Consider the following 55,822-nt stretch of genomic DNA (forward strand, 5'->3'; position numbering starts at 1 on the left):
ACAGTTCTGATTCGTGTTGGGGTCAGAACAGTTCACTGAAGGGAATGAAGCGCAGCGGATCGCCAATCCCGTGAGTACTGTTTTCCGGCACTTCCACCAACCCGTCAGCCCAGGTCGCACCGAGCAAAACGCCGGAACTCTGGTTCGGATACAACACCGCGCGCCCCGCTTCCAAGCGCACCCGCAGATACTCTCGACGGCTGCCTGCCTTGCTCCATTCAAATCCGGCACTCACCGTAAAGCTCAACGGCATGACCTCTTCCACGCCCTGAATGCGCAGCAGATACGGCCGCGCCAGCAGGCCGAAGGTCACCAGCGCCGAGGTCGGATTGCCCGGCAGGCCTATCACCGGCACCGTACCGAAATGCCCCACGGTCAGCGGTTTGCCAGGCTTGATCGCGAGTTTCCACAGCAGCGGTTTGCCGTTGTCGCGCAGCACCTGACCAAGGCAATCGGCGTCGCCGGCAGACACGCCCCCCGTGGTCAGGATCAGGTCGGCCGCCACTTGCAGTTGCTCAAGCTTGAGCCGCGTCTGTGCCGGACGATCCGGCAGAATCCCGGCGTCGATCACCTCGCAGCCCAGTTCCTTCAGCCAGTGGCCAAGCAACACGCGGTTGCTGTTGTAGATGCTGCCGGGACGCAGCGGCAGGCCCGGCTCGACCAGTTCGTCACCGGTGGACAGCAGCGCCACGCGCGGGCGACGCACCACGTGCAACTGCGCCAGCCCCTGCCCGGCCGCGACGGCCAGTTCGAACGGCCCGAGGCGTTTGCCGGCGCGCAGCAGGATGTCGCCGACGCGATTTTCCTGACCTTGCGCGCGAATGTTCTGCCCCGCTTTCAGCGCCTGCAGGAAGCGCACGCGACCGTCTTCGAGCACTTCGACGTTTTCCTGCATCTCGACGCAAGTGGCGCCGGGTGGCAGCGGTGCGCCGGTAAAGATCCGCGCGCAGGTACCGGGCAATAGCGCGTCCGGCGCCTGGCCGGCGTAGACCTTTTGCGAGACCTTCAACGGCTGGCGATGCAGATCGGCCAGGTTCAACGCATAACCGTCCATGGCACTGTTCGGCCACGGCGGCAAGTCGAGTGTCGCCACCAGATCACTGGCCAACACTCGGCCACGCGCCTCGTCGAGCAGCAGTATTTCGCTGTCGGCCAAACGTTGCTCATTGGCCATGCCGAGCAACTGATCGAGGGCGTCCTCGACCGGCATCAACGCTGCCTTGCTCATCCGCGCGGCCCACAGGCGGCTACTGATTTGAGGTGCGGCACGAAGTTGCACGGGCGATGGCGGTTATCCAGTTGTTCGGCGAGGATGCCTTCCCACGCGGTGCGGCAGGCACCGGTCGAACCCGGCAGGCAGCACACCAGCGTGCCGTTGGACAAGCCGGCCAGCGCACGGCTTTGCACGGTGGAGGTGCCGATGTCGAGAATCGAAATCGCGCGGAACAACTCGCCAAACCCATCGATCTGCTTGTCGAGCAGACAGGCCACCGCTTCCGGCGTGCTGTCGCGCCCGGTGAAGCCAGTGCCGCCGGTGATCAGCACCACCTGAATGCTGTCGTCGGCAATCCAGTGGGCGACCTGGGCGCGGATCTTGTACAGGTCATCCTTGAGCAGGTTGCGTTCGCTCAAGGTATGACCGGCCTCCAGCAATCGGCTGACCAGCAATTGGCCGGACGTGTCGCTCGCATAATCGCGAGTATCGCTGACGGTCAGTACGGCAATGTTCAGGGGGACAAACAGGGCATCCGCTTTCGCGCTCATGGGACTCTCCGGCAGTAGTCAATCAGATTGTCGAGCAGCCTAAGTGCCACTTATGAGTACTGTCTAATCACTCTGGCCAACCACATTATCGACCGGCTCTATCGGTGCCGTTGACCTCGGCCAAAGCCTTTGAAACCATGGGCGATAGAGCTGATCGATAGCCTTTTCAATGCTTCCGATTGGACGCAAACACAGGCAAATGAGATCGTCGCACCTCGCGTTTTCCGTGCGCTGCGCGCATCTGCGTCAATACTCCATTCAATTTCTCAACGAGCAGGTGCCTTCGTGGACATCAAACAACTCAAGTTCCTGATCGCACTGGACGAAACCCGACACTTCGGCCAGGCCGCCGCCCGCTGCCACATCACCCAGCCGACCCTGTCGATGCGCCTGCGAAATCTGGAAGATGAGCTGGATCTGGTGCTGGTCAATCGCGGTCAGCGCTTTGAAGGTTTCACTCAGGCCGGCGAGCGAGTGCTGGCCTGGGCGCGCACGCTGCTGGCCGCGCATGACGGTCTGTTCGCCGAAGCGGCGGCGTGCCGCGGGCAACTGGTTGGTAGCTTGCGTTTGGGGCTGGTGCCGCTGAGCAACTTCAATCCGGTCAATTACATTCAGGGCTTGTCCGGGACCTATCCCGAGCTGAAATTCAGTCTGTCCTCGGGCAGTTCCGACGAGATCATCGCCGGCCTTGGCAACAATCAACTGGACCTGGGCGTGTGCTACCTCGACCACGTCAACCCGAACTATTTCGATTTTTTCGAGATCGGTGAAACCCGCGTCGGGCTGCTTTACGACAACCGTCACTTCCATTTCGAAGGCTCGGAAATGAGCTGGGAAGACGCCGCCGAACTGCCGTTGGGGATGATCACCACCGGCATGCATTACCGTAAATCCATCGACCTGAGTTTCCGCAGTCGCGGGCTGAATCCGCAGCCGATCATGGAAAGTGATTCGACCTATCAGCTGCTACAGGCGATCCACCAAGGATTCTGCTGCTCGATCATGCCGCTGGACAGCGGGCTGGAAGAGCCGATCGAACACCTGTCGTTCATGCAACTGCCGGATGCCAGCGTGCTCGCGCCGCTTGGGCTGGTGATGCGCAAGACCGAGCCGCGTTCGGCGATTGCCGAAAAGTGCTTTGCCGAGGCGCGGAAAATGTTTGGGGGTGAGGCAATTTAAACCAGACACAAAACCCTGTAGGAGCTGCCGAAGGCTGCGATCTTTTGATCTTGATCTTAAAAACCAAAATCAAGATCAAAAGATCGCAGCCTTCGGCAGCTCCTACAGGGTGGGTGTTGGCCATGACAGTGGTGATAGATCAGCCCGATCACCGCATCAGAACAAGCGATTGGACGCACTTTTGACTCCCCCGTAGCCTGAACTCAATTCAGCGCTTCGGGACTTTTCAAGATGCAGTGCCAAGTTGCAACAACCGCCGAACCGGGGGATGCCAATGCCCCCGCACCGCAACCGTCACAGGTGGCCTTTCGCGAATACCTGCAAGACGCCCCGCTCTCGCACGCCGCCCTGGCCGCGGAAATTGCTCTGGCGATCACCTTCAATGGTCTGAGTCAGGCGGTGATGATGGTCTCGCCCGGCAACCTCGAAGACTTCATCCGTGGCTTCAGCCTGAGCAACGCGATCATCGACAGCGTCGACGAGATCTACGATATCCATCTGACGCATTTCGATCAGGCCTGCCAGGCCGACGTGCAGATTTCCAGTCGTGCCTTCTGGGCGCTGAAAGATCATCGTCGGCAGATGACCGGCACCAGCGGTTGCGGCATCTGTGGCGTCGAAGCGCTGGAGCAGGCGCTGCCGCAACTGCAGATCCTGCAACCCTGCGCACTGCCGCCGGCCGCGCATTTCGATGGCATCCGCCAGCGTATCGAACAGGCTCAGCCACTGGCCCGCAGCAGCGGCGCCCTGCACGCGGCGCTGTACTTCGATGCCCGCGGTGAGGCGCTGCTGTGCCGCGAAGACATCGGCCGGCACAACGCCCTCGACAAGCTGATCGGCGCGATGCACAGCGCAGACGTCGATGCGCGTCAGGGCTTCGTGGTGGTCACCAGCCGTTGCAGCCTCGAACTGATCCACAAAGCCGTGCGCGCCCGCCTCGGCACCCTCGTCAGTCTGTCCGCGCCCACCGCATTGACCGTGCGCTGGGCGCTCAAGCATCACCTGAATCTGATCCACGTTCCGCACCGTAACGCCCCCCGAATCTACAGCCCGATCCAGGAGCTTTCGCCATGAGCAACACCCTCACCCACCTCGACGATCAGGGCCGCGCCAACATGGTCGATGTCAGCGACAAAGCCGCGACTCGCCGCGAAGCGATGGCGCAAGCCTGGGTGCAGATGCGCCCGGAAACGCTGCAGATGATCCAGGCCAACGGGCACCCCAAGGGCGACGTTTTCGCCGTGGCACGCATCGCCGGAATTCAGGCAGCCAAGCGCACCCACGAACTGATCCCGCTGTGCCATGCGCTGCTGCTCAGCTCGATTCATGTCGAACTCAAGGCCTGCGAACCGGACCGCGTACAGATCAACAGCACCTGCCGCCTCACCGGCCAGACCGGCGTCGAACTCGAAGCGCTGACCGCCGCCAGCGTCGCCGCATTGACGATCTATGACATGTGCAAAGCGGTGGACCGGGCGATGGTCATCGGCGACATCCGCCTGCTGAGCAAACAGGGCGGACGCTCCGGGAATTTTCAATGGGAGGACGCGCAATGATCCTGATCAACTACTTCGCCAGCTACCGTGATCGCCTCAATCTGGGCGGTGAAAAAATCCCCTTGAGCGACAACCTGACCTGCATCGAAGACGTGCGGCAATTGCTCATGGCCCGCGGCGAGGAATGGCGCGAAGTGCTTGGCGCCGGCAACCTGATGTGCGCGTTGAATCAGGAACTGTGCCAGCCGAGTGCGGCCATTGAGGACTTCGACGAGATCGCGTTTTTCCCACCGGTCACCGGGGGCTGAGCATGACGGTTCGAGTTCAGTACAAAAGCTTCGACGTCGGCCAGTTGACCGCCGACCTGCATGCGCGCAATCCACGGGTCGGCGCGGTGGTGAATTTCATTGGCTATGTGCGCGATTTGAACATTGGCCAGAGCGTGAACGAGCTGTTCCTCGAGCACTATCCGGGCATGACCGAAAAAGCCCTCGAACAGATCGCCGACGAGGCTCGCGAGCGCTGGCCGCTGCTGGGAGTGGAGATAGTGCATCGGGTCGGCGCGCTGGCGGTCAGCGAACCGATCGTGTTCGTTGGCGTCAGCAGCAAGCACCGGCACATGGCCTTTGAAGCCTGCGCGTTCATCATGGACGTGCTCAAGACCCGTGCGCCGTTCTGGAAGCGTGAGAGCACGGCGCAGGGTTCGCACTGGGTCGAGGCGCGGGAGAGTGACCAGAATGCGGCGCTGCGCTGGAGTCTGGCGCATGCCTGAAGATCAAGAGCCCCTCACCCTAGCCCTCTCCCCGAGGGAGAGGGGACTGATTGGGGGATATTGAAGAAATTCACCGAATTGAAAGATTGGCCCTGAATCCATAATCGACTCGATCTCTCAGGTCGATGGATAACGCCAGACACCTCGGTCGGCCCCTTCACGCGCAGGCGTATGGCTGAAGATCAAATCCATAATCGACTCGCTCTCTCAGGTCGATGGATGACGCCAGACACCTCGGTCGGCCCCTCTCCCTCTGGGAGAGGGCTGGGGTGAGGGTTGAAAGTCTGATTAGATAGCCACTCCGCCAGGATTAAACTCCGGAGTTTCGTTTGAGCACAGCGCCCAACAACCTGCCCCGCCCCGCTCCCGTCACCCTGCGCCAGGCTTGGCACTTCTGGCTCAAGCTCGGCTGCATCGGTTTCGGCGGCCCGGCCGGGCAGATCGCGATCATGCATCAGGAACTGGTCGAGCGCCGGCGCTGGATCTCCGAGCGACGGTTCCTGCATGCGCTCAACTACTGCATGTTGCTGCCCGGCCCTGAAGCCCAGCAACTGGCGACCTACATTGGCTGGCTGTTGCATCGCACCTGGGGCGGAGTGATTGCCGGGGCGCTGTTCGTGCTGCCGTCGCTGTTCATCCTGATTGCGCTGTCGTGGCTGTACATCGCGTTCGGTGACGTGCCGGTGGTGGCCGGGATCTTTTACGGAATCAAACCGGCGGTGACTGCGATTGTGCTGCACGCGGCGCATCGCATCGGTTCGCGGGCGCTGAAAAACAGTTGGCTGTGGGCAATCGCCGGGGCGTCGTTCGTGGCGATCTTTGCCTTCAACCTGCCGTTCCCGCTGATCGTCCTCAGTGCGGCGTTGCTCGGCTATTTCGGCGGGCGACTGGCGCCGCAACGGTTCGACAATGGCAGCCAGCGCGGCAGTGCCCAATCCTTCGGCCCGGCGTTGATCGATGACGACACGTCAACGCCCGAACATGCCCGATTCAGCCTGCCGAAGCTGTGGCGTCTGCTGTTGGCCGGCGCGGCGCTGTGGTGTTTGCCGATGGCGCTGCTGACCGCACTGTTCGGCTGGGACGGCACCTTCACGCAAATGGGCTGGTTCTTTACCAAAGCCGCGCTGCTTACCTTTGGCGGCGCTTACGCGGTGTTGCCCTATGTCTATCAGGGCGCAGTCGGGCACTACGGCTGGCTGACGCCAACGCAGATGATCGACGGCCTCGCCCTTGGCGAAAGTACGCCCGGGCCGCTGATCATGGTGGTGGCGTTTGTCGGTTTCATCGGCGGTTACGTGCAACCGGCGTTCGGCGCGGAACATGCGTTCGCCGCTGGCGCGCTGGCGGCGACACTGGTGACCTGGTTCACCTTCCTGCCCTCGTTCCTGTTCATCCTCGCCGGCGGACCGCTGGTGGAATCGACCCACAATGAATTGAAATTCACTGCACCGTTGACCGCTATCACCGCTGCGGTGGTCGGGGTGATTCTGAACCTGGCGTGTTTCTTCGCTTATCACGTGTTCTGGCCCAACGGTTTTGCCGGGCACACGGATCTGTTTTCCATCGGGCTGGCGTTGCTGGCCGCACTGGCGCTGTTCATTTTCAAGCGCGGTGTGATTGCAGTGTTGATCGTTTGCGCCCTCGCCGGGCTGGGCTTTCATCTGCTGAACTGAGCCGCGGCCAAAGTGGCAGGGGCACAATCATCGGTTTACAGGCCCGCAGATTGCCCCTTACTATCCGGGCACACCGGTCGGCGGGGCCATCTCGCCACCGACGTTTTCCGCCAACGGAAACACGCGTTATGAGTACGTCACCACAACAACCAGAAACGTTGAACGTCTCTCGCTTGCGCGCCCTCTCCCACAGGGGCGGCGTATGAATCGTATCGTCAATCTCCCCATGGCCCTGCGCCGTTCCAAGCTGCGTCACTCCGCACGCCCGCCGGATATCGCCTGCTGATTTCTGTCAGTCAGTAAAGACCCATTGTGGTGAGGGGATTCATCCCCGATGGACTGCGCAGCAGTCCCTATCTTTTTGGCCCGCTACGCGCGCCGTCGGGGATAAATCCCCTCACCACAGGTTCAGTGTCACTTCCGACTGCCGGGCATTAGCGAAATACTTTTTTCTTTTTGATTTCCCTGCCAGGACACCCACGCCCATTTACCGCGTCGTGTCCGGCCCGATTCTGCGCGCCTGTGCGGCGCCATCGTGAGTGATTGACCATGAAATTCGCAGCCATCGAAGACGCACGCCTGTTCCTTGAACAGAACCCCGATATCGACATGATCGAGCTGTTCATCCTCGACGCCAACGGCGTACCGCGCGGCAAGTTGTTACACCGCGAGGAGTTGCTGGCGGTCTACGAAAGCGGTCGCCCGCTGCCCAGCACCATCCTCGGTTTGACCGTGCAGGGCGAAGACGTGGAAAACTCAGGTCTGGTGTGGGACGTCGGCGACATCGACTGCCGCGCCTACCCGCTCGAAGGCAGTCTGGTGCGCCTGCCATGGCGGCAGATTCCAACTGCGGCGGTGCAAGTCAGCATGCACCCGACCGAGGGCCTGCCTGCGAGCATCGCCGACCCGCGTCATCTACTGATCAAAGTGATCGACGGCCTCAAGGCCGAGGGTTTTCACCCGGTGATGGCGTGCGAGCTGGAGTTCTATCTGCTCGACGCCAAACGCGATCACAACGGTCGTCCGCAACCGGCGCTGGACGCCGACGGTGGCCGGCCGCGACACACCCAGGTCTACGGTTTACGTGAACTGGAGCAGATCGAACCGTTCCTCGCCGACCTCTACAGCGCCTGCAAACTGCACGGTATTCCGGCGCGTACGGCGATCTCCGAATACGCCCCGGGCCAAGTGGAAATCACCCTCGAACATGGCGACGCCTTGCTCGCGATGGATCAGGCGGTGCGCTACAAACGCCTGGTCAAAGCGATGGCGCACAAGCACGGCATGCGGGCGACGTTCATGGCCAAGCCGTTCGATGATCTGGCCGGCACCGGCATGCACATGCACGTCAGCCTCGCCGATGCCGAAGGGCGCAATCTGTTTGCTTCCGAGGACCCGGCCGGTACCCCGCTGCTGCGCACCGCGATTGGCGGCATGCTCGCCTCACTGCTCGATTCGCTGCTGCTGTTCTGCCCCAACGCCAACTCCTACCGGCGCTTCCAGGCCAACAGCTATGCGCCATTGGCGCCGACCTGGGGCGTCGACAACCGCACCGTCAGCCTGCGCGTACCGGGCGGCCCGGCCAACACCCGGCACATCGAACACCGCATCTGCGGCGCCGACGCCAACCCGTATCTGGCGGCGGCAGCGATCCTCGCCGGGATCCATCGTGGCATTCGCGACAGTCTTGATCCGGGTGCGCCGGTCGAGGGCAACGGCTATGCGCAAGCCAAGGAATTGCTGCCGACCGACTGGCTGACTTCGCTGCAGGCGCTGGAGAATTCCGCGTGGGCACGGGATGCCCTGGGCCAGGAATTTCTCGGGGTGTACCTGGCGGTGAAACGCGCCGAGTACCGGCAGTTCATGGCCGAGGTGGGTGAACAGGATTGGCGTTGGTACCTGACCGAAGCCTGAAGCCACAGCATCAATCCCCCCTGTAGGAGCGGGCTTGCTCGCGAAGGCGTCGTCACATTCAATATTTCAGTGACTGACCCACCGCATTCGCGAGCAAGCCCGCTCCCACAGGGGATTGCACTCCGAATTCCGAATTTTGTGTGGACACAGACATGACCCAACGCTGCAATTCCTACTACACCGCCACCCTCAACCAGGACACCGACTACCCGACCCTGCAGGGCCGGCACCAGGTGGATGTGGTGATCATCGGCGGCGGTTTCACCGGCGTTGCCACCGCCGTCGAACTCGCGGAAAAAGGCCTGAAAGTCGCCATCGTCGAGAGCAATAAAATCGGCTGGGGCGCCACCGGACGCAATGGTGGCCAAGTCACCGGCAGCCTCTCCGGCGACGGTGCGATGCGTAAACAGATGCGCCCGAAGCTCGGTGATGAAGTCGACGATTTCATCTGGCACCTGCGCTGGCGCGGGCATGAAATCATCCAGCAGCGCGTGGCGAAATATGGCATTCAGTGCGACCTCAAACACGGTCATTTGCACGCTGCCTACAAGCCCAGTCACATGACTGATTTGCGCAACGACTACGAAGAAGCCGTGCGTCGCGGCCTGGGTGATCAAGTCAGCCTGCTCGACCGCAGCCAGGTGCGCGACCTGCTGCAAAGCGACCTCTACCACGGCGCGATCAAGAACACCCGCAACATGCACCTGCACCCGCTCAACCTGTGCATCGGCGAAGCGCGGGCGGCGGAGAGTCTTGGTGCATTGATCTTCGAGAACAGTGAAGTGTTGGAGATCATTCACGGCAAAACCACAGGGGTGCGCACCGCCCATGGCCAGATCGACGCCAATCAGGTGATGCTCGCCGGTGACGTCTATCACAAGCTCGAACCGGGTCAGCTCAAGGGCAAGATTTTCCCGGCCATGGGCGGCATCGTCACCACCGCGCCGCTGGGTGATCTGGCGCGGCAGATCAACCCCGAAGATCTGGCGGTGTACGACTGCCGTTTCGTTCTCGACTACTACCGCCTCACGGCTGACGGGCGCCTGCTGTTCGGTGGCGGCGCCAATTACAGTGGCAAGGATTCACGGGACATCGCCGCCGAGCTGCGCCCGTGCATCGAGCAGACGTTCCCGGCGCTCAAAGGGGTGCAGATCGACTACCAGTGGAGCTGCGCGATGGGCATCGTGATCAACCGCATCCCGCAACTGGGCAAGCTCTCGGACAACGTCTGGTATTGCCAGGGTTATTCCGGACACGGCATCGCGACGACGCACATCATGGGTGAAATCATGAGCCGCGCGATCACCGGGCAGATGGAACAGTTCGACACCTTTGCGCAGTGCCAGCACATTCGGGTGCCGATGGGGGATTTGCTGGGCAATCCGTTGCTGGCGGCGGGGATGTGGTATTACCAGATGCTTGAAAAACTGCGTTGATCGCACTGGCCCTTTCGCGAGCAAGCCCGTTCCCACAGGTTGATTGCATTCCAAATGTGGGAGCGAGCCTGCTCGCGAAGAGGCCAGCAGCCTCACTACAAACCTCAGTCCGGCAACTGCTCCCACATTGAAATGCATTCCAAATGTGGGAGCGGGCTTGCTCGCGATGAGGCCATCAACCTCAGCACAAAATCTCAATCAGGCAACTGCTCCACCACAATCCCCAACCGCCGATAATCCTCGATACTCCCCGACGCCACATGCCGCTCGGTAATCAGCGTATGCAGGCGCGTACACGAAGCCACCACAAACGGCTCCACCGCGCCTAATTTATCCGCGGTGGTCACCGCAATCACCCGCGCCGCGCTGTCGAGCAGCGCCTGCTTCACCGGCACTTCATCAAAATGCAGCGAGGTGACGCCCACCTCCGGATGAATCGCGCAGACGCCGGTAAACGCCAGATCGGCCTTGATCCCGGCCAACAACCGCACCGCCTCATGCCCACCGGCCGACATCGTGCGCGGGTTCAATTGCCCACCGGCCAGAATCACTTTCACGCCCTTGTATTCGGACAGGGCAATCGCCGTCATCGGCGCGGCGGTCACCGCGGTGATCTGGATGTCCGCCCGCAGCGAGCGCGCCACCTGCAACGTGGTCGAGCCAGAATCGAACAGCACGATCTGCCCGTCCTCGACTTTCTGCGCCGCCCATTGCGCCAACCGCACTTTCACCTCGTCAGTCTCATCCAGTCGGGTGAAGAAATCCTTACCGGAGTCCTTGGGCCTTGGCAGCGCCCCGCCGTGCACGCGCTGCACCAGGCCGGCGTTGTCCAGTTCGGCAAGGTCGCGGCGGATGGTGTCTTCGGACACGGCGAAGTGCTGGCTCAACTCGGAGGCCATGACCTTGCCGTCGCGTTCGAGGATCAGGAGGATTTTCTGCCGGCGCAGGGAGGGCAGTTCGGTGACCGAATGATCGTGCATGGTTGTGCCTGTTTATGCTTGTAGTTGCAGGTTTTTGCCGAGACTAGCGAAAGCCTCGGGTAAACACAAACCGGCCGCTATCAATTGTTTCGATCATTGGAATCAACATGCCGAATTTTTTCTTTGCCGTGCGTCTGTTCAGAATGGCCCCACTCGAAAAAGGCTCAGGATGAACAGCTGATGAATCTCAATTTTGCGTTTGCGTGCATGATCGTGGTGTCTTTTGCGATTGCCCTGGGCCACGCCTGAACCACTACACCGACGCCGCCAGGTGCTCTCGCAACCATTTGTGTGCCGGATCGCGGTGCGCGCGCTCGCCCCAGAACATCGCCATTTCGTAGCCCGGCACCTGCAGCGGTGCGTCGACAACTTGCAACGCCGGGTTGCCGCGCACCAGCCGTGACGGCAGCATCGCCACCAGATCGGTACTCGCCAGCACCGACATCACCATCAGAAAGTGCGGCACCGACAGCACCACTTTGCGCGCCAGACCGACCTCGGCGAGCGCCTTGTCGGTCACCCCGAAAAAGCCCCCGCCCGCACGCGACACCATTACGTGTTCCAGCGCGCAGAACTGTTCGCGGTTCGGTTTATGCGTCAACCCCGGATGCCCGACGCGACCGGCCAACACGTAATGCTCGGTGAACAGCACCCGCTGATGCAGATCCAGCGGCGCCTCTTCGGTGATGTGCAGCGCCAGGTCAAACACGCCCTGCTCCGCCTGCTTGACCAATTGCGCCGGCACCAGATCGAGCACCGCCAGCCGCGTTCCCGGCGCCTGAGTGCGCAAACCACTGAGGGCCGGCAGCACCACCGTCGATTCGCCGTAATCCGTCGCCGCGACTTTCCAGATGTGGCGGGCCTGCGCCGGATCGAACGCACTGGCCGGCGCCACCGCTCGCTCCAGTGCCTCCAGCGCTTCACGCAACGGCTCACGCAACTCATCGGCCCGCGCCGTCGGCCGCATCCCGCGTGGCCCGGGCAGCAACAGCGGGTCGCCGAAGATCTCGCGCAGCTTGGCCAAGTGCACGCTCACTGACGGCTGCGACAGGCTCAACCGCTCTGCGGCGCGGGTTACGTTGTGTTCTGCCAATAACACGTCTAGGGTCAACAGCAAGTTGATATCCAGACGTCGTAAATTATTCATGGCTATACCTGACATATCAGACATTCATTTCCAATATACCGATCAAGGATTGATCCTGCCTGCATTCAACCAAGGAGCTGCAACATGAATGTGCTACTGGTCTACGCCCACCCTGAACCCACCTCGCTCAATGGCTCGCTCAAGGACTTCACCGTCCAGCGCCTGCAAGCCGCCGGCCACACCGTGCAGGTCTCCGACCTCTACGCGATGAACTGGAAGACCACCCTCGACGCCGACGACGCCCCTGAACGCGACCGCAGCCGCCCGTTTGACGCCTCAGGCGATTCGAAACTGGCCTACGCCCAGGGCACCCAGGCCGCCGATATCGCCGCCGAGCAAGCAAAACTGCTCTGGGCCGACGCACTGATCCTGCAATTCCCACTGTGGTGGTTTTCCATGCCGGCGATTCTCAAGGGCTGGGTCGAGCGCGTGTACGCCTGCGGTTTTGCCTACGGTGTCGGCGAACACTCCGATTCGCGTTGGGGCGAGCGCTATGGCGAAGGGAAAATGAAAGGCAAGCGGGCGATGTTGATGGTCACCACCGGCGGCTGGGACTCGCACTACAGTCCGCGCGGGATCAACGGGCCGATTGATGACGTGCTGTTCCCGATCAATCATGGAATCCTCTACTACCCCGGTTTTGAGGTGGTGCCGCCGTTCGTGGCCTATCGCGTCGGTCGAATGGACGAGGCGACATTTGCCGCGACTTGCGAGGAACTGGGCACGCGGCTGGATGAATTGTGGAGCACGCGGCCGATTGCGTATCGACAGCAGAACGGCGGGGATTACGAGATTCCGGCGTTGACGCTGAAGGAAGGTATTGCACCAGGGCTTGAGGGCTTTGCCGCCCACATTCGGTAAACATAACTGAACCTTTGTGGGGAGGGAGCTTGCTCTCTCCCCACAGGGGGGTGTGCTTCAGACTTCCTCCCGCGCCCGCCGCGCCTGCACCAGCAACGCCGGCGCAAAGTGCAGCAGCACCATCCGCGCCAGGTGGTGCGTGAGGATAAACACTACATTCAGGCCACCGGCAAACGCGACAATCGCAATCGTCTCGATCGCCCCCGGCATGTACGCCAGCCACAGCGACAACGGATCACTGCCCAGCCACCGCGCCGCCACTTCGGCGAAAACCGCCGCCACCACGATCATCAGGCCGACCGACACCAACGCCGTCCGCCCGTGCCGCCCCAATTCCGCAAGGCCGAGCCCCTGAAAGCGCGAACCGATCCGCACGCCAAGAATCAGCGCCGCCAGATTCAGGCTCCAGTCCGGCATGTGGAAGCCGTGCAGCCATCCCGATTTCACAAACACCGCAGTGAGCAGAATTGCCGTCAACATGAACGGCGCCGGCACGCCGATCACCAACAGCAAGCGCCCGATAACGATGCTCAAGCCGATCAGCGCCAGCACCGTCAACGCCATGCCCGTGCTCAATGGAGCGCTTTCCATCACGGCCACCGAGGCCTGCCCGGGAATCAAAAAGCTCACCAACACGGTGATCAACAGCAAGCGCATCAAGTGGACGATGATGACTTTGCTCGAAGCCTTTTCCGATTCGAGCAAATCAAACACCGCCGCCAGTGCGCCGGGGTACACCGCCAACAGCGCATCGGTGCGATTCCATCCTGCGCCGCGGGTCAGCCACCATCCGGCGAGGGCAATCTGCACGGTCAGGCATATCAGCAGAACGCCGAGGCTTGGCAACATCGCCGAAGCCGTCGCACTGTCCCACGCCTCGAACATCAGCCCGGTAGCGATGCCCAGCGTGACCTGGATGTAGCCCAGGCCATAAGGCGTCGCGGGGGCAAACCCGAACCTGGTGGCGACCAATGCGGTGACAAGAATCGCCCCCAGCAACAAGCCATGAGGGACACCGCTGACCTGCAACGCAGCGCCAACGGCGGCCGCGATCAACAAACACAGAATCGATTTCATATTTTCGCCTTCCTGGCTATTTCCCTGAGGTATTCCACTCCCCTGTAGGAGCTGCCGCAGGCTGCGATCTTTTGACTTTGATTTTTAGAAGCAAGATCAAAAGATCGCAGCCTTCGGCAGCTCCTACAGGGGTGTATTCCTTCTTACGCGCGCAACCGCCCAATCGCCCGCCGATACTTCTCGACCCGTTCCAGATCCTCCCAACTCGGCGAGGCGATCCGCGACAGGTCGCTGTTCTCTTCCAGATCCGCCAGTTTCACCACCCGGCCAATCGGGTTCTGCGCAGCACGCTCGACGAAATCCTCGTAGGACTCGCCGGGCACTTTGGTCACTGATTCAATCGCCGTCAGCACCTCTTCGCTGAAACCTTCCTTGCGCAAGTCATCGAGGCTGACGCCGCAATCCTCGACCACATCGTGCAACACAGCGACGATGCGTTCTTCCAGCGAGTTCATGCGCAACATGACTTTCAGCGGATGCAGAATGTACGGCGCACCGCCCTTGTCCACCTGCCCGGTGTGGGCGGTGGCGGCGATGGCGATAGCGCGTTCGAGGGTTTGAGTCATGCGAGTCTCCGTGGTTTAAACGCCGTAACGGCCGCCGACATGGATATTGCGTTTGAGCCAGTTGCCGATAGTTTTCAAGCGCCCAACTGGCTGGGAATGTTGTTCGAGAATCACGGAAACCAATATCGCCTGATCCGCCCCCGGATGCGCATCGATCACCTGCGCCACCCACGCACAATCGGCTTTCTGCAGATGCTCACGCCACTCGCCGGGCCACGCGTCCAGCTCATCCAGCGCCAGCCACCGCGCCCCGCCCTGATTGGCATGCCCGCCGCCAATCGATTGCTCGAAACAGAACGGCGTCGCCGGTCGGGACAAGTCAATGCTGAAGATGTAGATGTCTTGAGTGGGGTGCTGCGGCGTGGGGGCGTTGTTGCGGCTGCCGATTTCGATCATGCGCGGTTCCGTCCGTGGGTGAGGCGTTACAACTTGTTTCGCAGTCTACGACGTGGTGTCGATGGGGGGAACCTTTGGCGATGAACCGGGTTGTGACAAGTGAAAAGTTTGACTGGGCAGTCCGGGAATTGCGTTTCAGCCGCCCAGAAAAAAGGGACACCGTTGGGTGTCCCTTTTTTGCGTTTGGATTCAGGCCGACGGGTCAGCGCTTCATGGCTTCGCATTGATTGCGCAGATCATGATCGCCGATTGACGAACAACTACTGCCTTTCTTCGCTTCACAAAAGGCACGTTGGTCATGATCACCAATGCTTGAACAAGAACTGCCTTTCTCCGCTTCGCAGGCCGAGCGCATGTCATGGTCGCCAATGGACGAACAACTACTACCCTTTTTGGCCTCGCAATAAGCACGCTGGTCATGATCGCCGATGCTTGAACACGAACTGCCTTTCTCCGCTTCGCAGGCCGAACGCAGGTCGTGGTCGCCGATGGAAGAACAGCTGCTGCCTTCCTGCCTGGCCTGGCAATAACTGCGTTTGTCGTGATCATTGATGCTGGAACAACTGGCGGAAACGTAGCCGCTGAACAGCAACAACATCGCAAGAATAAGTTTCATCTCACACTTCCCTGGATTGCCAGGAAACAGCCTGGCACTGCTTGATGCAATCACTGAGCGATTTATTGCTTCAACGTTTCATGGCTTCGCACCGGGTGCGCAGGTCATGGTCGCCAATATTCCCGCAACTGCCGCCGCCGTTCGTGGCATTGCAATAAGCTCGTTGATCATGGTCATCGATGTTCCCGCAAGAACTGCCGCCCTGCTCCGCGTTGCACCGCGCACGCAAGTCGTGATCATCGATATTGCCGCAACTGCTGCCGCTCTTTTTGGCGTTGCAGTAGGCGCGCTGGTCATGGTCGTCAATGTTGCCGCAGGAACTGCCGCCCATCTCCGCGTTACACGCCGCCCGCATATCGTGATTGTCGATATTGCCGCAACTGCTGCCGCTCTCCCTGGCATTGCAATAGGCCCGCTGATCGTGGTCATCGATGTTGCCGCAACTGGCGAACGTGTAGCTGCTGAACATCAACAACATGGCGAGTAATAGTCTCATCACACACTTCCCTGGGTTGCCAGGAATCAGCCTGGCACTGCTTGATCCATTCTCAATGAGCGTCGCGACACGCCATCAAATTGACATCGTTTTTGAGGAAAGTTCAAACAGGCAAACAAGATCAGCGCAGATTTTTGAGTCTGAAAAATGGGTAGGAAAACACCACCTGTGGCGAGGGAGCTTGCTCCCGCTGGACTGCGAAGCAGCCCCAAAACCGGCCAGTCCTTTTCTCCAGGTCCACCGCATGCGCCGGAATACGCCGACTGCGTCGCCGAGCGGGAGCAAGCTCCCTCGCCACAGGGTTGGGTTGGCGTCTTACAGGTCGGTTGTGGTGGCTGAAATGGCTGACTAGAGTGGGGCTGTCGCTGACCGCAGTCAGCGATGGGTTTCGCAGCCCTCAGAAGTGACACACACCGCTAAATGACAACTGTGGCAAAATCCGCCACCGCTTCATTTTATGGCGGCTGTGTGTGGGAGACCTTCGGGTCTGCCGGTTTGACTCTTCTCCGGTCTGCGAACCCGCATACAGCTGCCACCCATTTGTTTCGCAGCAGAAAGGTGGCACTTCCCGACCCATTGAAGAGTGCAACCCATGACGATCAAAAAAACGCTCCACCGTTACGCGCACATGTCCCACCCCGCCACCGACCGCCCTGTCCTCCTGATCGATGCCGATGCCCCATTGCGTGAACTCCACGCCTGCCTCGCCGAACGCCTCAACGCCGTCCTCAAATACCTTGACCTCATCGCCTGCACCAGTCTCCCCGACTACGCTGAACACGACATCAACACCGTCACCAACATCGCCAGGATCCTAGTACAGGATGTGAGTGATGTGTTTCGGGTTATTGAGCAACGGGGGTTTGATGCAGTCGGCTAATGAAATAATTCTGCCGACTGTATCGACACTGATAAATAAATAATCTAGCGCAGCGTTGCCGCAGAACGGCGACACCCCCGAGGTGCCTCATGACCAAGCGGCTTGCAACTCACAGTCTTCGCCCTTTCGCCTATCCCGCGCACGGTTCTTTGTGGCATGCTGGCTTGGCGCCAGCAGTGAGGCGCTAAAACACACGTTCAAGGAGATGAACATGGCACAGACTCGCAACATCATTAATGACTTTCGTTTTGAGATCAGCGAAGGCAATCGCAAGTGCGATGTCAGCAGCGAACATGCAATCTCGAAAGGCGAAAAACATTTTGCTTACGAAAAGGTTCCTGGTCATCGTCTGAATATTTGCATGAGTTGCGCTCCCGCAATTATCCAGAAAGCACAACAGCATTTAGAGAACATCGCAAGAGAGTTCGCCAACTGAGAAAATCGAGGCCAGATCCGAAGAATCTGGCCTTATTTTAAATACATTACTATTCCGACCTGTAACAATATCGCCCCCCTAACATATCGATTAAAAGTAGTGAAAAATGGACGTTAGAATTCAAGCTGGCCTCATTTCATTCTGTGCTGCCCTTATTGTCATGACGGTGACTAACTGGATAAATATCCGATTAGCCACAAAAAAGGCTGAAGACGACACGAACCGAGAGGCTGAGGCAAACCGGCGCGAGAAGCGCGAAAACACCGTAAAAAATCTATATTTGTTAACTAAAAAACTTTCTATCACCAAGCTCGACATGGCGTCAGGGCCCAGCGCGATAAAAGACTTCAACGACAACTACGATAGCGCCAACGAGAACATCGCCGAAGTAATGATGGCATTAACTCTCTACTTTCCAAAAGCCAAATCCGTTTTCAGCTCCATTGATATCGACGCTGCAGAGTACTGGAAAAACTACAAAGACTACTTAACTGTTACTCTACCTATTGCTATTGCGCATACGACCACACCAACTTCTTTGCCCACTAACGCAACAACATTCAAACAAAATGCCGTCAGTGCAGCCCAACGTTGCGGGGCGACGATTTCACAGACTCTCAAAGCTTTGCCTGAATTATAAAAATTAGTTACACGCCAAGTCTAGTATAGACATAGACTTGGCGCCTCGTAACATAGACACCTCAGTGCCCCCAATCATCCTGTACCACACTGAATGCCACAAAAAGCTTTCAACACCCTCAAAAATTCGCCGGCGTATTCGCACTAATAATTTCCGCCTCATCCGCCCCGATATTCCGAAACTTATGCGGCAACGTCGTCGGAAAGTAATACCCATCCCCCGCATTCAGCACACTCACCTGCCCATCCACGGTCAACTCCACCGTGCCACGGGTTACCAAGCCACACTCCTCACCTTCCGCATGCACAATCGGCTCTTCCCCCGAACTCGCGCCCGGTGCGTATTGCTCGCGCAGCAAGCGCATCTGGCGGCTGGGAACCGAGGCGCCGATGAGGAGCAGGCGCAGGCCGTGTCGGCCGAGGTCGGGTTGTTCGTTGGCGCGGAAGACGTATTGGTGTTCGCGCGGGGGCTGGTCGAAGGTGAAGAAGTCGGCCAGGGACATGGGGATGCCTTCGAGCAGCTTTTTCAGAGAGCTGACGGAGGGGCTGACGCGATTCTGTTCGATCAGGGAGATGGTGGCATTGGTCACGCCGCTACGCCGGGCGAGCTCGCGCTGGGAGAGTTTGTAGCTTTCGCGTACTAGTTTGAGTCGAGAACCCGTATCCATGACAGCCTTATGTGAGTAGTACTTAAGGGCAATGGGGGTGGGTGGCGGGTGCCGCGCAAGGCGCGCGGATCACGTTGCTCCCGTGTCCCGGAACCGTGAAAGGCGGCTATTAAATCACGTTTGCCGGTGTTGCTCAGCAGGTTCGATGGACGGTGGGATAAAAGTCCTTCTGGCCTTGGTAATACAGTCACTGTGGGAGCGAGCCTGCTCGCGAAAGCGCTGTGTCAGACGACATGTGCGTTGGCTGAACTGGCCCCTTCGCGAGCAAGCCCGCTCCCACAGTTGGATCTGTTTTGTGTCATTTGGCTTGGTAGCGGTCGTCAGGCCGCCATCGGCGGTGTTGCTACAGCATTAAAAAACCGGCGGGGTCTTGGGGACCGCCGCCGGGGAGGTAACCTAGATGCCGAAGCGGTCGCGCAGCGAGTAGTAGACGGCGCCGAGGGCGGTCAATGGGGCGGAGAAGGTGCGGCCGCCGATCATTGGCATGTGCGGCAGCGAGGCGAACGCGTCGAAGCGTTCGGCGTCGCCGCGGATCATCTCCGAGATCAGTTTGCCGGCCAGGTGCGAGCAAGTGACGCCGTGGCCGCTGTAGCCCTGCATGTAGTAGGCGTTTTTCTCGATGCGGCCGAATTGCGGCATGCGTGACATGGTCAGCAGGAAGTTGCCGGTCCAGCGGTAATCGATTTTGACGTCTTTGAGCTGCGGGAAGGTCTTGAGGATCTTCGGGCGGATCAACTGTTCGATGTCATCCGGCTCGCGTGCGCCGTAGACCACACCGCCGCCGTAGAGCAAACGGTTGTCGGCCGTGAGACGGTAGTAATCCAGCAGGTAGTTGCAGTCTTCGACGCAGTAGTTGTTGGTGATCAGGCTGCGCGCCTGCTTCTCGGTCAGTGGCTCGGTGACGACGATCTGCGAGCCGCAGGGCATGCTTTTAGCGGTCACGCGGTTGTCCAGACCTTGCGGCAGGTAGGCGTTGCCGGCGATCAGCAGGTACTTGGCACGCACCTGGCCTTTGGCGGTACGCACGACGTTCGGCTCGCCGTATTTGATCTCCACGGCAGCCGATTGCTCGTAGATCTTGCCGTCCAGGCGCACGATGGCCGCGGCTTCACCGAGGGCCAGGTTCAGCGGATGCACGTGACCGCCCTGCATGTCCAGCAGGCCGCCAACGTAGGCGTCGGAGCCGACTTCGCGACGAATGTCAGCGGCGTCGAGCATCTTCAGGTTTTTGTTGCCGTAACGTTCCCAGCTGCGCTTCTGCTCAGCCAGACCGTTGAGTTGTTTCTTGTTCATCGCTGCGAAGATGCCGCCCGGGCGGTAGTCGCATTTGATGTCGTATTCCTTGATCCGCGAACGGATGATGTCGGCGCCTTCGAAGATCATGCTGCCGAGGATTTCTGCCGTCTTGTCGCCGTAGCGTTCTTCGATCACATCGACGTCGCGGCTGTAAGAGTTGACCAGTTGCCCGCCGTTGCGACCGCTGGCGCCATAGCCGACTTTCGCCGCTTCCAGCACCGTCACTTTGTAGCCGGCTTCGGTGAGGAACAGCGCCGAGGACAGGCCGGTGTAGCCGGCGCCGATGATGCAGACATCGCACTCGACCGACTCTTCAAGGGTCGGGAAGTCGATGACTTCGTTGCGGGTGGCGGCGTAGTAGCTGTTGACGTGTTGTTGCTTCATTTTATTGTTCTCCGAGGGTCGCCCGTAGGAGCGACCACCGTTGTAAAAGAGTTAGAGCTTGATCCAGGTCGCTTTCAGCTCGGTGTACTTGTCGAACGCGTGCAGCGATTTGTCGCGACCGTTGCCCGACTGTTTGAACCCACCGAACGGCGCGGTCATGTCGCCGCCGTCGTACTGATTGACCCAGACGCTGCCGGCGCGCAGGCCACGGGCGAAGGTGTGCGCCTTGCTCAGGTTGCTGGTCCAGACGCCGGCGGCGAGACCGAAGATGCTGTCGTTGGCGATCTGCAGCGCTTCTTCAACGGTGTCGAAGGTGATCAGCGACAGCACCGGGCCGAAGATTTCTTCGCGGGCGATGGTCATCGCATTGGTTACGCCATCGAAGATCGCCGGTTGCACATAGAGGCCACCGGTTTCTTCGAGGGTACGCTGGCCGCCGGCGATCAACTCGGCGCCCTGCTCGCGACCGATGCTGATGTAGCGCAGCACGTTGTCCAGTTGACGCTGATCAACCACCGCGCCGACGGTGGTCGCGGGATCCAGTGCGTGCCCCGGTTTCCAAGCTTGCAGCGCTTCCACCAGCAGCGGAATGAATTGCTCGCGGATCGAACGTTCGACCAGCAGACGCGAACCGGCGGTGCACACTTCGCCCTGGTTGAAAGCGATGGCGCCGGCCGCAGCCTGGGCTGCCGCGCGCAAGTCCGGGGCGTCGGCGAACACCACGTTCGGGCTCTTGCCACCGGCTTCGAGCCAGACGCGTTTCATGTTGCTTTGGCCGGCATAAATCATCAACTGCTTGGCAATCGCCGTGGAGCCAGTGAAGGCCAGCACGTCGACGTCCATGTGCAGCGCCAGCGCCTTGCCCACGGTGTGGCCGAAGCCCGGCAGCACGTTGAACACGCCTTTCGGGATGCCCGCGTCCAGTGCCAACTGCGCGATGCGAATCGCGGTCAGTGGCGACTTTTCCGAAGGCTTGAGAATGAACGAGTTGCCCGCCGCCAGCGCTGGGGCGAACTTCCAACTGGCCATGATCAGCGGGAAGTTCCACGGCACGATGGCGGCGACTACGCCGGATGGCTCGCGGGTCACCAGACCGAGTTGATCGTGCGGCGTGGCGGCAACTTCATCGTAGATCTTGTCGATGGCTTCGGCGCTCCAGCGGATCGCGTTGGCGGTCGCCGGGATGTCGATGCTCATCGAGTCGCTGATCGGTTTGCCCATGTCGAGGGTTTCCAGCAGCGCCAGTTCTTCCTGGTGTTGCAGGATCAGATCAGCGAAGCGGATCAGGATGCGTTTGCGCTCGGCCGGGGCTTTGTTGGCCCACACGCCGGAGTTGAACGATTGGCGCGCGACTTCGACGGCGAGGTTGGCGTCGGCTTCATCGGTGCTGGCCACGGAGGCGAGGAAACGGCCATCGACGGGGCTCAGGCATTCGAAGGTGGCGCCACTGATCGCCGGGCGATATTCACCGTTGATGAACGCGCGGGATTCGATGGTCAGGGACTGGAAGCGTTGTTCCCAGTCGTTGCGGGTCATGGTCATGGGGGTGACTCACACAGGAGAATTGGTGACCGATATCCCTGTGGGAGCGAGCTTGCTCGCGAATACGGTGGGTCAGTCACCTTCAATGTTGAAGGTGATGGCCTCTTCGCAGGCAAGCCCGCTCCCACAGGGTTTTGCGGTGTTAACGGGATCGCGCTTGAGCGTCAGACCGTATGCAGATACCAGTTGTACTCAAGGTCAGAGATCGAGTTTTCGAACTCGGCCAGCTCGCTTTCCTTGCACGCGACGAACACGTCGATGTACATCGGGTCGATGTAGCGGGCCATGACTTCGCTGTCGTCCAGCTCGCGCAACGCGTCGCGCAGGTTGTTCGGCAGGCTCTGTTCGTTCTGCTCGTAGCTGTTGCCTTCAACGGGCGCGCCTGGCTCGATCTGGTTGGTCAGGCCGTGGTGAATACCGGCCAGCACCGAGGCCATCAGCAGGTACGGGTTGGCGTCGGCGCCGGCAACACGATGCTCGATGCGCACGGCGTCGGCCGAACCGGTTGGCACACGGACTGCAACGGTGCGGTTGTCGATACCCCAGCTCGGCGAGTTCGGCACGTAGAACTGCGCACCAAAACGGCGGTACGAGTTGACGTTCGGGCAGAGGAAGGCCATTTGCGCAGGCAGGGTCTCCAGCACACCGCCGATCGCGTGTCGCAGTGCGGCGTTCTGCTCGGGATCCTCGCTGGCGAAGATGTTGTTGCCTTCTTTGTCCAGGATCGAAATGTGCACGTGCAGACCGTTACCCGCCTGGCCCGGATACGGCTTGGCCATGAAGGTGGTGTCCATCTCGTGGTCGTAGGCGATGTTCTTCACCAGACGCTTGAGCAACACCGCGTAGTCGCAGGCCTTGATCGGGTCGGAGACGTGATGCAGGTTGACTTCGAATTGCGCCGGGGCGCTTTCCTTGACGATGGCGTCAGCCGGAATGCCCTGCTCTTTCGCGCCTTCGAGGATGTCTTGCAGGCAGTCGACGTATTCGTCGAGATCGTCGATCAGATACACCTGAGTCGACACCGGGCGCTTGCCGGAGACCGGCGAACGTGGCGACTGCGGACGGCCGTTCACGTTGTCCTGGTCGATCAGGTAGAACTCCAGTTCGAACGCGGCGCAGATGGTCAGGCCCAGTTCATCGAACTTGCGCACGACGTTGGCCAGCACTTCACGCGGATCGGCGAAGAACGGCTCGCCTTCGATCTCGTGCATGGTCATCAGCAATTGTGCGGTAGGACGCTTCTGCCACGGCTCGATGCTCAGGGTGCCCGGGATCGGGTAGCAGATGCGGTCGGCGTCGCCGATGTCCAGACCCAGGCCGGTGCTTTCCACCGTGGAGCCATTGATATCCAGAGCAAAAAGAGAGGCCGGCAGGTTGATGCCTTTCTCGTAAACCTTGTGGAGGCTGGTGCGTTCGATGCGCTTGCCGCGCACCACACCGTTCATATCCGCAATCAGAAGGTCGACGTACAAAACCTCAGGATATTTCTTAAGGAATGCGTTTGCTTCGTTGAGTTGAACGGTACGCAGAGGGACCGACATGATGCACCTATTTAGCTGTTAATTATTATGTTCACTGCTGTTTCGCCGAGCCAGTCAATCCGAAAGGCAAAGTGAAGTCAATAGCGAACACCTGGCCGCTCAGCGTTTATTTTTCGGGCTTTTTTTAACACTTACGTGCCAATGCAGGCGCCACAAGGCCGGGAATCATGAAGATTTGATGAACGGCGTTTAGAATTTTTTACATGGCAGTTGTTAATTAAAATCAACGAGGCTAAGCTCCGGAAAAGCTCGTTCAAGTGTCAAACTTCGAGGTGAATAAAAATGGCATTCAAGCCATTGATCGGCGTTACTGCGTGCGTCAAACAGATTGGCCTGCACCCCTATCACATCAGCGGCGACAAATACGTTCGCGCTGTCAGCGTTGCGGCGCTGGGGTTGCCGGTGGTCATTCCTTCCCTTGGCAAACTGACTGAAATCGAAGACCTGCTCGGTCAACTCGACGGTCTGTTGCTGACCGGCTCGCCCTCGAACGTGGAACCCTTCCACTATCAAGGCCCGGCCAGCGAACCCGGCACGGATCACGATCCGGCGCGGGACGCCACCACCCTTCCTCTATTGCGTGCAGCCATTGCGGCGGGCGTTCCGGTACTCGGCATCTGCCGTGGTTTCCAGGAAATGAACGTAGCCTTCGGCGGCAGCCTGCACCAGAAAGTGCATGAGCTGCCGGGCATGCTCGATCACCGCGAAGCCGACAGCCCGGACGTGGCCGTGCAGTACGCACCGGCGCATGCCGTGAGCGTGCTCGCTGGCGGTGTGTTCGAGGCGCTGGAGTTGCCCCGCGAGTTCCAGGTCAACTCGATTCACAGTCAGGGCATCGACCGCCTCGCGCCCGGCCTGCGTGCCGAAGCGGTGGCGCCGGATGGCCTGATCGAGGCGATCTCGGTCGAGCACAGCCCGACCTTCGCCCTCGGCGTGCAGTGGCACCCGGAATGGCAGGTGCTGGACAACCCGAACTACCTGCGGATTTTCCAGGCGTTCGGCGAGGCTTGCCGGCAACGGGCGGCGCGACGCAACCAGCGCTGACTCAACCCAGGATTTCAAAACTGTTTACTGCCCCCACGGGGTCGGCGGTTGCGCGTGTGCGCATCCGTCATCCGTGAAAACAACAAACCGTAATAACAACAAGTACGACCCAGGCAGCCAGGACGGCGGCGCCGACCAAGCCGGATCGTAGGAGCAGTGCCCGTCAGGACGCAAAACCCTGTGGGAGCGGGCTTGCTCGCGAAAGCGCTGTGTCAGGTAACAACGATGTCGACTGACACGACGTCTTCGCGAGCAAGCCCGCTCCCACAGGGGAAAGTGATCCGACAGGAAATGCGCTTACAGGCTTGCAATCCACTTAAGCCCGGCCACGTTGGCCGAGCGAACGAAACCTGTTGGGAGTTTCACATGGCAAACGCCTCCAGCACTTACCGGAAGGCACTTGAAGGCCACCAGCAACCGAAAAAGGTTCTGGTGAAAGTCGATCGTGTCACCAAGAAGTTCGACGAAACCACGGCAGTGGACGATGTGTCCCTGGAGATCCACCAGGGCGAAATCTTTGCCCTGCTCGGTGGCTCCGGTTCGGGCAAATCGACCCTGCTGCGCATGCTCGCCGGTTTCGAGCGCCCGACCGAAGGGCGGATTCTGCTCGACGGTGTGGACATCACCGACATGCCGCCGTACGAGCGGCCGATCAATATGATGTTCCAGTCATACGCGCTGTTCCCGCACATGACCGTGGCGCAGAACATTGCCTTCGGCCTCAAGCAGGACCGTTTGCCGGCAAGCGAAATCGACGCCCGCGTCGAAGAGATGCTGCGCCTGGTGCACATGACCCAATACGCCAAACGCAAACCCCATCAGCTGTCCGGCGGCCAGCGCCAGCGCGTTGCCCTCGCCCGCTCGTTGGCCAAGCGTCCGAAGCTGTTGCTGCTCGACGAACCGATGGGTGCACTGGATAAAAAACTGCGTTCGCAGATGCAGCTGGAGCTGGTGCAAATCATCGAGCGCGTCGGCGTGACCTGCGTGATGGTGACCCACGACCAGGAAGAGGCCATGACCATGGCCGAGCGCATCGCGATCATGCACCTGGGCTGGATCGCCCAGATCGGCAGCCCGGTGGACATCTATGAAGCGCCGGTCAGCAGAATGGTCTGCGAATTCATCGGCAACGTGAACGCCTTCGACGGCACCGTGGTGGAAGACCTTGAAGGTCACGCGATCATCCACAGCCCGGACCTGCAACAGAAGATTTACGTCGGCCACGGCGTCAGCACGTCGGTGCAGGACAAGTCGATCACCTACGCGATCCGTCCGGAAAAAATGCTCGTCAGCACCATCAAACCCGAAGTCCGCTACAACTGGTCCGAAGGCAAGGTGCATGACATCGCCTACCTCGGCGGCCACTCGGTGTTCTACGTCGAGCTGCCGGGCGGCAAGATCGTCCAGTCGTTCATGGCCAACGCCGAACGCCGTGGCGCGCGTCCGACCTGGGACGACAAGGTCTACGTGTGGTGGGAAGACGACAGCGGCGTGGTACTGCGCTCATGAGAACCTTCAATCAGCAATTCCTGCGCCTGGTGCCCAGCGGGCGAAAGTTCGTCATCGGTATCCCGTTCATCTGGCTGTTCCTGTTCTTCATGTTGCCGTTTTTCCTGGTGATGAAGATCAGCTTCTCGGAAGCCGCGCTGTCGATCCCGCCGTACTCGGAGATCTACACCTACGCCGAACAGAAATTCCAGCTGATGCTGAACATCGGCAACTACACCATGCTCGGCGAAGACGAGCTGTACCTGTCGGCCTACCTCGGTTCGCTGAAAGTCGCGGCGCTGAGCACGATGATGTGCCTGGTGATCGGTTTCCCGATGGCCTATGCGATCACCAAGGCGAGCAAGGAAGCGCAAAACGTCCTGCTGCTGTTGATCATGATGCCGACCTGGACCGCGATCCTGATCCGCGTTTACGCGTGGATGGGCATCCTCAGCAACAACGGTCTGCTCAACGCGTTTCTGATGTGGACCGGGCTCACCGATCACCCGATCGAGATCCTCAACACCAACACCGCCGTGTATATCGGCGTGGTGTATGCGTACCTGCCATTCATGGTGCTGCCGCTGTACGCCAACCTGGTGAAGCACGACGGCAGCCTGCTGGAAGCCGCGTCGGATCTGGGTTCGAGCAACTTCAACAACTTCTGGAAAATCACCGTGCCGCTGGCCAAGAACGGGATTATTGCCGGCTGCATGCTGGTGTTCATTCCGGTGGTCGGTGAGTTCGTGATCCCGGAACTGCTGGGTGGCCCGGAGACGCTGATGATCGGTCGCGTGCTGTGGCAAGAGTTCTTCAATAACCGCGACTGGCCGGTGGCGTCTGCGCTGGCGGTGGTGATGCTGTTGATCCTGATTGTGCCGATTCTGCTGTTCAACCGCAGCCAGGCCAAAGAGATGGAGGCACGGGGATGAAACGCTTCGGTTTTTCCAAGTTCATGTTGATCTTCGGCCTGATGTTCATTTATCTGCCGATGCTGATTCTGGTGATCTACTCGTTCAACGCCTCGAAACTGGTGACGGTGTGGGGCGGCTGGTCGGTGAAGTGGTACGTCGGCCTGCTCGACAACACCCAACTGATGGGCTCGGTGGTGCGCTCGCTGGAAATCGCCTGCTACACCGCCATTGCTGCAGTGGCGCTGGGCACCCTCGCCGCGTTCGTGCTGACGCGGGTGACGCGCTTCAAGGGTCGCACGCTGTTTGGCGGTCTGGTCACCGCGCCACTGGTGATGCCTGAGGTGATCACCGGTCTGTCGCTGTTGCTGCTGTTCGTGGCGATGGCGCAGTTGATCGGCTGGCCGCAGGAGCGTGGCATCGTCACGATCTGGATCGCCCACACCACGTTTTGTGCCGCCTATGTAGCGGTGGTAGTCTCCGCCCGCCTGCGTGAACTGGATCTGTCGATCGAAGAAGCCGCGATGGATCTGGGGGCCAAGCCGTTCAAGGTGTTTTTCCTGATCACCATTCCAATGATCGCGCCGTCGCTGGCAGCGGGCGGGATGATGTCGTTCGCCCTGTCGCTGGATGACCTGGTACTGGCGAGCTTCGTCTCCGGCCCGGGCTCGACCACGCTGCCGATGGAAGTGTTCTCGGCGGTGCGTCTGGGCGTGAAGCCTGAGATCAACGCGGTGGCCAGCCTGATTCTGCTGGCGGTGTCGCTGGTGACCTTCCTGGTCTGGTACTTCGGCCGCAAGGCAGAAGCCAACCGCAAGAAGGCGATTCAGGAAGCGATGGATCAGACAGCGAATGAGTCGTGGCAGCAGCCGCAACGCGCCGCCACTGCCTAAGCAGCACCGATGAACAACTGTGGCGAGGGAGCTTGCTCCCGCTTGAGTGCGTAGCGCTCACAAGATTTTTGGGGCTGCTTCGCAGCCCAGCGGGAGCAAGCTCCCTCGCCACAGGCTTTATGTACACCCGATGTGTGTTTTTGAATAAAAAGAATGGAGTTGTACCGATGAAAATGTTTGGCAGGACTCTGCTGACACTGTCCTTAATGGGCGCAATCGCCACGGGCGTCCAGGCCAACGACAAGGTGCTGCGTGTTTACAACTGGTCCGATTACATCGCGCCGGACACCGTCAAGAAGTTCGAAGACGAGACCGGTATCCAGGTGACCTACGACGTGTTCGACAGCAACGAAACCCTTGAGGCGCGTTTGCTGGCGGGCAAATCCGGCTACGACATCGTCGTGCCGTCCAACAGTTTCCTGGCCAAGCAGATCAAGGCCGGGGTCTACCAGCCGCTCGACAAATCGAAACTGTCGAACTGGAAAAATCTCAACCCGGTGCTGCTGAAAAACGCTGCCGCCAGTGATCCGGACAACGCCCACGCGTTCCCGTACATGTGGGGCTCGATCGGCATCGGTTTCAACCCGGCCAAGGTCAAGGAAGTGCTCGGTGCCAATGCCCCGACCAACTCCTGGGACTTGCTGTTCAAACCGGAAAACGCCGAGAAACTGAAGGCGTGCGGCATCAGCTTCCTCGACTCGCCGACCGAGATGATCCCGGCCGCCCTGCACTACCTGGGCTACCCGGTGAACGACAAGGACAAGGCGCACATCCTCGAAGCCGAAGCACTGTTCATGAAGATCCGCCCGTACGTGGCGTACTTCCATTCCTCGAAGTACATCTCGGACCTGGCCAACGGCAATATCTGCGTGGCGGTCGGTTACTCCGGTGACGTGCTGCAGGCCAAGGCCCGCGCGGTGGAAGCCGGCAACAAGGTGCAGATCGACTACAGCATTCCGAAGGAAGGCGCCGGCAGTTTCTACGACATGGTCGCGATCCCGCGCGATGCGGCGAACGTCGACAATGCGTACCTGTTCATGAACTTCCTGATGCGCCCGGACATCATCGCCGAGATCACCAACAGCAACGGCTACAGCAACGCCAACTCGGCGGCGACGCCGCTGGTGGACGAAGCGATCCGCAACGACCCGGGTTCGTATCCGTCGCAGGCAGTGATGGCGACGTTGTATGCGGTGCCGGATCAACCGATTGCCACCCAGCGAATCATGACTCGCGGCTGGACCCGGGTGAAGCTCGGTAAATAGGCCAAGCGCAGATCCAAATGTGGGAGCGAGCTTGCTCGCGAAAGCGGTGGATCAAGCCATACAGATGTTGAATGAGCCGACGCCTTCGCGAGCAAGCTCGCTCCCACAGGGTCGGTGTTCACTCGCAGAATCATTGATTTCCCGTTCACGCAGCGCCTTACCACCGCTGCACCCTGCAATGAACGGCCTCACCTGGCTCCCTCGGCTCAGGTGAATTTCAGGCGCCCTCGGGCGCCTTTTTTTCTGCGCTCAATTCAATGGCCAATCCTGCAGAATCCGGTAGCGGCCCTTGTGCGATTCGAACAAGGCAAAGCGCTCGGCGCGCAGGAAAAACTCCGGCGGCGTAGTGGCCTCCGGCGCCTCTGTTCGATAGTCACGGGCCAGGGTCAGGTGCGGGCGAAACTCGCGTGGTGATTCTTCGAAGCCGAACGGCAGCATCGCCTGCTCCAGCGCATACACCAGGCGCAACAAACCCGGTGGGGCCTGCTCCGGCGCCAAAGACAGAATCCCGGCGCGATGCCAAACCTGCAGACGATCCAGCGCAATCCGTAACGGCTCACCCGGCGTGCGCACCTTGCCAGCGGCTTCGCAGACTTCATGGATCTGCGCCAGCGGTACGGCACCGAGAAACAGCAGCGTCAGGTGAAAGTTATCCGCCGGCACCGCTTTGCCGGTGCGCAACCCCAGCTCGCCGCGCCACTGGGCAATGGCCTTGCGTTGCGGTGGCGGGCAGTCGAGGGCGAAAAACAGTCGCTTGAACGGTTCATCCCTGCGCGCATCATCGGTCATGGCCCTGCTCCTTCGCTCGTCGATCGGCCGATTCTACACAGCCTTCTCTGACGACTGGCGACACCCGGCTATAGTTCAAGGATTGCCATCGAACCGGAGGTCGCCATGCGCGAGATCCTCAGCAAAGAACCGTGGTGGGCCCGACCACCCTCCCCCGGGCAGGATGAAAGCGAGCTGGAATGGGGCTGGCTGGTGCATTACAGCGAGGGCGAACCGCGTTTCGAATTCGTCCACGAGCGGCCAACGGAAGAGCAAATCCGCAACCGCAAAAGCTGCCGGATCACCCCCCCCCAGAGTGATCACCCTCCCATGTGGGAGCAAGCCTGCTCCCACACTGGATTTGTGGCGTGCCCATGATCGTCGCCATCCGCAAAACCCTGTGGGAGCGTGGCTTGCCCGCGAAAGCGTCCGCACATTCAGCCTCACATTGCCTGACACACCGATTTCGCGAGCAAGCCCGCTCCCACACTGGATTTGTGGCGTGCCCATGATCGTCGCCCTCCGCAAAACCCTGTGGGAGCGTGGCTTGCCCGCGAAGAGGCCGGCACATTTTGCAAACCCGCTGACTGACACACCGCCATCGCGAGCAGGCTCACTCCCACTATGGCCTTGCAGTGGTCTCAGGGTTCGAGGAGATTGGTGAAACCGCCATAGATCATCCGCTGCCCGTCAAACGGCATCGGGTTGATATCGGGTTTCATGCGTGGGTCTTCCATCATTTTCGCCATGCCGGCATCGCGGGTGGCTTTGTCCGGCCAGATCAGCCAGCCTGACGCCACGGTTTCACCTTCCTTGAGTTTTACCGCCATCGGAAACGAGGTGAGCTTGCCGTCCGGCACGTCATCGCCCCAGCATTCCACCACGCTTAGGGCGCCGAATTCCTTGAACAGTTTCGCGGCGATCTCACAGTGTTTTTTGTACTGTTCGCGATTGGCAGTCGGCACAGGTGCTACAAAAATATCGATGTAAGCCATGATCAATCTCCTTGCACGTTGGGTTCGATCTGCTGGGTAGTCGATTCCGGCGGCCGCCATTCGACACGGTTGACGCCCAGTCCGACCGACGGTTGCTCTGCCCCGCCGAGGCTGCCTTCGACCTGCCCGGCGATATGCAGCGTACCGGCCATGACCCCGGTGGTCGGGTTCTGCAACAGTTTCAGCCAGGCCTTGTCGAACGTGCTGCCCAGGCTGCTGCGAATCAGCGCTTCGCTGTCGGGCCGGTCACTGGCCTGGATGATCGCGCGGATGCCCGCCACACCGATCGAGATCACCCCGCCGACCAACTTGCCCGCCGCAGCCGCCACGGCACTCGCCGCCCCGCGCGGGGCCATCTCCGCTTCCATCCGCTGGCTGGCGCGCTTGGCGACCGGCGCCATGCCAGCGTCGGTTCCAGCGATGCCCTTGCTGCCGCCCTCGGTGTGAATCTTGTCGATCAGTGCGGCATACGCCGGCAGCGTGTTCAGCGGTTCGGTGCTGACGATCTGATACAGCGAAGCATCCCGTGCGGGCGGCGGCCCCAGGGCAATGGCCGGGACTTTCTGCAGGTGCCCGTAGAGCTGGGCCACCGGCACACCGTAACGCTGGGCGATGAGTGGCATTTGCTTGGCCATCAACTGCGCATAAAACGCCGTGGCCTGACCGAGGATCGCGTCCGGATCGATCTCTACCGCCACCGGCGCCAGCACTCTTTTCTGATATTGCTCAAGCAGATAGGTCGCCAGGCGCTTGGTCGACGCATCCTGCTCGCCGCTGGCGCTGATGGTGTACCAACTGACTTTCATCGACAGCCATTCCTGGGTCCAGTAGCTGCTGAACCACGGAATGAAATTTTCTTCAGTTTGCTCATAGACGCGAATACGCCAATGTTCCATCGAACCTTGGGCAAACACCCTGACCTGCTCGGTGGACTGCTGCGAGGCGCTGACGATGTCGCGGTCGATTTGCTGCCAGGTGGCGGGTGAAACCACCACGGCAGGCGGCGTCACCGGGGCCCGCGCCGAGGAGGAACAGCCTGCCAGCAGCAACAGTGCGGCGACGCTCAGCGCACGCAGGTTCACGGTGGTGGAGTCCTTGAATGGAGGAAAACAGATTTGAGTATAGGTGCGGGTATTGGGCCATTTATCGGTTGTGGCCAGGCTGGCCCAGCGAGCAGGCTCGCTCCCACTTTGAAATGCGCTCCCATGTGGGAGCGAACCTGCTCGCGATGAGGCCATCAGTCCCGCTGAAAGAACCTGACCATCAACGCCGTCGATATTCACCATCGCCACGATTGCCTTCCGCCCGCCAGCCGGCAGAGGCACGATTCACCCATCCGAGACGCAACGAGGAGTACCCATCATGATTCGCACCATCACCCTCTCCGTGAGCTTCCCGGTGTTCGGCAGCAACTACTACGACCAGCAGGTTGTCTCCCGCAAGACCCAAGCGCTGCTGTTCAACGAAGATTTCGACGATGTGCTGATGCCCGCCGCGAGCAATCACTTCAGCAATGAAGTGGTCGGCATCAACGATCAGTTCCGCTTTCTGAGCGACATACTCGCCACCCATTTGCTGGATCTCGAGGCCACCGCGCCTGCGCATTCCAGCGTCCGGGCGAGCGCTCACTTTTAATTGCCCTTCCCCTGCAGAAAATGCCAAAGGCTGCTTCTGCAGGGGCTTTTAATTCATGAGCCCTTCGCATAACTCTATAGCGAAAATCCGCAAAAACCTTTTCCTCTGATCATGGGTCAGTCTTGAAATGAGACTGGCAAACATGCCGGCGCGCCCGTTTGGGTCATTCAATACCCTGCCGCCTGATAGAGAGGAATTGAAGCATGACGCTTTCCAGACGCAAATTTCTGATCCTGGGCGCCGTAACGGCCGTGGCGTTTGCCATGCCGCCCTTCATCAGCCTCAAGGCCTATGCGGCCAATCTGGAGCAATCGGCCATGAGTAAAGTGACGATTCAAGTCAACGGTAAACCGCAATCCCTGGAAGTCGACAACCGCACCACCCTGCTCGACGCCCTGCGCGAACACCTGCACCTGACCGGCAGCAAAAAAGGCTGCGATCACGGCCAGTGCGGTGCCTGCACGGTGATCGCCGATGGGCGCCGGATCAATGCCTGCCTGACCCTGGCGGTGATGCAAGACGGCAGCGAAATCACCACCATAGAAGGCCTCGGCATGCCCGACGCACTGCATCCGATGCAGGCCGCGTTCATCAAGCACGACGGTTACCAGTGCGGCTATTGCACGCCGGGGCAGATCTGTTCGGCGGTGGCAGTGCTCAAGGAAATTCGCGATGGCATTCCCAGCCACGTCAGCCCGAGCCTGACCGAAGCTCCACAATTGATCGCCAGCGAATTCCAGGAGCGCATGAGCGGCAACATCTGCCGTTGCGGCGCCTACTCGAACATCATCGAAGCCATCACTGAAGTCGCGGAGGTGCCGGCATGAGAGCGTTCAATTACAGCCGCGCCGACTCCCCCGCCGCAGCCGCAGCACAGGCGGCGCAGGTCGACGGTGCGAAGTTCATCGCCGGTGGCACCAACCTGCTGGACCTGATGAAACTCGACATCGAAACCCCGCTGCACCTGATCGACATCAACCATCTGGGCCTTGATCAAATCGAAGCCACACCTGAAGGCGGATTGCGCATCGGCGCACTGGTGCGCAACACCGATCTGGCAGCCGACAGCCGCGTGCGCAAGGACTACGCCCTGCTCTCCCGCGCCTTGCTCGCCGGAGCCTCGGGCCAGTTACGCAACATGGCGAGCACCGCCGGCAACCTGCTGCAACGCACCCGTTGCCCGTACTTTTATGACGTCAATCAGGCCTGCAACAAACGCCAGCCAGGCAGTGGCTGCGCGGCGATTGGCGGGGTCAGTCGCCAACTGGGGCTGATCGGCGTCAGCGACGCCTGCATCGCCACCCACCCGAGCGACATGGCGATTGCCATGCGCGCTCTCGATGCACAGATTGAAACGGTCAAACCCGACGGCAGCACGCGCAGCATCGCCATCGCCGATTTTCATCAGTTGCCGGGCAACACGCCGAACATCGAAACCAGCCTCACGCCCGGCGAGTTCATCACTTCGGTAACCCTGCCCGCCCCGGTTGGCGGCACGCACATTTATCACAAGGTGCGCGATCGCTCCTCCTATGCCTTTGCGCTGGTGTCGGTCGGTCTGATCCTGCACAAGGACGGCAGCGGCCGTGTGGCGGTGGGTGGCATCGCGCCGAAACCGTGGCGGGTCGAAGCCGCCGAAGCATTGCTGCCTAAAGGCGCAAAAGCCGTCAGCGAACGCCTGCTCGACGGCGCCACGCCGACCCACGACAACCAATTCAAACTGACCCTGGTCGAGCGCACGCTCGGCTCGGTGTTGGCGCAAGCGAGGGACGAGGCATGAAATTCGACACGCCCGCCACCACCAATCCGATCGACCAGTTGAAGGTGATCGGCAAACCCACCGACCGCGTTGAAGGCCCGCTGAAAACCAGCGGTCAGGCACCTTATGCCTATGAGCAGCACGAGGCCGTGGCGAATCAGGCTTACGGTTTCATGGTCGGCTCGGCCATCGCCAAGGGCCACATCAGCCATATCGACCTCGACGCTGCCGAAGCCGCGCCCGGCGTGCTGGCTATCGTCACCGCCGCGAATGCCGGCAAGCTCGGCAAAGGCAAATACAACTCGGCGCCGCTGCTCGCCGATTCCGAGGTGCAGCACTATCACCAGGCTGTGGCACTGGTGGTCGCCGAGACCTTCGAACAGGCCCGTGCCGCGGCGCAACTGGTCAAGGTCGACTATGTCACGGCCAAAGGCGAATTCGAGCTGGCCAACGTGCGCGACCAAGGTGTCGAAGACGACGAGTTGCCCGACGTCACCCACGGCGATTTCGACTCGGCTTTCGCCGCCGCGCCGGTGCAGTTCGACCAGACCTACACCACACCCGACCAGTCCCACGCGATGATGGAACCGCACGCGACCCTTGCCGCGTGGAAAGGCGATCAACTGACCTTGTGGACGTCCAACCAGATGATCGCCTGGAGCGTCGGCGACGTCGCCACCACCCTTGGCCTGCCCAAGGAAAACGTACGCCTGATCTCGCCGTACATTGGCGGTGGCTTCGGCGGCAAACTGTTCATTCGTGCGGACGCGATTCTCGCCGCTCTCGGTGCGCGCCTGGCCAATCGCCCGGTGAAAGTTGCTCTCGCTCGCCCGCAAATGGCCAACAACACCACCCACCGCCCGGCCACGATCCAGCGCATTCGCCTGGGTGCGACGGCGGACGGCAAACTCAGCGCCATCGCCCACGAAGGCTGGTCGGGCAACCTCAAGGACGGCAAGGTTGAAGTCGCCGCGCAGCCGAGCCAGTTGCTTTATGCCGGGGAAAATCGCCGGGTGACCATGCGCCGGGCGCCACTGGATTTGCCCGAGGGCAACTCCATGCGCGCGCCGGGTGAAGCACCGGGGCTGATGGCGCTGGAAATCGCCATGGACGAGATGGCCGAGCAGCTCAAGCTCGACCCGGTGCAGTTCCGCATCCTCAACGACACGCAGGTCGATCCGGTGAAAACCGAGCGCCCGTTCTCCCAGCGGCGACTGATCGAATGCCTGCAGACCGGCGCGGAAAAATTCGCCTGGAACCAGCGCAACGCGACACCCGGCAGCCGTCGCGAAGGTCGCTGGCTGATCGGCATGGGCGTCGCGGCAGCGATCCGCAATAACCTGTTGCTCAAGTCCGGCGCGCGGGTGCGGCTGGAGCACGATGGCAAGGTCTCGGTGGAAACCGACATGACCGATATCGGCACCGGCAGCTACACCATCATCGCCCAGACGGCCGCCGAGATGATGGGCGTGCCGCTGGCGGATGTGACCGTGCGTCTGGGCGATTCAACCTTCCCGGTGTCATCCGGCTCCGGCGGCCAGTTCGGCGCCAACTGCTCGACCGCCGGGGTCTATGCCGCGTGCATGAAACTGCGCGAAGCAGTGGCGACGAAGCTGGGCATGACCGGGGGTGACGTCGAGTTCGCCGACGGTCAGGTAAGCGCCGCCGGCAAGACCCTGCCGCTGCGTGACGCCGCAAAAAATGGCGCCGTCGTGGCTGAGGACAGCATCGAGTTCGCCGACCTTGCCAAGCAGTATCAACAGTCGACTTTCGGTGCGCATTTCGTCGAAGTGGCGGTGGATGCTGCTACCGGTGAAGTCCGCGTGCGACGCATGCTTGCGGTGTGCGCGGCGGGACGGATTCTCAACCCGACAGCCGCGCGCAGCCAGGTGATCGGCGCGATGACCATGGGCGTTGGCGCAGCGTTGATGGAGGAGCTGGCGGTGGACAAGCGCTTGGGCTTTTTCGTCAATCACGATCTGGCCGGATACGAGGTGCCGGTGCATGCCGACATCCCGCATCAGGAGGTTATTTTCCTCGACGAGACCGACCCGATTTCTTCACCGATGAAAGCCAAGGGCGTGGGGGAACTGGGGATTTGTGGTGTGAGCGCGGCGGTGGCGAATGCGATCTACAACGCCACCGGGGCGCGGGTGCGCGAGTATCCGATTACGCTGGACAAGATCCTCTCTTCGTTGCCGCCGATGATCTGAAGCAGCTGCACAGAATCGCCCCTCCCTGCGCAGAGAGGGGCGTTCTCCATCACCAGCGATACGTCGCCGATGCCACTGCGGTGCGCGGATTGCCATACAGGCAACGGGTCGCGTCGTAGCAACCGGAGATGTAGTCGTCGTTGGTCAGGTTGGTGACGTTCAGCGCCAGTTTCCACGGCCCGGTCACATAGTGCGCCGAGGCATCGAACACGGTGTACGACGGGATGTTCAGCGAGTTGTCCGCCGCTCCCGGATTGCGTCCGACATAACGTACCCCAGCGCCAAGACCGAAGTTCTTCAACCAGCCGTCATGGAAGGTGTAGTCGCCCCACAGCGACGCCATGTTGCGCGGGATCGGGATGAACGTCGGGGTCTTGCCTTCGCTGACGTCATTGGCCTTGGTGATCTTCACGTCCTGATAGGTGTAACTGGCGATCACGTCCAGCTCACGGCTCATGCTGGCCGTGCCTTCCAGCTCGAAACCTCGGGAGCGGATTTCACCGGTCTGCACCGAGTAATTCGGGTTGACCGGGCCGGGCGTCAGCACGTTGGTCTGGGTGATCTGGAACACTGCGGCGGTCACCGAAGCGTTGGTGTCCTTGGGCGCGAACTTGATCCCGGCTTCGTACTGCTTGGCCTCGGTGGGGTCGAACGGTTTGCCGTTGGCATCCAGACCGGCGTTCGGGGTGAACGCGGTGGAGTAACTGACGTACGGCGCCAGGCCGTTGTCCGCCAGATACACCAGACCGGCACGGCCGCTGAAGGCTTCATCTTTCTGGTTGGTCGTGGTGTGTGCCAGATGATCCTGGGTTTCGCTGGTGGCCCAGTCATAGCGACCGCTGAGGGTCAGGCGCCAGTGGTCGTCGAATTTCAACTGATCCTGCAGGTACAGACCGGTCTGATTCAAAGTCGAATCGATGTTGCTCGGGTAACTTTTGTCCGGGTCGTTGAACACCGAACGGTCGAACGGCACGAATACCGGGTTATACGCATTGACCGGTGCCGCGAGGGCATAGACCTCTTTGTCGGTGGCATCCTGATGCTGGTAATCCAGACCCAGCAGCACCGTGTGATCGATGCCGCCAACGCTGAAATCGGCCTGCGCCTGATTGTCCACGGTCCAGCGTTTGTAGGTGAAGTCGGCGATGCCGGCCCAACGGTCGATGGTCGTCAGCGAGCCTTCCTGGAAGCCGCCGCCGTAGATCATGTTGTCGTTCAGATCGAGGTGCGAATAACGCAGATTCTGCCGCACTTGCCAGGTTTCGCTCAGGCGTTTGGAGAATTCATAACCGAATGAGTACTGGCGCTTTTCGTACTTCTGGAAGTCTTTGTCGGCCTCAAAGATGTTGCGCTTGATGTGGCCGTTGGGGTTGTAGTCGATGGTGCCAGCCGACGGATAGAAACCGTCTCCGGAGTTGCTGTCGTCGTACAGATAACTGGCCAGCAAGGTGAAGCGGGTGTCGTCGTCCGGCGCGAAGGTAATCGACGGCGCCAGCGCCTGGCGTTTGTCCTGCCACGGGGTGTCCTTGATGTCCTGATCGCGCAGCACGCCGACCATGCGGTACGACCACACGCCCTGATCGTCGAGCGGGCCGGTGCTGTCGAAGTTGATCTGCTTGCGCGCATCGGTGCCGTACTGCACGCCGACTTCGTTGGCTGCCACCGCGCTCGGACGCTTGGACACCTGGTTGATCACGCCACCAGGATCACCTTGCCCGTAGAGCACGCCGGCCGGGCCACGCAGCACTTCAACGCGTTCGAGCATGTACGGATCGACCATCCAGCTCGCCAGGTTGATGGTGGTCGGCAGTTGCAGGCTGTCGAGGTAAGTGGTCGGCGAGAAACCGCGAATCACTGTGTACCAGTCCGAACGATTGTTGGCGCCGTAGCTCGACACGCCCGGGGTGTAACGCAACGCTTCGTTCACCGACTGCACGCCTTGCGCTTCCATTCGCTCGCGGGTGATGACCGAAATCGATTGCGGGGTTTCGTGGATCGGCGTGCCGGTCTTGGTCGCGCTGATGCTGTTCTGCGCGACGTAGCCGTCAACCGGCCCGAACGGTCCATCGACCACTTCCGGCGCACTGATCGACAGACTGTCGAGTTGCACCTGGCCGGCCCCCGACGGCAATGCCTGCAAGCGGTAAGTCGAACCGACCTGCACGGCTTCCAGACCGCTGCCACTGAGCAGCCGCGCCAGCGCCATTTCCAGGGTGTAGCGACCGTTCAGGCCCGGGGTCTGCTTGCCACGGGTCAGCGCCGGATCGAACGCCTGCGCCACCCCAGCCTGCTCGGCCAACGTACTCAGAGCCACGCTCAGGTCACCGGCCGGTACCGCGAAGGTTTGCACGCGGCTCTGGGCGACACTGGCGTCGTCAGCGACCGCCGGCAGCGCGGCACCGGCGAGAAAGATCGGAAACAGCGCGGCAGCGAGTGGATGCAGCCGGACAACGGGGCGGGTCATGGATGAATTCCTGGAAGTTGTTTTGGTTTCTCAGGCCATGACGGGGGAGTTCGGGAAAGGGACAGTGGACCGTTGATTTATTTTTTCAGACCACCGAAATCCACTGTAGGAGTGAGCCTGCAGGTTTTGTATCGGGTTCAGGATTCGGGTTTGATCAACACCAGCCAATCGGTAAAACGCTGCACGCGGATCGGCAGGTTGGTCTGCAAGGCCGCCAGCGCCGCGTTGCTGTCGCCGAGCGGAAACGAACCCGACACTCGCAGTCCGGCCAGCGCCTGCCGATCAAAATGCATGACACCCGAGCGATATCGCGCCAGCTCATCAAGCACTTCCACCAACGGACGGTCGTCAACCTTGAGCACGCCGCGTGTCCAGCTCGCCGGGTCGCTATGGCCCAGTGACGTCGGGCTGTCGACATGGTTGGCAAACACCGTGGCCTGCTGACCGGCCGCGACACGCACAGCGTTCTCCGGATGCTCGACCGGGCGTGCGGCAATCGCCGATTCCAGTACGGTAACCTGGGTCTGCCCGGCTTCGCGACGCACCAGAAACTGCGTGCCAAGTGCTGTCACGGTGCCGTGCTCGGTGCGCACCACGAATGGCCGCTGCGGGTCCTTCGCCACCTCGACCCACAGTTCGCCGCGCTTGAGATCGATCAGCCGTTGCTGGCCGTCGAAATGCAGGTCCACCGCCGAGTCGCTGTTGAGCTTCAAATGACTGTGATCGGCCAGCATCAAATCGCGCCGCTCGCCCACGGCAGTACGTTGGTCGGCCAGCCACACCGGCCCCTGCTGCACGCCTTGCCACGCCACGCTTGCGGCGATCAGCACAGCCAGGCACGTGCCGGTGCGGCGCAGGGTGCTGCCGCGTTTCGATGTCAGCACCCGGTCAAGGGTCTTGCGCGCGCGGCTGTTGGGCAAGCCGTCAAAACGCCCCCATAGCAACGCCAGACGTGACGCCGCCAGCGCATGACTCGGGTCGGCCTCACGCCATTGGGCGAACGCCTGACGCTGCTGCTCACTGGCCTCGCCGGAATGCAGCAGCGACAGCCATTGCGCCGCTGCGACCACCGTTTCATGACTCGGCTCCGACCCGCTGATCACGGCGCACCGCCATACAACGCGACATAGCAATGCACCATGACCTGAGCGATGTACTGCTTGATCATGCTTTTTGATACGCCGAGATGTTCGGCAATTTCGGCGTGGCTCCAGCCATCCAGACGATTGAGCAGAAACGCCCGGCGCGGTTTCTCCGCCAGACCTTCGAGCAGACGCGCGATGGATTCGAGCAATTCGATGATCTGATGGAAATCTTCCGGGCTGATCGCCGCCGCGTCTTCGCTTTCATGCGCGAGCACCGCCAGATACGCCCGCTCCAGCTTGCGTCGGCGCTCGCCATCGATCAGCAGACGAATTGCCGTGGTCGTCAGGAAGGCCCGTGGCTCCTGCAAACGCTCGGGCTCGGCGAGAGTCAGCACGCGGATAAAGGTGTCCTGCGCCAGATCCGCCGCCCGTTGCGAACAACCAAGCTTTTTGCGCAGCCAGTTCTGCAACCAGCCGTGATGGTCGCTGTAAAGCAACGACAGCAACTGATTGCGCGGGGATTGGGCGGAAGGAAAATGAGCGGGCACAGCGGCATCCTGGAGGGGGGCAACCTACATGAATGCGAATATATTTCATTTGGTAACAAGTGTCACTACGCACGAAAAATGCTAGCGCACTTGCATGGGGTACTAGGGCTCAGGGCGTCATTCCGCTTTCTGATACTGCGCATCAGTGACCTGCTCCATCCAGTCCACCACCTTGCCATCGAGCGCTTCGGCGATCGCTATATGGGTCATCGCGGTATTCGCCGCAGCGCCGTGCCAATGCTTGGCACCGGGAGCGATCCATACGGTATCGCCAGGGCGAATCTGCCGAACCGGCTGACCCCACTCCTGTACAAAACCGGCGCCGGCGGTGACGATCAACGTCTGCCCCAATGGATGGGTGTGCCACGCCGTGCGCGCGCCCGGCTCGAAGGTCACCGTGGCGCCGCTGACGCGGGCGGCATCGCTGCCCTTGAATGGCGCATCGACACGCACCGTGCCGGTGAACCAGTCTGCCGGGCCCTTGGCCGAGGGCTGAGAACCGTTGGCGGTGACGATTACACGTGGGACCTGCGCAGTTGCAATTGAATTCATCACAAGACTCCAAAGTTGTACGAGAGCTCCTACAGGGAACTTGCGTCACTTTAACGAGCCAGACTCTTCAGATAATCGACTAGAATTCGAAAAAACTTATGCAGGACACTCATCAATGCTTCGAGAAAACGCCAGTGACCTGCTCGCCTTCCTCGCCGTGGCCCGCGAGCGCAGTTTCACCAAAGCCGCGGCCAGACTCGGCGTCTCGCAATCGGCGCTCAGCCATACCATCCGCGCCCTCGAAGCGCGCCTGGGCCTGCGCCTGCTGACCCGCACCACGCGCAGCGTCTCCCCGACCGAGGCCGGCGAACATCTGCTGCAGACCATCGGGCCGCGCTTCGAAGAGATCGAACTGGAACTGGCGGCCCTGAGCAACCTGCGCGAAACCCCGGCAGGCCGGATCCGTATCAGCGCCACCGACCATTCGCTGAACTGGTTGCTGCGTCCGGTGCTCAAGGAATTTCTGCCCAAGTACCCGGACATCTCCGTCGAGGTGTGCTGCGACTATGGCTTTGTCGACATCGCCGGGCAAGGCTTTGACGCCGGCGTGCGCCTGGGCGAAGACGTGGCACAAGGCATGATCGCCACCCGCATCGGCCCCGACATGCGCATGGCGGTGGTCGGCTCGCCGGCCTATTTCGCCAAACGTGAAAAGCCGCAAACACCGCGTGACCTCACCGCGCACGCCTGCAACAACCTGCGCCTGCCGACCAACGGCGGGCTGTACACCTGGGAGTTCGAGAAGGACGGCGAAAGCCTCAAGGTGCGGGTATCCGGGCAGGTCACCCTGAACGGCGTCTACCCGCTGCTCGACGCCGCACTGGACGGTTTTGGTCTGAGCTACATCCCGGAAAACATCGTCGCTCCGTATCTCGCCGACGGGCGTCTGCTGCAAGTGCTGGCAGACTGGTGCCCGACCTTCGCCGGTTATCACCTGTACTACCCGAGCCGACGGCAGGCGGCGCCGGCGTTTGCGTTGTTGGTGGAGGTGCTGCGGTATCGCGGATGAACTTCACCACAGCGCTTTGGTGTAGGTGATGAGGATCCGTGTTTCATCGGCATCGCGGCTGAACGACGAGCGATAAGTCGCGTTGCGCAAACGCAAGGCAACGTCCTTGAACGTGCCGCTCTGGATCACGTACTTGACCTCGGTATTGCGTTCCCATTCCTGGCTGGTCTTGCCGGCCACTTGCGCATGATCGGCATCGATGTAGCGGCTCATGAAAGTCAGGCCGGGAATGCCCAAGCGCTCAAAATCGAAGTCATAACGCACTTGCCACGAGCGCTCCTTCGCTTCGGCGAAATCGCCGATCTGCGCATAGTTGACCAGATAGGCATCGCTGCCCTCGACGTAGGGAAATGCGCTGTCGCCGAGCATCGCCTGATAGCCGACGCTGACTTTGTGCCCGCCCGCAGCGTAACCGAACATACCGTTGAGCGCCTGATTGCGGATCTTCCCGGCCTTCGCCGCGCCCTGGCTTTCACTGGAGAAAAACCGCAGATCGCTGCTCACTGTGCCGCCGGCCATGGGCCGCGTATCGGTGAGCCCGACGAAGTGTTGATCGTAGACATCGCTCAGCGACGCGTAGTGATAACTGACCTTGAGGTTGTCGTTCACCTGCCGATCCACGCCGACCAGATTCAGGTGCGCGCCCTGGGCATTGGTGACGAAGCGGTTGTTCTTGTTGTTCAGCGCAATCGGCTCGTAGCTGGTGTCATTGCGCCCCTTGACCCGATCCAGTTGCCCCGCCGTCAGCACCACACCCGGCAGATCCTGCGAGATCACCATCGCACCCCGAAACGACTGAGGCAGGATCATCCCGTCCTGCGGGCGCAGTGTCGGCAGGACCGGGATCAACGACCCGGCCTTCAGCTCGGTTTTGGCGATTTTGACCTTGGCCGTCACTCCCAATTTGCCGTACTCACTGGCTGCGCGCCCATCACTGCGCACCGGCAACAAACCGCTGCCGGCGCGATCGGGACTGGAATCCAGACGCACACCAACCATGCCCAGCAGGTCGACCCCAAACCCCACCAACCCCGGCGTATACCCGGACTCGAACTTGAGCATCAGGCCCTGTGCCCACTCCTCGCGTTTTGATTGCAGGGTTGATGGGCCATCACGGAAATCCCGATTGAAGTAGACATTGCGGGTTTCGAACGACGCATGAGAATCGGCGAAAAAATCCGCGTGAGCTCCGTTGCTGAAACTTGCCAGCAGCAATGCGCCGGCCAGGGTCGACAATCCATTGCGCATCCCCGAATGAATGAATGCAGTCACGGCGACACCTATGAAGTTGTTCGTAGAAGACTCAGGCAAACCCGTATCCCCCTGTGGGAGCGGGCTTGCTCGCGAAAGCGTCAGTACATCCAGCACCTTCATTGCCTGATACACCGCTGTCGCGAGCAAGCCCGCTTCCACATGGGCAGATTCGCGGGTCAGAAAGACCGGGCGAGCATCGCGATCAGCCGCTCACCAAACAGCGTCAGCGCCACGCCCAGCAGCACCACCACTGCGCCCGCGATCTTGATCGATGCCGCCGGACGGACCACTGCGCCCAGCCAGCCGAAGTGATCGATCGCCACCGACGACAGCAACTGCCCGGCGATGACCAGCACCAGCAGATTCGCCAGACCGATACGCGGCGCCAGCCACACGGTGCAGAAAATCGCCCCGGCACCGAGCACGCCACCGACCAGACGCCAGCCGGGTTGCGCCGGGATCACACTCAAGGCATCGCCCAGACCACCGCGCATCCATGCCAGTGCACCCAGCACCAGCATGCCGCTGAGAAACGAGTAGAACGCCGCTGCCAGCGTGTTGCCGGTCATGGCCCCGGCCAACTGACTGTTAACCGCCGCTTGCACGGCAATCGCCACACCGGCCAGCAAGGCCAGCACAAAGGAAATCAGGATCATGACCGTGCACCTCTCAGTGGGCATGCAGCGGGGCGAAATGCTCCGCGAAAGGATCAGGGCTGTAACCGGCGGCATTGAACAGGTAGCTGCGCGACTCTTCCGTGGCCCGGTTCAGTTGTTCGCGATCCACGCCCAGCACCACGCCCGCCTGTTTGCGAATGCGCCCGGCGATGATCACGGTGTCGATATCGCCGCGTTCGGCGGCGTGCACCACCGTGCCCAGGGCGTTGTTCGACGGGTAGACGCTGAGGTTGTCGGTGCGGATCAGCACGATGTCGGCCTGCTTGCCCGGAGTGATGCTGCCGATGCTCGCTTCGAGGCCGGCGCATGCAGCGCCATCAAGGGTGGCGGCCTTGAGCAGTTGCGCGGCGCTGACCAGTTCCGGCGCAGGCTGACCATGGAAACGCGCGCTGTGCGCCGCCGCCCGTTGCAGGTAAAACGCCACGCGCATTTCACCGAACATGTCGCCGCCGTAAGAGCTTTCGTTGTCGACGCTCAGGCCCGGATGCAGGCCGTGATCGACAGCTTTCTGCCAGGCGAACACGCCGTCTTCGAGCCCGTAGTGCGCGTCGGAGCGCGGGCAGACGTTCACCTTGACCCCGGCGTGGCGCAGGATCGACCAACCGTGATCCGGCAGGCAGGTGCAGTGGTTGAAAATATTGTCCGGGCCCAGCAGGCCCTCTTCGTGCAGCGCATCCAGCTCCGCCGCCATACCGGCGCCGAAGAATTCGGTGACGATATTCAGGCCCAATTCGCGGGCAACTGCCCATTGTTCGCGGTCGAGTTGCGCCATCATCGCCAGGGTCACCAGCGAGTCGGGCGAACCGGCGTACTTGTCTTTGATACGGCGCAGATCGCCCGGCCACTGCGTGGACTCCCACTCACCGGACAACGGCGCACCCGGCGCATGCACCGCGCGGATGCCGGCGTCGTGCAAAGCGTCGATGGCCGCATCGGAATGCGCGCCGCTGCGGGCGTTGTGTGAGTTATCGATGATGGTGGTGATGCCGGCGTTGATCGCACCCAGCGCCGTCAGCAGGTTGCCGACGTACATATCTTGCGGACGGTAGTATTTGGCAAAGGAAAAATGCGTGGCGTTGCAGTAGTCTTCAAGCGTCGGCGAGTTCGGGTTGATCCGGCGCAACTGACCTTCCCACGCGTGGCGATGGGTATCGACCATGCCGGGAATCACGATCATGCCTTTGGCATCGATGACTTCAGCGTCGGGAGCATTGAGGCCTACGCCGACCTCGACGATTTCCGTGCCACGAATCAGCACATCGCCTTCGATGAAATTGCCCAGGCGTTCGTCCTGGGTGACCAGGGTTCCGCCCTTGATCAGTAGCAAGCGTTGAGCATCGGGCAACGGTTTGAGCGCGGAAGTCAAAACATCGAAATGAGCATTGAAAGACATGGTGGGCTCCAGGGTGACGGTCGGCGCATTGGCCTGTAGCCGCATTGTCTGACCCGGAAGCTTTATTTAGAATGCCAAAACATCTACAAACATTGTGAAGCTGGGCATACATAATGCGCGACCAAGAGTTTGGCCATCTCAGGGCATTTTTTGCCGTTGCCCGCGAGCGCAATTTCTCCCGCGCCGCCCAAGCGCTGGGGGTTTCAGCGTCGGCACTGAGCCAGACCATCAAGGGTCTGGAAGAGCGTCTGGGGGTACGCCTCCTCAATCGCACCACGCGCAGCGTGTCGACCACCGAGGCCGGGAGTAAATTGTTCGAACGCCTGGGCGAGATCTTTGCCGATCTGGACGCAGCGCTGGAACAACTCAACGACTACCGCGACACACCGGTCGGCACCCTGCGCATCTGCGCGCCGCAGGTAGCGATGCTGCACTTCATCCAACCGATCCTGCCGGCATTTCAAGCGACCTACCCGGACATCAAGCTCGAACTGACCACCGACGACAGCACCGCCGACATCGTTGCCCAAGGCTACGACGCGGCGATTCGTCTGGGTGAGTTCATCGAACAAGACATGGTCGCGCTCAAACTCAGCGAACCGCTGACGCAGATCGCCATCGCCTCGCCCGACTACCTGCAAGGCAAACGTCGCCCGCACGAGCCGGCCGACTTGCTGGATCACCGCTGCGTAAACTGGCGGCGTTCCGGGGAGTCCGGGCTGTACAAGTGGCGGTTTTTCCGCGATGGCATGCCGTTCGAATTGAGCGTGAAAGGTTCTCTGGTGGTCAGTGACTGCGCCGTTGCCATGCAATCGGCGCTGGATGGGCTGGGTATCACGGTATGGATCCGTGAGTGGATCAAGGACGAACTCGACAGCGGTGCACTGGTGGCGCTGCTGGAAGAGTGGTCGACACCCTTCCCCGCGTTCTACCTGTATTACCCGAGCAATCGCCAGATGTCGTCAGCGTTGCAAGCCTTTATCGGCGCTCTGCGCAAGGCGCACTAGGCGACGCTTGCCCCGCTCAGGTTCGGGCGCTCTTCACGACCGCCATAGAACATGGCCTTGGCGCCAATCGTCAGCAACGACAGCAGCGCAAACAGCAACCCGCACCAGATCGTGGCCGGCAGGCCCCAGGTGTCGATAAACACCCCACCGATCCACGAACCGAGGGCGATCCCGGCATTGGCCGCCGATACATACAGGCTGGTGGCGAACGAATGCGCCTCGGGCGCGGCGCTGGTCAGCCACATCTGGGTGATGATCATGCCGCTGGTGTGAATCGCGCCCCACAGCAGCACGATAAGCAACATCGAGCCCAGCGAAGCACTGCCGAACACCGCCAGAATCAGGTAGGCGATGCTCAACAGAATCGGAAACAGCAACGCAGTCGCCACCAGATGTGTGGCCAGTGCGCGCCCGGCCAACAGGTTGCCCAGCACCCCGCCGACACCGAAGATCACCAACAGGAAACTGATGGTTTCACCGTCCAGGCCGGTCTGGTTTTTCAGGTATTCGGCGGCGTAGCTGTACACCGCAAACTTGGTGGTGAACACCAGCACCGTGGCGATGATCGCCAGCCACACCGGCGGCTTTTTCAGGATCGACAGCTGACTTGCGAAGCTCTCCGGCGCAGCGGTCTGCCGAGGCAACTTGAGCAGCAATCCGAGCCCGGCGAGCAACGTCGCGACGGCGCAGAACAGAATCGACGCCTCATAAGAAAACCGTCCGGCGACCCATGCGGTAATCGGCACACCGAACACCAGTCCGAGGGTGGTACCGATGAAGGCGACCGTGGTCGCGTGGGTCGCACGCTCCCTGGGGTACAGCGAAATCGCCGCAGCAAACGCCGCCGAGAAAAACACCGGGTGCAACATCGCCGGAACAATGCGCAGCGCCATCAACGTCGAATAGTTCGGCGCATAGGCCGACAGCACGCTGCTGACGGAAAAACACAGCAACGCACCGACCAGCACTTTCTTGCGGTCGAACCGCGAGAACACCAGCACCAGAAACGGCCCGGACAGCGCGACGATGAACGCGAACAGGCTCATCAGCAAACCGGCCTGGGCGACACTGACACCGAAACGCTCGACGATCAGCGGCAGAATGCCGACCACGCCGAGTTCCAGGGTGTACAGCCCGAACAGGCCCAGAATGATGAAGGGCATGACGGACATGGGATGGGGGGAACGGTTCATAGACTCTCATCAAAAAAAAAGAAAAATTACCCAGACAACACGGCCCCTTGTAGGAGTGAGCCTGCTCGCGATGGCGGTGTGTCATTCGGCATCATCGGTGACTGATTCACCGCCATCGCGAGCAGGCTCACTCCTACAGGTGGTTTCAGGCCTTGTTGAAATCGACCACAACCTTGCCGAACGCCCCGCGATTGAGATGGGCGAACGCTTCAGTCACCTGATCGAAGGCATAGGTCGCATCGATCACCGGTTTGATCCCGTGGTGATCGATCATCCGCACCATGTCCTCCAGCGCCCGACGCGGGCCGACGGCCACCGCAACGATTGAGGCGCGGCTGCCGAGCAGCGGCATGATCGGCGTGCGCAACTCGTCAGAATCGAGCAGGCCGATGATCGACACCCGACCTCCAGGCACCACTGCCTGCAGAGAGCGCCCGAGGTTGTCGCCGCCGGCCATCTCCAGAATGTGATCGGCGCCGCGCCCGTCGGTCAGTTCCAGCACAGCGGTGTGCCAGTCCGGTGTGGTGCTGCGGTTGATGCCATGAGTGGCGCCCAGGGCGATGGCCTGGGCGATCTTGTCGTCGCTGCTGCTGGTGACGATGACGTTGGCGCCACTGGCCGCCGCCAGTTGCACGGCAAACAGCGAAACCCCGCCAGTGCCTTGCACCACCACGGTTTGCCCGGCGTGCAGATGACCCAGTTCGATCAACGCCATCCACGCGGTCAGTGCGGCGATCGGCAGTGTGCTGGCCTCGACTGCACTGAGGTTTTTCGGCGCGCGCACGCACCAGTCGGCCGGCGTGGCAACGTACTGCGCCAACATGCCGGGAATCGGCCCACCCTGGGTCGGCATCTCGGCCCAGGTTTTCGGATTGCCGTCGATCCAGTTGGTAATGTAGGTGGAGATGACTTTGTCGCCACTCTGAAAGCGCGTAACGCCCTCGCCGACCGCGACCACGGTACCGGCCATGTCCGAGGCTGGCGTGAAGGGGAATTTCAACGCCGCGGTCATGCCGTTTTCCGCGACTTGGGTATCACGGTAATTAAGCGAAACCGCATCGATCTTGACCAGGATTTCTCCGGCTTTCGGGGTTGGTCGCGGGGCCTGGACCTGGCTGAGGTTGGCGAGGCCAAACGCGGAAATTTCCCAGCGCTGCATAATGTCGGACATGGCGATAATCTCGGTAGAGGACTGTGGCGCCGATGATAGAAGCCATGCCCCTGGCTGATTAAGTGGGTCGCCACTCCGTTATATACGGACGTTTTGTTCCGCAATGACTAAGGTAAATTGAACCCCACCGGTGAAATCGAGAATCGTGATGGACAGCCTTAATGCGTTGAATGTGTTTGTGTCGGTGGCGGAAACTCGCAGCTTTGTCGCCAGCGGGCGCCTGCTTGGCGTGTCGGCTTCGGCAATTGGCAAAAGCATCGTGCGCCTGGAAGAACGCTTTGGCGTGCGCCTGTTCAATCGCAGCACGCGCAGCATCACGCTGACCGAGGACGGCACGCGGTTTCTCGAACGCAGTTTGCGCATCCTTGCCGAGATCGAAGCGGCGGAAATGGAGTTTTCCCAGACCAACGCCGCCCCGCGCGGGCGTCTGAAGATCAGTTTGCCACTGGTGGGCGAGCCGTTTTTACCGGTGCTGGCACGGTTCAAGAAAACCTACCCGACGGTGGATCTCGACCTGACGTTCGATGACCGCCGGGTCGATGTGATCGAGGAAGGCTACGACGCGGTGTTGCGGGCCGGAGATGTCCCGGATTCCAGCCTGACCTCGCGCCTGATCGGTAGCTACCGGATGATTCTGGTGGGGGCGCCGCCCTACTTTCAGGACCATGGCGTACCGCAGCAAGCCACCGATCTGCTCAGTCATTCGTGTATTCAGTTTCGCTTTCCCAACACCGGCAAGCTGCAGGTCTGGCCGTTGCGCGAAGCCGGCCAGGAAGTCGATCTGCAGGTGCCGACCTCGATGGTCTGCAACAACCTCGAAGCGCGGATCTGCTTTGCCCTGCAAGGCCTGGGCATCGCCTATCTACCGGACTTCTGCGTCAGCGAGGCCTTGGCCGATGGGCGCTTGCAACGGATTTTGCCCGACTGCGCAGAGACCGGCGTCTACCGGATCATGTGGCCCTCGGGCAAGCATCCACAGCTGAAACTGCGGGTGTTCATCGACTTCCTCAAGGAGCATCTGTTTCCGCAGCAGACGCCGGCTTAGCCAATCAACGCTATCAACTGATGCCGCTGCGCATCGGTCAACATCGGCCCGAATCCGGCGCCAGCGTTGTCGGCCATATAGCGCGGATTGCCGGTGCCGGGGATCACGCAAGTCACCGCCGGATGCGAAAGCAGATATTTCAGCGCCAGTTGCGGCCAACTGTTGACCTGCACATCCGACACCCAACCCGGCAGCGGCTTGCCCTTGAGCCGTGTCAGCAAGCCGCCGCCACCGAACGGCCGATTACAGATCACCGCCACCCCGCGCTCGCGGCACAACGGCAGAATGCGTTTCTCCACACCACGGTCATCGAGGGCGTAGTTGATTTGCAGGAAATCCAGTTGTTCGGCCCCGAGCACTGCCTCGACTTCTTCATAGGCCGACGGCGTGTAATGGGTGATGCCGATGTAGCGGATGCGCCCCTCGGCTTTCCACTCGCGCAGGATCGGCAGATGGCTTTGCCAGTCCAGCAGGTTGTGAATCTGCATCAGGTCGATGCGTTCGGTGCGCAACAGGCTGAAGGATTGCTCCATCTGCGCGATGCCCTCCTTGCGCCCGCGCGTCCACACCTTGGTCGCCAGAAATGCCGGCGAGCGTGGTTCGTGGATCGACAACAGCTCGCCAGTGGTTTGCTCGGCGCGGCCATACATTGGCGAGCTGTCGATCAGCGTGCCGCCCTTTTTGAACAGTTCATCGAGCACCGCCGGCAGTTGTTTATAGACGGGGTCGCCGGGCGCAACATCGAAGCCGCGGTACGTGCCCAGGCCCACCATTGGCAACAGCTCGGAGCTTGAAGGGATGGCGCGGGTCTGCATGGTCTGGTCTCCTGCCGTGCTGGGCGAAGTGGCCGGCGGCGTGGCGGTGGCCAACGCCCGGTCAAAGGTGAAGACCGCCGAAACCCCGGCAGCCAGTGTGAGCAAACGACGCCGGGAGCAACCCTCAGTGTGGCTCATGCTGGTTCCCCTGCTGCGTGAAGCTGTTGCACGTTGTGTGCGACGGCTGCCCGTCTACTGCGCTGGACTACACTGCGACAGCGAACACCCGCGCCCGGTTAAAGTTAGTCGAATGTCCAGAAAACTGATGTCACTCGTCGCCTTGCTCATCGCCCTCTACCTGCTGCTGTGCGGGGCGCTGTTCGTATTTCAGCGTTCGCTGATCTATTTCCCCCAGCCTGACAGCGCCGTCGCCACGACGGATTCGCGGTTGAAACTGACGATGCCGGATGCCGATGTGTGGGTAGCCACGCGCGCACATGTCGGGCCGAAAGCACTGATCTACTTTGGCGGCAATGCCGAGGACGTGTCGCGCAATCTGCCGTCGTTCAGCGAGGCCTTTACCGACTACGCGCTGTTTTTGCTGAACTATCGGGGTTTCGGTGGCAGCGGCGGCTCGCCCTCGGAGGAAGCGATCGCCGAAGATGCGTTGGCGCTGTTCGATCAGGTGTACGCCAGCCATCCGCAGATTGCCGTGATCGGCCGCAGCCTGGGTTCGGGGGTGGCGGTGCGGCTGGCGAGTCAGCGCCCGGCGAAACAACTGATTCTGGTGACGCCGTACAACAGCCTTGAAGACATCGCCGTCCGCCAATATCCGTGGATGCCGGTGAAGTGGCTGCTGAAGGATCGCTTCGAGTCGGGTCGCTATGCCGCGCACATTCGCGTGCCGACCTTGCTATTGGCGGCCAGCGATGACGAGGTGATACCACGGGACAGCACGCAGCGACTGCTACAGAGTTTCCCCAAAGGCGTGGCGACGCTGCGGGTGGTGCCGGATGCGGGGCACAACTCGATCTCCGAGCGGGCGCAGTATCTGCAGTGGATGGAGGATGTGCTTGATCGCTGATGGCCGGTTATTGCGTTGTCTGGACTGGCCCCTTCGCGAGCAAGCCCGCTCCCACAGTGGTTCAGCGTCAACCGGACAAAATGTGGGAGCGGGCTTGCTCGCGAAGAGGCCAGCAGAGACGACATCGATTATTTGGGTCGGCGCACTCAATGCACTGGTATCGCCGAATTCGTACCACCGCCAACAGGCCGAAAACAGATTTGCTGGCTGACCGGGTCACGAAATTGGTTAACCAGAATTTTGCCGTTATGGTGAAAACCACAGATTGCGCGCTGCACGTCGGGAGACGCCTATTACAACAGGCCACCTCAGACCGGAGAAATCGTCGCAAGCATTCCGATCAGAATGGTCAACGTCAGAAACCCACCCAGAAAAATCGCCATCTTGTTCATGCTGCTCTCCTCAATACTGAGCTGGCGGTGCACCGGGCGCTTCGGGATGAAGGACTGCCGCGGGTGACCGGACTGCAGGGCCATTTTGATCGCCTGACTGAGCCGGAAACAGAGGCAGATCCAACAGAAAAATACGGATCAGATACCCATCTGATCCGCTCCGGCCATGGTCTGGTATTCAGATCGACGCACAACGGTTCGTGATCCGCCGCTTTGAACTAGAGTGAGTGCCGTCGCGCGAAGAACAACAATCCCAGGAGTGGTCAATGTCCGAACTGAACCTGCACCCCAACGCCGCCGAATCCCTGAAGCACTGGCACGAGATGATCCGCACCGGCAACCTCAAGGCCTTGCCCGAACTGCTCGATCCGGACGCGGTATTCCGCTCGCCGATGGCCCACTCGCCCTACCCCGGCGCGCCAGTGGTGACGATGATCCTCAACACTGTGTTCAACGTCTTTGAAGACTTCAAATACCACCGCGAACTGGCGACTGCCGATGGTTTGAATGTGGTGCTGGAGTTCAGCGCCAAAGTAGGGTCGAAAGAGCTCAAGGGCATCGACATGATTCGCTTTGATGAGAGCGGGAAGATTGTCGAGTTCGAGGTGATGGTGCGGCCGTTGAGCGGGTTGCAGGCGTTGGGGGAAGAGATGGGGCGGCGGCTTGGCGCGTATTTGGCAAACGCGAAATCTGTGTAGGAGCTGCCGAAGGGGGTTTGTGGCACAAAAAAGCCCACTGACCGTTATCGGCTCAGTGGGCTTTTGCGTATCTGGCGTCTAGTTACAGAGCCATGTCACGTGCAGCATTTTCCTTCGGCGCCGCAGCTTTTTCAGCGGCAGGTGCAGCTGGAGCAGCCGCCTGACCGATTACCGGAGGCGTTGGCAGTTCGAGGATCTTGGCGGTGTACGCCCACTCTTGTGCCACTTTGGCCGGATCGCTGTTCAGCTGGGTGCCGTAGCTTGGCACGATCTGGTGCAGCTTGGCTTGCCACTCAGGGGTGGCGACTTTGTCTTTGAAGACTTTCTGCAACACGCTCAGCATGATCGGTGCAGCGGTCGACGCGCCTGGCGATGCGCCCAGCAGGCCGGCGATGGAGCCGTCTTGTGCAGCAACGATTTCGGTGCCCAGTTTCAGCACGCCGCCAGCGGCTTCATCACGCTTGATGATTTGCACGCGTTGGCCGGCTTGCCACAGGCGCCAGTCTTCGGCTTTGGCGTTCGGGAAGTATTCCTTCAGCGCGTTCATGCGGTCTTCATCCGACAGCATCAGTTGACCGGCCAGGTACTCGACCAGCGGGTATTCCTTGATGCCGACCTTGGTCATAGGCCAAATGTTGTGGGTGGTGGTGCTGGTCAGCAGGTCCAGGTACGAGCCTTCTTTGAGGAACTTGGTGCTGAAGGTCGCGAATGGGCCAAACAGGATGACGCGCTTGCCGTCCAGAACACGGGTGTCCAGGTGCGGAACCGACATCGGCGGTGCGCCAACCGAAGCTTTACCGTAGGCCTTGGCCAGGTGCTGCTCGGCGATGGCCGGGTTATCGGTCACCAGGAACGAGCCGCCGACCGGGAAGCCAGCGTATTCCTTGGCTTCAGGAATGCCCGACTTCTGCAGCAGATGCAGAGCGCCGCCACCGGCACCGATGAACACGAACTTGGCGTCGGTTTCGGTCTTGGTGCCGTCTTTCAGGTTTTTGTAGCTGACGCGCCAGGTGCCGTCGGCGTTCTTGGTGATGTCTTCGACTTCACTCGACAGCTTCAGATCGAAGTTAGGCTTGGTCTGCAGGTAACCGGCGAACTGGCGGGTGATTTCGCCGAAGTTCATGTCGGTACCCAGCGGGCTCCAGGTGGCCGCGATTTTCTGGTTCGGGTCACGCCCTTCCATCATCAGCGGAACCCACTTCTTGATCACAGCCGGGTCTTCGGAGTACTGCATGCCGGCGAACAGCGGGCTCGCTTGCAGGGCTTCGTAGCGCTTTTTCAGGAACTTGATGTTGTCATCGCCCCACACGAAGCTCATGTGCGGAGTGGTGTTGATGAACGAGCGAGGGTTCTTCAGAACGCCTTGCTGAACCTGCCAGGCCCAGAACTGACGGGACACCTGGAACGCTTCGTTGATCTCGACGGCTTTCGGGATCGTTACGTTGCCTTTGTCGTCTTCCGGGGTGTAGTTCAGCTCAGCCAGGGCGGAGTGACCGGTACCGGCGTTGTTCCAGCCGTTGGAGCTTTCCAGGGCGACGCCGTCCAGGCGCTCGACCATTTCCATCGACCAGCTTGGCTCCAGCTCATTGATCCACACACCCAGGGTGGTGCTCATGATGCCGCCGCCGATCAGCAGTACATCTACTTTCTTCGCTTCTGCAGCATTGGCGGAAGACATCCCCATCGCCAAAGCCAGCCCCAGCAAGGCCGTGTTCACTTTCTTAAACATCTGTTGCACCTATGATAAAACGCCTTCCGCCCGCCGCTGTTGTACGTGTGGGAGCCTTTTTCGCGACACTCAGGCCAGGGTCGCGAGCACCTTCACACTGCAATTTTGACGGGTGGGCACACAAGGCCGACGGACTGCATCGACCTCAGTTAATGTCCCTTCTGAACTGACTTCTTATCATTATTGGCTTCAGCTACTTGAGCGACAGGGATTCCGTCAGCCCGCCCAAGGGCAGGCAGACTGAATTAGGTCAAACCAAGTTGGCGCGAAGAATATCACGTCAGGGCAAACCCGCGCGTCTGTTCCCGACTTGAGAGTCTTTTTCCGCTCTGGGCGTTATCGGCCGGCCTGGGCGGAACATGACCCTGCGGCCGCTCTGGCTGAAGTCTTTCAGCGATTCGCGCAGGGCTGACAGGCAAATCGGGTCTACAGTTAATAGCAGGTGCCTTGCTCACCAGGCGCTCACTGAGTCCTGTGCTTCGATGGAACTCCCTCCTTTCGCACACCTCTCACGCTATGTAGTACTTCCCTTTTGCTTCGCGCTTGTGGAGGAACACCGTCATGCGCAAGTTATTGCTCGTTTCGTCGTTAATCTTATGCCTGCCATTCGGCTCGGCCATGGCCCGTGTGGATGCCAAGGACGTCGCCACCTCGGCCGGGGTATCCGCTTCGCTTTATTCAACCTTCAAGGACCACAAGATGGTCATCCCCGCCCGTGACGACCTCACGGCATTTGTCGCCAGCGACGGTGCGATCCGAGGGGTCTATCTGGAGTCTGTATTGCAACAGGTGCGGCAGGACAATCCCGGCATCAACGCCAGCGATGAAGAGCTGGCCAACGCGATACTGGCGCATTACGAAGGCCTGAATCAGTAACAGCCCCGTACAGTACCGCCGATGGATGGGAACTGAGCGACCATGGGCAAACTGGCCGAACGGCCTCTATGATGGAGGCCATGACGACTCCTTTGCCCATTCGCTCGCCTTGCCCACCCGGCGCCTGCATTTGCGGGCGCGATCCGTTGCTGGAAACGCC

At 60.7% G+C, this 55,822-nt stretch carries 56 protein-coding genes and 1 pseudogene (1 of these 57 cut by a window edge); 30 read left to right on the forward strand and 27 right to left on the reverse strand.

Features of this window, described 5'->3' with window-relative positions; genetic code table 11:
* Positions 1–22: 22 nt before the first annotated feature.
* Both glp and moaB read right to left on the reverse strand, forming a co-directional pair.
* A complete protein-coding gene (glp, locus tag NTD85_RS04515; RefSeq protein WP_262141522.1) occupies positions 23–1,228 on the reverse strand; it encodes a gephyrin-like molybdotransferase Glp in 1,206 nt (401 codons plus the stop codon).
* Positions 1,225–1,764, reverse strand: coding sequence for a molybdenum cofactor biosynthesis protein B (gene moaB, locus NTD85_RS04520; protein ID WP_027611709.1), 540 nt, complete (start codon positions 1,762–1,764; stop codon positions 1,225–1,227). Before moaB ends, glp begins: the two co-directional genes overlap by 4 nt.
* Before the next feature lie 285 nt (positions 1,765–2,049).
* Between moaB and NTD85_RS04525 the strand changes: the two genes are divergently transcribed.
* The 8 genes from NTD85_RS04525 to NTD85_RS04560 all read left to right on the forward strand — a co-directional run bounded on the left by NTD85_RS04525 (position 2,050) and on the right by NTD85_RS04560 (position 10,234).
* On the forward strand, positions 2,050–2,943 hold the full coding sequence (locus NTD85_RS04525; RefSeq protein WP_262141523.1) for a LysR family transcriptional regulator: 894 nt from the start codon (positions 2,050–2,052) through the stop codon (positions 2,941–2,943).
* 231 nt (positions 2,944–3,174) lie between these two features.
* The gene (fdhD, locus tag NTD85_RS04530; protein WP_262141524.1) at positions 3,175–4,017 is read left to right on the forward strand and encodes a formate dehydrogenase accessory sulfurtransferase FdhD; all 843 of its coding nucleotides are present in this window, start codon (positions 3,175–3,177) and stop codon (positions 4,015–4,017) included.
* A complete protein-coding gene (gene moaC, locus NTD85_RS04535) occupies positions 4,014–4,499 on the forward strand; it encodes a cyclic pyranopterin monophosphate synthase MoaC (protein WP_262141525.1) in 486 nt (161 codons plus the stop codon). The genes fdhD and moaC overlap by 4 nt, the downstream gene beginning before the upstream one ends.
* Positions 4,496–4,747: a MoaD/ThiS family protein gene (locus tag NTD85_RS04540; protein WP_003226078.1), complete on the forward strand. Its 252-nt coding sequence runs from the start codon at positions 4,496–4,498 to the stop codon at positions 4,745–4,747. Before moaC ends, NTD85_RS04540 begins: the two co-directional genes overlap by 4 nt.
* 2 nt (positions 4,748–4,749) lie before the next feature.
* Entirely contained in the window at positions 4,750–5,211 is a 462-nt protein-coding gene (moaE, locus tag NTD85_RS04545) for a molybdopterin synthase catalytic subunit MoaE (protein ID WP_047601716.1), read from the forward strand.
* A gap of 329 nt (positions 5,212–5,540) precedes the next feature.
* Positions 5,541–6,884 carry a chromate efflux transporter gene (chrA, locus tag NTD85_RS04550; RefSeq protein WP_262141526.1) on the forward strand — a complete coding sequence of 448 codons (1,344 nt, stop codon included), beginning with the start codon at positions 5,541–5,543 and terminating at the stop codon, positions 6,882–6,884.
* Positions 6,885–7,433: 549 nt separating this feature from the next.
* Positions 7,434–8,798: a glutamine synthetase family protein gene (locus tag NTD85_RS04555; RefSeq protein ID WP_262141527.1), complete on the forward strand. Its 1,365-nt coding sequence runs from the start codon at positions 7,434–7,436 to the stop codon at positions 8,796–8,798.
* A 152-nt stretch (positions 8,799–8,950) separates the two neighbouring features.
* Complete coding sequence (locus NTD85_RS04560) at positions 8,951–10,234, forward strand: NAD(P)/FAD-dependent oxidoreductase (RefSeq protein WP_262141528.1); 1,284 nt, start codon at positions 8,951–8,953, stop codon at positions 10,232–10,234.
* 194 nt (positions 10,235–10,428) lie between these two features.
* Here the strand turns inward: NTD85_RS04560 and NTD85_RS04565 are convergent, their stop codons facing one another.
* Positions 10,429–11,214: a DeoR/GlpR family DNA-binding transcription regulator gene (locus NTD85_RS04565; RefSeq protein WP_045122525.1), complete on the reverse strand. Its 786-nt coding sequence runs from the start codon at positions 11,212–11,214 to the stop codon at positions 10,429–10,431.
* A 253-nt stretch (positions 11,215–11,467) separates the two neighbouring features.
* Positions 11,468–12,361 (reverse strand): LysR family transcriptional regulator, encoded by an 894-nt coding sequence (locus NTD85_RS04570; protein ID WP_262141529.1) that lies wholly within the window; start codon positions 12,359–12,361, stop codon positions 11,468–11,470.
* Between the two features lie 84 nt (positions 12,362–12,445).
* Here NTD85_RS04570 and NTD85_RS04575 point away from each other — a divergent pair, with 84 nt between their 5' ends.
* Complete coding sequence (locus NTD85_RS04575) at positions 12,446–13,222, forward strand: NAD(P)H-dependent oxidoreductase (RefSeq protein WP_226500147.1); 777 nt, start codon at positions 12,446–12,448, stop codon at positions 13,220–13,222.
* A gap of 57 nt (positions 13,223–13,279) precedes the next feature.
* On the opposite strand, the gene NTD85_RS04580 is transcribed toward NTD85_RS04575, so the two are convergent.
* The 5 genes from NTD85_RS04580 to NTD85_RS04600 all read right to left on the reverse strand — a co-directional run bounded on the left by NTD85_RS04580 (position 13,280) and on the right by NTD85_RS04600 (position 16,373).
* Positions 13,280–14,299 carry an AbrB family transcriptional regulator gene (locus tag NTD85_RS04580; RefSeq protein WP_003226087.1) on the reverse strand — a complete coding sequence of 340 codons (1,020 nt, stop codon included), beginning with the start codon at positions 14,297–14,299 and terminating at the stop codon, positions 13,280–13,282.
* A 143-nt stretch (positions 14,300–14,442) separates the two neighbouring features.
* Positions 14,443–14,865 carry an HD domain-containing protein gene (locus NTD85_RS04585; protein ID WP_003226088.1) on the reverse strand — a complete coding sequence of 141 codons (423 nt, stop codon included), beginning with the start codon at positions 14,863–14,865 and terminating at the stop codon, positions 14,443–14,445.
* Between the two features lie 15 nt (positions 14,866–14,880).
* A complete protein-coding gene (locus NTD85_RS04590) occupies positions 14,881–15,261 on the reverse strand; it encodes a hypothetical protein (RefSeq protein ID WP_202371062.1) in 381 nt (126 codons plus the stop codon).
* Between the two features lie 202 nt (positions 15,262–15,463).
* On the reverse strand, positions 15,464–15,877 hold the full coding sequence (locus NTD85_RS04595) for a hypothetical protein (RefSeq protein ID WP_103521496.1): 414 nt from the start codon (positions 15,875–15,877) through the stop codon (positions 15,464–15,466).
* Positions 15,878–15,947: 70 nt separating this feature from the next.
* A complete protein-coding gene (locus tag NTD85_RS04600) occupies positions 15,948–16,373 on the reverse strand; it encodes a hypothetical protein (RefSeq protein ID WP_262141530.1) in 426 nt (141 codons plus the stop codon).
* 592 nt (positions 16,374–16,965) lie between these two features.
* Between NTD85_RS04600 and NTD85_RS04605 the strand changes: the two genes are divergently transcribed.
* The 3 genes from NTD85_RS04605 (at position 16,966) to NTD85_RS04615 (ending at position 18,329) form a co-directional block, all read left to right on the forward strand.
* The gene (locus NTD85_RS04605) at positions 16,966–17,253 is read left to right on the forward strand and encodes a fructose-bisphosphate aldolase (RefSeq protein ID WP_262141531.1); all 288 of its coding nucleotides are present in this window, start codon (positions 16,966–16,968) and stop codon (positions 17,251–17,253) included.
* Between the two features lie 211 nt (positions 17,254–17,464).
* The gene (locus tag NTD85_RS04610) at positions 17,465–17,689 is read left to right on the forward strand and encodes a hypothetical protein (RefSeq protein ID WP_262141532.1); all 225 of its coding nucleotides are present in this window, start codon (positions 17,465–17,467) and stop codon (positions 17,687–17,689) included.
* A 106-nt stretch (positions 17,690–17,795) separates the two neighbouring features.
* The gene (locus tag NTD85_RS04615; RefSeq protein WP_262141533.1) at positions 17,796–18,329 is read left to right on the forward strand and encodes a hypothetical protein; all 534 of its coding nucleotides are present in this window, start codon (positions 17,796–17,798) and stop codon (positions 18,327–18,329) included.
* A 118-nt stretch (positions 18,330–18,447) separates the two neighbouring features.
* Here the strand turns inward: NTD85_RS04615 and NTD85_RS04620 are convergent, their stop codons facing one another.
* The 4 genes from NTD85_RS04620 to NTD85_RS04635 form a co-directional block, all read right to left on the reverse strand.
* The gene (locus NTD85_RS04620) at positions 18,448–18,996 is read right to left on the reverse strand and encodes a cupin domain-containing protein (protein WP_003226097.1); all 549 of its coding nucleotides are present in this window, start codon (positions 18,994–18,996) and stop codon (positions 18,448–18,450) included.
* 396 nt (positions 18,997–19,392) lie between these two features.
* Positions 19,393–20,676 (reverse strand): NAD(P)/FAD-dependent oxidoreductase, encoded by a 1,284-nt coding sequence (locus NTD85_RS04625; RefSeq protein ID WP_262141534.1) that lies wholly within the window; start codon positions 20,674–20,676, stop codon positions 19,393–19,395.
* A gap of 51 nt (positions 20,677–20,727) precedes the next feature.
* Complete coding sequence (locus NTD85_RS04630) at positions 20,728–22,218, reverse strand: aldehyde dehydrogenase (protein WP_262141535.1); 1,491 nt, start codon at positions 22,216–22,218, stop codon at positions 20,728–20,730.
* 164 nt (positions 22,219–22,382) lie between these two features.
* On the reverse strand, positions 22,383–23,759 hold the full coding sequence (locus tag NTD85_RS04635; RefSeq protein WP_003226100.1) for a glutamine synthetase family protein: 1,377 nt from the start codon (positions 23,757–23,759) through the stop codon (positions 22,383–22,385).
* Between the two features lie 282 nt (positions 23,760–24,041).
* On the opposite strand from NTD85_RS04635, the gene NTD85_RS04640 reads away from it, so the two are divergent.
* From NTD85_RS04640 to NTD85_RS04660, 5 genes are all read left to right on the forward strand, one after another.
* Positions 24,042–24,803, forward strand: a complete 762-nt coding sequence (locus NTD85_RS04640; RefSeq protein ID WP_103486745.1) for a gamma-glutamyl-gamma-aminobutyrate hydrolase family protein — start codon at positions 24,042–24,044, stop codon at positions 24,801–24,803.
* A gap of 366 nt (positions 24,804–25,169) precedes the next feature.
* Entirely contained in the window at positions 25,170–26,312 is a 1,143-nt protein-coding gene (locus NTD85_RS04645) for an ABC transporter ATP-binding protein (protein WP_003226103.1), read from the forward strand.
* Between the two features lie 29 nt (positions 26,313–26,341).
* Positions 26,342–27,223, forward strand: coding sequence for an ABC transporter permease subunit (locus NTD85_RS04650; RefSeq protein WP_371260449.1), 882 nt, complete (start codon positions 26,342–26,344; stop codon positions 27,221–27,223).
* Complete coding sequence (locus NTD85_RS04655; protein ID WP_003226106.1) at positions 27,220–28,095, forward strand: ABC transporter permease subunit; 876 nt, start codon at positions 27,220–27,222, stop codon at positions 28,093–28,095. The genes NTD85_RS04650 and NTD85_RS04655 overlap by 4 nt, the downstream gene beginning before the upstream one ends.
* A 167-nt stretch (positions 28,096–28,262) precedes the next feature.
* Positions 28,263–29,360, forward strand: a complete 1,098-nt coding sequence (locus tag NTD85_RS04660; protein ID WP_103486685.1) for a polyamine ABC transporter substrate-binding protein — start codon at positions 28,263–28,265, stop codon at positions 29,358–29,360.
* A 249-nt stretch (positions 29,361–29,609) separates the two neighbouring features.
* Here the strand turns inward: NTD85_RS04660 and thpR are convergent, their stop codons facing one another.
* Complete coding sequence (thpR, locus tag NTD85_RS04665) at positions 29,610–30,149, reverse strand: RNA 2',3'-cyclic phosphodiesterase (protein WP_135296114.1); 540 nt, start codon at positions 30,147–30,149, stop codon at positions 29,610–29,612.
* Between the two features lie 105 nt (positions 30,150–30,254).
* Between thpR and NTD85_RS04670 the strand changes: the two are divergent.
* A pseudogene (locus tag NTD85_RS04670) lies at positions 30,255–30,437 on the forward strand (hypothetical protein); the annotation flags it as partial.
* 332 nt (positions 30,438–30,769) lie between these two features.
* On the opposite strand, the gene NTD85_RS04675 reads toward NTD85_RS04670, so the two are convergent.
* Both NTD85_RS04675 and NTD85_RS04680 read right to left on the reverse strand, forming a co-directional pair.
* The gene (locus tag NTD85_RS04675) at positions 30,770–31,123 is read right to left on the reverse strand and encodes a DUF1428 domain-containing protein (RefSeq protein WP_262141536.1); all 354 of its coding nucleotides are present in this window, start codon (positions 31,121–31,123) and stop codon (positions 30,770–30,772) included.
* A gap of 2 nt (positions 31,124–31,125) precedes the next feature.
* Entirely contained in the window at positions 31,126–32,205 is a 1,080-nt protein-coding gene (locus NTD85_RS04680; protein ID WP_262141537.1) for a hypothetical protein, read from the reverse strand.
* Between the two features lie 280 nt (positions 32,206–32,485).
* Between NTD85_RS04680 and NTD85_RS04685 the strand changes: the two genes are divergently transcribed.
* The 4 genes from NTD85_RS04685 (at position 32,486) to paoC (ending at position 36,730) form a co-directional block, all read left to right on the forward strand.
* Positions 32,486–32,758: a hypothetical protein gene (locus NTD85_RS04685; protein WP_003226119.1), complete on the forward strand. Its 273-nt coding sequence runs from the start codon at positions 32,486–32,488 to the stop codon at positions 32,756–32,758.
* A gap of 203 nt (positions 32,759–32,961) precedes the next feature.
* Positions 32,962–33,585, forward strand: coding sequence for an aldehyde dehydrogenase iron-sulfur subunit PaoA (paoA, locus tag NTD85_RS04690; protein ID WP_103484837.1), 624 nt, complete (start codon positions 32,962–32,964; stop codon positions 33,583–33,585).
* The gene (locus tag NTD85_RS04695; protein ID WP_262141538.1) at positions 33,582–34,538 is read left to right on the forward strand and encodes an FAD binding domain-containing protein; all 957 of its coding nucleotides are present in this window, start codon (positions 33,582–33,584) and stop codon (positions 34,536–34,538) included. The genes paoA and NTD85_RS04695 overlap by 4 nt, the downstream gene beginning before the upstream one ends.
* A complete protein-coding gene (gene paoC, locus NTD85_RS04700) occupies positions 34,535–36,730 on the forward strand; it encodes an aldehyde oxidoreductase molybdenum-binding subunit PaoC (protein WP_262141539.1) in 2,196 nt (731 codons plus the stop codon). The genes NTD85_RS04695 and paoC overlap by 4 nt, the downstream gene beginning before the upstream one ends.
* Before the next feature lie 49 nt (positions 36,731–36,779).
* Here the strand turns inward: paoC and NTD85_RS04705 are convergent, their stop codons facing one another.
* The 4 genes from NTD85_RS04705 to NTD85_RS04720 form a co-directional block, all read right to left on the reverse strand.
* Positions 36,780–39,194: a TonB-dependent siderophore receptor gene (locus NTD85_RS04705; protein WP_262141540.1), complete on the reverse strand. Its 2,415-nt coding sequence runs from the start codon at positions 39,192–39,194 to the stop codon at positions 36,780–36,782.
* Between the two features lie 137 nt (positions 39,195–39,331).
* Entirely contained in the window at positions 39,332–40,294 is a 963-nt protein-coding gene (locus NTD85_RS04710) for a FecR domain-containing protein (RefSeq protein WP_262141556.1), read from the reverse strand.
* Positions 40,294–40,827 (reverse strand): sigma-70 family RNA polymerase sigma factor, encoded by a 534-nt coding sequence (locus tag NTD85_RS04715; protein ID WP_262141541.1) that lies wholly within the window; start codon positions 40,825–40,827, stop codon positions 40,294–40,296. Before NTD85_RS04715 ends, NTD85_RS04710 begins: the two co-directional genes overlap by 1 nt.
* Positions 40,828–40,944: 117 nt before the next feature.
* Positions 40,945–41,379, reverse strand: a complete 435-nt coding sequence (locus NTD85_RS04720; protein WP_262141542.1) for a cupin domain-containing protein — start codon at positions 41,377–41,379, stop codon at positions 40,945–40,947.
* A gap of 115 nt (positions 41,380–41,494) precedes the next feature.
* Here NTD85_RS04720 and NTD85_RS04725 point away from each other — a divergent pair, with 115 nt between their 5' ends.
* Positions 41,495–42,388: a LysR family transcriptional regulator gene (locus tag NTD85_RS04725; RefSeq protein WP_262141543.1), complete on the forward strand. Its 894-nt coding sequence runs from the start codon at positions 41,495–41,497 to the stop codon at positions 42,386–42,388.
* Between the two features lie 3 nt (positions 42,389–42,391).
* Here the strand turns inward: NTD85_RS04725 and NTD85_RS04730 are convergent, their stop codons facing one another.
* From NTD85_RS04730 to NTD85_RS04740, 3 genes are all read right to left on the reverse strand, one after another.
* Complete coding sequence (locus NTD85_RS04730) at positions 42,392–43,636, reverse strand: OprD family porin (protein ID WP_262141557.1); 1,245 nt, start codon at positions 43,634–43,636, stop codon at positions 42,392–42,394.
* A gap of 182 nt (positions 43,637–43,818) precedes the next feature.
* Positions 43,819–44,298 carry a DMT family transporter gene (locus NTD85_RS04735; RefSeq protein WP_003226134.1) on the reverse strand — a complete coding sequence of 160 codons (480 nt, stop codon included), beginning with the start codon at positions 44,296–44,298 and terminating at the stop codon, positions 43,819–43,821.
* Positions 44,299–44,311: 13 nt separating this feature from the next.
* Positions 44,312–45,712: an amidohydrolase family protein gene (locus NTD85_RS04740; RefSeq protein ID WP_247868457.1), complete on the reverse strand. Its 1,401-nt coding sequence runs from the start codon at positions 45,710–45,712 to the stop codon at positions 44,312–44,314.
* A gap of 113 nt (positions 45,713–45,825) precedes the next feature.
* Between NTD85_RS04740 and NTD85_RS04745 the strand changes: the two genes are divergently transcribed.
* A complete protein-coding gene (locus NTD85_RS04745) occupies positions 45,826–46,719 on the forward strand; it encodes a LysR family transcriptional regulator (protein WP_262141544.1) in 894 nt (297 codons plus the stop codon).
* On the opposite strand, the gene NTD85_RS04750 is transcribed toward NTD85_RS04745, so the two are convergent.
* Both NTD85_RS04750 and NTD85_RS04755 read right to left on the reverse strand, forming a co-directional pair.
* Positions 46,716–47,912 carry an MFS transporter gene (locus NTD85_RS04750; RefSeq protein ID WP_262141545.1) on the reverse strand — a complete coding sequence of 399 codons (1,197 nt, stop codon included), beginning with the start codon at positions 47,910–47,912 and terminating at the stop codon, positions 46,716–46,718. The two genes, NTD85_RS04745 and NTD85_RS04750, sit on opposite strands and share 4 nt — an antisense overlap.
* 145 nt (positions 47,913–48,057) lie before the next feature.
* The gene (locus NTD85_RS04755; protein ID WP_262141546.1) at positions 48,058–49,083 is read right to left on the reverse strand and encodes a zinc-dependent alcohol dehydrogenase family protein; all 1,026 of its coding nucleotides are present in this window, start codon (positions 49,081–49,083) and stop codon (positions 48,058–48,060) included.
* A gap of 148 nt (positions 49,084–49,231) precedes the next feature.
* Here NTD85_RS04755 and NTD85_RS04760 point away from each other — a divergent pair, with 148 nt between their 5' ends.
* Positions 49,232–50,128 carry a LysR family transcriptional regulator gene (locus NTD85_RS04760; protein ID WP_262141547.1) on the forward strand — a complete coding sequence of 299 codons (897 nt, stop codon included), beginning with the start codon at positions 49,232–49,234 and terminating at the stop codon, positions 50,126–50,128.
* On the opposite strand, the gene NTD85_RS04765 is transcribed toward NTD85_RS04760, so the two are convergent.
* On the reverse strand, positions 50,125–51,081 hold the full coding sequence (locus tag NTD85_RS04765) for an aldo/keto reductase (RefSeq protein ID WP_262141548.1): 957 nt from the start codon (positions 51,079–51,081) through the stop codon (positions 50,125–50,127). The genes NTD85_RS04760 and NTD85_RS04765 overlap by 4 nt on opposite strands.
* A 112-nt stretch (positions 51,082–51,193) precedes the next feature.
* Here NTD85_RS04765 and NTD85_RS04770 point away from each other — a divergent pair, with 112 nt between their 5' ends.
* The 3 genes from NTD85_RS04770 (at position 51,194) to NTD85_RS04780 (ending at position 53,057) form a co-directional block, all read left to right on the forward strand.
* Entirely contained in the window at positions 51,194–51,967 is a 774-nt protein-coding gene (locus NTD85_RS04770; RefSeq protein ID WP_262141549.1) for an alpha/beta hydrolase, read from the forward strand.
* Between the two features lie 149 nt (positions 51,968–52,116).
* On the forward strand, positions 52,117–52,563 hold the full coding sequence (locus NTD85_RS04775) for a hypothetical protein (protein ID WP_262141550.1): 447 nt from the start codon (positions 52,117–52,119) through the stop codon (positions 52,561–52,563).
* Positions 52,564–52,625: 62 nt separating this feature from the next.
* Positions 52,626–53,057: a nuclear transport factor 2 family protein gene (locus NTD85_RS04780; protein ID WP_262141551.1), complete on the forward strand. Its 432-nt coding sequence runs from the start codon at positions 52,626–52,628 to the stop codon at positions 53,055–53,057.
* A gap of 82 nt (positions 53,058–53,139) precedes the next feature.
* On the opposite strand, the gene mqo is transcribed toward NTD85_RS04780, so the two are convergent.
* Complete coding sequence (gene mqo, locus NTD85_RS04785) at positions 53,140–54,786, reverse strand: malate dehydrogenase (quinone) (RefSeq protein WP_003226151.1); 1,647 nt, start codon at positions 54,784–54,786, stop codon at positions 53,140–53,142.
* Between the two features lie 561 nt (positions 54,787–55,347).
* On the opposite strand from mqo, the gene NTD85_RS04790 reads away from it, so the two are divergent.
* Both NTD85_RS04790 and NTD85_RS04795 read left to right on the forward strand, forming a co-directional pair.
* On the forward strand, positions 55,348–55,662 hold the full coding sequence (locus tag NTD85_RS04790) for a DUF2388 domain-containing protein (RefSeq protein ID WP_003226153.1): 315 nt from the start codon (positions 55,348–55,350) through the stop codon (positions 55,660–55,662).
* A gap of 80 nt (positions 55,663–55,742) precedes the next feature.
* Positions 55,743–55,822: the 5' end (the start) of a hypothetical protein gene (locus NTD85_RS04795; RefSeq protein ID WP_103520397.1), read on the forward strand. Its footprint extends 322 nt past the window's final position; 80 of the gene's 402 nt are visible here — the first part of the coding sequence; the start codon lies at positions 55,743–55,745; the stop codon falls past the right edge of the window.

It is taken from the genome of Pseudomonas sp. 13B_3.2_Bac1 (assembly GCF_025466205.1).
GTDB lineage: Bacteria > Pseudomonadota > Gammaproteobacteria > Pseudomonadales > Pseudomonadaceae > Aquipseudomonas > Aquipseudomonas fluorescens_H.

Coding starts and splice junctions, on each gene's coding strand:
- NTD85_RS04585 (WP_003226088.1), bottom strand. CDS start 14,865: ATGACTCAAACCCTCGAACGCGCTATCGCCATCGCCGCCACCGCCCAC.
- fdhD (WP_262141524.1), top strand. CDS start 3,175: ATGCAGTGCCAAGTTGCAACAACCGCCGAACCGGGGGATGCCAATGCC.
- NTD85_RS04685 (WP_003226119.1), top strand. CDS start 32,486: ATGATTCGCACCATCACCCTCTCCGTGAGCTTCCCGGTGTTCGGCAGC.
- NTD85_RS04610 (WP_262141532.1), top strand. CDS start 17,465: ATGGCACAGACTCGCAACATCATTAATGACTTTCGTTTTGAGATCAGC.
- NTD85_RS04760 (WP_262141547.1), top strand. CDS start 49,232: ATGGACAGCCTTAATGCGTTGAATGTGTTTGTGTCGGTGGCGGAAACT.
- paoA (WP_103484837.1), top strand. CDS start 32,962: ATGACGCTTTCCAGACGCAAATTTCTGATCCTGGGCGCCGTAACGGCC.
- NTD85_RS04605 (WP_262141531.1), top strand. CDS start 16,966: ATGACGATCAAAAAAACGCTCCACCGTTACGCGCACATGTCCCACCCC.
- NTD85_RS04630 (WP_262141535.1), bottom strand. CDS start 22,218: ATGACCATGACCCGCAACGACTGGGAACAACGCTTCCAGTCCCTGACC.
- NTD85_RS04565 (WP_045122525.1), bottom strand. CDS start 11,214: ATGCACGATCATTCGGTCACCGAACTGCCCTCCCTGCGCCGGCAGAAA.
- NTD85_RS04765 (WP_262141548.1), bottom strand. CDS start 51,081: ATGAGCCACACTGAGGGTTGCTCCCGGCGTCGTTTGCTCACACTGGCT.
- NTD85_RS04755 (WP_262141546.1), bottom strand. CDS start 49,083: ATGTCCGACATTATGCAGCGCTGGGAAATTTCCGCGTTTGGCCTCGCC.
- NTD85_RS04780 (WP_262141551.1), top strand. CDS start 52,626: ATGTCCGAACTGAACCTGCACCCCAACGCCGCCGAATCCCTGAAGCAC.
- NTD85_RS04625 (WP_262141534.1), bottom strand. CDS start 20,676: ATGAAGCAACAACACGTCAACAGCTACTACGCCGCCACCCGCAACGAA.
- NTD85_RS04790 (WP_003226153.1), top strand. CDS start 55,348: ATGCGCAAGTTATTGCTCGTTTCGTCGTTAATCTTATGCCTGCCATTC.
- NTD85_RS04620 (WP_003226097.1), bottom strand. CDS start 18,996: ATGGATACGGGTTCTCGACTCAAACTAGTACGCGAAAGCTACAAACTC.
- NTD85_RS04575 (WP_226500147.1), top strand. CDS start 12,446: ATGAATGTGCTACTGGTCTACGCCCACCCTGAACCCACCTCGCTCAAT.
- NTD85_RS04645 (WP_003226103.1), top strand. CDS start 25,170: ATGGCAAACGCCTCCAGCACTTACCGGAAGGCACTTGAAGGCCACCAG.
- NTD85_RS04560 (WP_262141528.1), top strand. CDS start 8,951: ATGACCCAACGCTGCAATTCCTACTACACCGCCACCCTCAACCAGGAC.
- NTD85_RS04600 (WP_262141530.1), bottom strand. CDS start 16,373: ATGAGACTATTACTCGCCATGTTGTTGATGTTCAGCAGCTACACGTTC.
- NTD85_RS04740 (WP_247868457.1), bottom strand. CDS start 45,712: ATGTCTTTCAATGCTCATTTCGATGTTTTGACTTCCGCGCTCAAACCG.
- NTD85_RS04640 (WP_103486745.1), top strand. CDS start 24,042: ATGGCATTCAAGCCATTGATCGGCGTTACTGCGTGCGTCAAACAGATT.
- NTD85_RS04725 (WP_262141543.1), top strand. CDS start 41,495: ATGCTTCGAGAAAACGCCAGTGACCTGCTCGCCTTCCTCGCCGTGGCC.
- NTD85_RS04660 (WP_103486685.1), top strand. CDS start 28,263: ATGAAAATGTTTGGCAGGACTCTGCTGACACTGTCCTTAATGGGCGCA.
- NTD85_RS04595 (WP_103521496.1), bottom strand. CDS start 15,877: ATGAAACTTATTCTTGCGATGTTGTTGCTGTTCAGCGGCTACGTTTCC.
- thpR (WP_135296114.1), bottom strand. CDS start 30,149: ATGACCGATGATGCGCGCAGGGATGAACCGTTCAAGCGACTGTTTTTC.
- NTD85_RS04770 (WP_262141549.1), top strand. CDS start 51,194: ATGTCCAGAAAACTGATGTCACTCGTCGCCTTGCTCATCGCCCTCTAC.
- moaB (WP_027611709.1), bottom strand. CDS start 1,764: ATGAGCGCGAAAGCGGATGCCCTGTTTGTCCCCCTGAACATTGCCGTA.
- NTD85_RS04540 (WP_003226078.1), top strand. CDS start 4,496: ATGATCCTGATCAACTACTTCGCCAGCTACCGTGATCGCCTCAATCTG.
- NTD85_RS04635 (WP_003226100.1), bottom strand. CDS start 23,759: ATGTCGGTCCCTCTGCGTACCGTTCAACTCAACGAAGCAAACGCATTC.
- NTD85_RS04580 (WP_003226087.1), bottom strand. CDS start 14,299: ATGAAATCGATTCTGTGTTTGTTGATCGCGGCCGCCGTTGGCGCTGCG.
- NTD85_RS04615 (WP_262141533.1), top strand. CDS start 17,796: ATGGACGTTAGAATTCAAGCTGGCCTCATTTCATTCTGTGCTGCCCTT.
- NTD85_RS04675 (WP_262141536.1), bottom strand. CDS start 31,123: ATGGCTTACATCGATATTTTTGTAGCACCTGTGCCGACTGCCAATCGC.
- NTD85_RS04570 (WP_262141529.1), bottom strand. CDS start 12,361: ATGAATAATTTACGACGTCTGGATATCAACTTGCTGTTGACCCTAGAC.
- NTD85_RS04735 (WP_003226134.1), bottom strand. CDS start 44,298: ATGATCCTGATTTCCTTTGTGCTGGCCTTGCTGGCCGGTGTGGCGATT.
- NTD85_RS04720 (WP_262141542.1), bottom strand. CDS start 41,379: ATGAATTCAATTGCAACTGCGCAGGTCCCACGTGTAATCGTCACCGCC.
- moaE (WP_047601716.1), top strand. CDS start 4,750: ATGACGGTTCGAGTTCAGTACAAAAGCTTCGACGTCGGCCAGTTGACC.
- NTD85_RS04555 (WP_262141527.1), top strand. CDS start 7,434: ATGAAATTCGCAGCCATCGAAGACGCACGCCTGTTCCTTGAACAGAAC.
- NTD85_RS04590 (WP_202371062.1), bottom strand. CDS start 15,261: ATGATCGAAATCGGCAGCCGCAACAACGCCCCCACGCCGCAGCACCCC.
- NTD85_RS04775 (WP_262141550.1), top strand. CDS start 52,117: ATGCACTGGTATCGCCGAATTCGTACCACCGCCAACAGGCCGAAAACA.
- paoC (WP_262141539.1), top strand. CDS start 34,535: ATGAAATTCGACACGCCCGCCACCACCAATCCGATCGACCAGTTGAAG.
- NTD85_RS04695 (WP_262141538.1), top strand. CDS start 33,582: ATGAGAGCGTTCAATTACAGCCGCGCCGACTCCCCCGCCGCAGCCGCA.
- NTD85_RS04730 (WP_262141557.1), bottom strand. CDS start 43,636: ATGCGCAATGGATTGTCGACCCTGGCCGGCGCATTGCTGCTGGCAAGT.
- NTD85_RS04745 (WP_262141544.1), top strand. CDS start 45,826: ATGCGCGACCAAGAGTTTGGCCATCTCAGGGCATTTTTTGCCGTTGCC.
- glp (WP_262141522.1), bottom strand. CDS start 1,228: ATGAGCAAGGCAGCGTTGATGCCGGTCGAGGACGCCCTCGATCAGTTG.
- NTD85_RS04655 (WP_003226106.1), top strand. CDS start 27,220: ATGAAACGCTTCGGTTTTTCCAAGTTCATGTTGATCTTCGGCCTGATG.
- NTD85_RS04705 (WP_262141540.1), bottom strand. CDS start 39,194: ATGACCCGCCCCGTTGTCCGGCTGCATCCACTCGCTGCCGCGCTGTTT.
- mqo (WP_003226151.1), bottom strand. CDS start 54,786: ATGTTTAAGAAAGTGAACACGGCCTTGCTGGGGCTGGCTTTGGCGATG.
- NTD85_RS04750 (WP_262141545.1), bottom strand. CDS start 47,912: ATGAACCGTTCCCCCCATCCCATGTCCGTCATGCCCTTCATCATTCTG.
- moaC (WP_262141525.1), top strand. CDS start 4,014: ATGAGCAACACCCTCACCCACCTCGACGATCAGGGCCGCGCCAACATG.